Genomic DNA, 54616 nt, shown 5'->3' on the forward strand with positions numbered 1-54616 from the left:
GCGTCGGGAACAGGCCGAACCGGGCCAGCGCCCAGCCGCCCGCGAAGCCGCCCGCGATGCCGACCCAGATGCCGTAGAGCTTGGTGACGGTGGCGATCTCCTTCAGGTCGAAGCCCAGCGTCCGGTAGAGCGGGCTCGCCATGACGCCGGACAGGAAGTCGGGCAGCCGGAACAGGGCCACGAGCAGGAGGATGCCCCAGAGCGCGCCGCCGAACCGGCCGTGCAGCTCGGTCAGCGGCTCCAGGATGGCGCGGCGCATCGACCAGAACCGGGACCGGCCTAGCGTCTCGGCGGGGGCCGCGCGCGGTCTGTCGAAGGCCGGGGCCAGCAGGGCGGCGATCATCCCGACCAGCATGAGGGCGGCCATGATCAGGTAGGCCAGCGTCCAGCCCCCCGCGGAGGCGATGAACAGCGCGCCGGCGCCGGCGCTGATCAGGCCGAGGCGGTAGCCGAGGTTCGAGGTCGCCGCCAGGATGCCCTGGAAGTCGCTGCCGGCGGCGTCGATGCGCCAACCGTCGATCACGACGTCCTGGCTGGCCGCGCAGAACGCCACCAGGAAGGCCCCGAGCCCGAGGAGCGCGAGGTTGGTCTTCGGGTCCGAGAAGGCCATCAGGATCAGGCACAGGGCGACCGCGGCCTGCGTCGTCACCATCCAGGCGCGGCGGCGCCCGAGCCGGGCGCTCAGCACCGGCACGTTCAGGCGGTCGATCGCGGGCGCCCAGAGAAACTTCAGCGAGTAGGGCAGCGCCACGTAGCTGAACAGGCCGATCGCCCGGACGTCGATGTCCGAGAAGGCGAGGCGGAGCGTGAACGTCCCCAGCACCAGGAGCAGCGGCAGTCCGGACGAGAATCCGAGTGCCAGCATGAGCGCGATCCGCCGATCCTCGACGATGTCGCGGAGCCGGAAGCGACGCGTCGCCTGTGGCTGGTTCGCCATGGCATGGAACTCCTGAGCGTTCGTGGCCTTGATCCCGCGAAATCGTGGCAGCCTTACGCCGCACCTGTCTCCGCTGGATCCTGCTGTCTTGCGCCCCAATCTTGGTAGAAGCTTGCTTAACGCGGTGTCCACGTCCCGCGGTCGGAGCGCGATGGTGGCGCCGCCGGACGAACGGGGGCACCGCCTGACTGTGGAATGACGCGTTGAGTGCCCGATCCGAGACCGGTCCGCCCCTCGCGACGCTCGTCGACGCGTTCGCGTCGAGTCCGTCGCCGATGGTCATCACCGATGCCCGCGCGCCCGACAACCCGATCGCCTGGGCGAACGACGCCTTCCTGAGCGCCACCGGCTACGCCGCCGACGAGATCGTCGGGCGCAACTGCCGCATGCTGCAGGGGCCGGCCACGGACCGGTCGACGATCCAGCGGATCCGCGCGGCCGTCGAGTCCGCCGAGGCGATCTCGGTGGAGCTGCTCAACTATCGCAAGGACGGGACGTCGTTCTGGAACGCGATGACCATCACGCCGGTGCGCGACGCCGAGGGGCTCGCCTACTTCTACGCCGCCCAGGCGGACATGACCCATGTCCACCAGATGGAAGTGTCGATGCGCGGCACCAACGACGAACTGGAGCGCCTCGTCGCGGCGCGGACCCAGGACCTGACATCGGCGCTGGAGCAGAAGACCGCCCTCCTCCACGAGGTCGATCACCGGGTGAAGAACAATCTCCAGGTGATCTCGTCGCTGATGCTGCTGAAGGCCCGGCGCACGCCCGAGGGCGAGGCGCGCGACGCGCTCCAGGGCATGGCCGAGCGGATCGGCGCCCTCTCGACGGCGCACCGGATGCTCTACTCCGAGGGCGACTGCACGCACTTCAACCTCGGCGACTTCGCGGCCGAGTTCCTGGCCGACATGAATGCCGGCCTGGACCCGGAGCGGCGCCGGGTGGAGGCCGACGTCGAGCCGATCGCGGTGGCCGCCGCGATGGCGGCGCCTCTCGCGCTGATGATCCACGAACTGACGGCCAACGCCCTGCGCCACGCCTTTCCGGGCGAGCGCGAGGGGCGCGTGTCGATCGTCGCCCGCCGCACCGATGGCGGGATGCACATGACGATCCGCGACGACGGCGTCGGCGTCGCCGCGGCGGCCCCGAACCCGGCGGGGTTCGGGCGCAATCTCGTGGAGATGGTGGTCCGGCAGATGCGCGGGACCATCGCCTGGGCGGATGCCGGCCCGGGCACGACCGTCGAGATCGACATCCCGCTCCTGCAGCCGGCTTGAGAAATCGACGTGGAGGCATCAAGCTCGTCGGCCGCGGGGCCGGAGGACGAAGAGCGCATGGGGACCGGGAACGCCGCCGCGGACGCCGCGCTCCGCATCCTCGTGGTGGAGGACGAGGCCCTGATCGCCCTCGAGCTGGAATGCCTGCTGGACGATCTCGGGCACGTCACCGTCGGCGTCGCCGGCAACGCGACGGAGGCCATCGCGATGGGCCGGTCCACGGCGCCCGACGTCGCCCTCGTCGACATCCACCTCGTCGACGGCCCGACCGGCATCGACGTGGCCCGGGCGCTCTCGGCCGACCGGCGCACCACCGTGGTGTTCATGACCGCGAACGCCAAGCGCATCCCGGCCGATTTCGCCGGCGCGATCGGGGTGATCGCCAAGCCCTATTCCGAGCGCGTCGTCGCCAGCACCCTGGACTACGTGGCCGATCGCCGGGCCGGCCGCGACGGGCCGGCCTGCCCGGACGGGTTCTCGCCCGCGCCCGTCTGAGGTTCTTCGGGTCAGGCCCCCGGCGCGCGGCCCACGGGTCTCAGCCCCGCGCCGCGCGCTCGCGCTTCAGCCGGTAGAGCGCGTCCAGCGCCTCGCGCGGGGTCAGCGCGTCCGGGTCGATCCCGTCGAGCAGCGCGCCCAGCGGATCCTCCGGCGGCGGTTCCGGCGGCGGGGGCGGCGCGAGGGCCGCGAAGAGCGGCAGGTCGTCGATCCGGGCGCGGGCCGGGCGGCCGCGCTCGGCCTTCTCCAGGCTCTTGAGGATCGCGCCGGCCCGGGTCACGACGCTGCCCGGGAGGCCGGCGAGCCGTGCCACCTGCAGCCCGTAGCTGCGCTCGGCGACGCCCGGCACGACCTCGTGCAGGAACACGACGCCGTCCCGGTGCTCGGCCACCTTCAGGGTGGCGTTCTCCAGCCGCGCCAGCCGGTCGCCCAGCGCCGTCAGCTCGTGGAAATGCGTGGCGAACAGCGCCCGGCAGGCATTCACCTCGTGGAGGTGCTCCAGGCAGGCCCAGGCGATCGACAGGCCGTCGAAGGTCGCGGTGCCGCGGCCGATCTCGTCCAGGATCACCAGGGAGCGCCGGGTTGCCTGGTTGAGGATCGCCGCGGTCTCGACCATCTCGACCATGAAGGTCGATTGCCCCCGGGCGAGATCGTCGGCGGCGCCGACGCGGGAGAACAGCCGGTCGACCCGGCCGATCCGCGCCTCTGCGGCCGGCACGAAGGCGCCGATCTGGGCGAGCACCGCGATCAGCGCGTTCTGGCGCAGGAAGGTCGACTTGCCGCCCATGTTCGGGCCGGTGATCAGGCGGATCCGGCCGCGCGTGTCGCCGGACAGGTCGCAGTCGTTGGCGATGAACGGCTCGCCGGCCCGGTGCAGGGCCGCCTCGACCACCGGGTGGCGGCCGCCGACCACGACGAAGCTGAGCGAGTCGTCGACCACGGGACGCCGCCAGTCGAGCTCGACGGCGAGTTCCGCGTGGCTCGCCGCCACGTCGAGCCCGGCCAGCGCCTCGGCCACCTCGGCGACGGGCTCGGCCTGGGCCAGCACGCGGGCCGCGAGGTCGTCGAAGACGGCGGCCTCCAGGGCCAGGGCCCGGTCGGAGGCGCCCGAGATCTTCGATTCGAGCTCGCCCAGCTCGACGCTGGTGAAGCGCATCGCGTCCACCATGGTCTGGCGATGGACGAACTCGCTCTGCAGGCCCTTCAGGCAGGCCTCGCCGACGGATTGCGGGACCTCGATGAAGTAGCCCAGCAGATTGTTGTGCTTGATCCGCAGGGTCCGGCAGCCGGTCTGCTCGGCGTAGCGCGCCTGAAGGGCCGCGATCACCTTGCGGGAATCCTGTCCGAGGGTCCGCGCCTCGTCGATCTCCGGGTGGTAGCCCGTGCGGACGAATCCGCCGTCGCGCCGGCTCAGGGGCAGCTCGTCGGCGAGCGCCGCCGCCAGAGTCGCGATGAGCGCCCGGTCGGCCTCGGCCAGATGCTCGGCCAGCCGGGCGAGTTCCGCCGGGAGGCCGTGCATGGCGGCGAGGCGCGCGCCGAGATCCGCCGCGACCGCGAGGCCGTCGCGGATCGCCGCGAGGTCCCGAGGACCCGCGCGACCGAGCCCGGTCCGCGAGAGGGCCCGGGCGAGGTCGGGCGCGCGGGCCAGGGCGTCGCGCAGGAAGCCGCGCAGGCGCGCGTCGTCCACCAGGTACGCCACCGCGGCGTGCCGCCGGGCGATGGCGTCGAGATGGGTGAGCGGGCCCGCGAGGTGCTCAGCGAGCAGCCGCGCCCCGTTCGCCGTCACGGTCCGGTCGATCGTGGCGAGGAGGCTCCCGGCGCGCTCGCCCGACAGGGTGCGGGTGAGTTCGAGATTGGCCCGCGTCGCCGCGTCGATCGCCAGGGTGGCGCCGCCATCCTCGCGGGTCGGGACCGCCAGGGGCGGACGGGCCGCGAGCTGCGTCCGGGCGATGTAGAGCAGCGCCGCCCCGGCGGCCGCGATCTCGGCCCGGGTGAACTGGCCGAACCCCTCCAGGGTCGAGACCCCAAACTGCTCGCGCAGGCGCCGCTCGGCGGCCGCGGGCTCGAGCTCGGCCTGCGCGAGGGGCACGACGGCGGCGCGGCTCTCCTGCCACAGGCGCGCGAGGGCCGGATCGGCGTGGATCGCCTCCGACAGGACGATCTCCCGCGGGTCGTGCCGCGCGATGGCGCCGGACAAGTCGCCGCCCGCGACCTCGCTGAGGGAGAAGCGGCCCGTGGAGATGTCCACCGCGGCGAGGCCGTAGGCGACCGCCCCCTCCCCCGTCTTCCGGCGGCCGATGGCCAGGAGGAGGTTGGCGCGGGCCGGGTCGAGGAGCCGGTCCTCGGTGATCGTGCCGGGGGTGACGAGCCGCACGACCTCGCGGCGGACCACGGATTTCGGCCCGCGCTTCTTGGCCTCGGCCGGATCCTCTGTCTGCTCGCACACCGCCACGCGGTGGCCGAGGGCGATGAGGCGGTTGAGATAGTCGTCGGACCGGTCGACCGGCACGCCGCACATCGGGATCTCGCCGCCCGCGTGCTTGCCGCGCTTCGTCAGGACGATGCCGAGGGCCCGGGACGCGATCTCGGCGTCCTCGAAGAACAGCTCGTAGAAGTCGCCCATCCGGTAGAACAGCAGGCAGTCCGGATTGGCGGCCTTGATCTCGATGTACTGCGCCATCATCGGCGTCGCGCCGGCCGGGTCCAGGCCGGGCGTGGGCGTCGTGTCGGCGGCGGGGCGGACGGCGGTTCTGGCCATGCCGCCTCTTAGCAGAGCGACGCCGGCGAATCAGGCCGGGCGAACCGATGCGACTGGGGAGAAGGCGCCCGGACTCCGCATCGCCGGTGGATGGCGCCCGGATCCGCCACAGCCTGCGCGGAATCCGGGCGCGGTCGCGATGTCAGTAGCGCGGGCCGCCCGTGGTGTTGCCGAGCTGCTGCTGGTAGCCCGGGCGCGACGGGTTGCGGGCGTTCGGGTTGCCGTGGCGCATCGTGTTCATGCGCCGCATCCGGCGCTCGTGCCGGGTCGAGTGATGGCGGTGCATCCGGTGATGATGCATGCGGTGATGGCGATGCATCGCCACGGTCTCGACCATGTCGGATCCGGCGAAGCCGGGCTGCGCGATCGCGGGCGCGGCCTGCGACGCGACGGTTCCGGCCAGGAGGCCGCCGAAGACCACACCCGCGGTCAGGAAAGAACGAAAAGACATCGTGGAGTAGCTCCGATCAGCCCTCATGGGCCACCACCAAGTGACAAGTGCTCGTCATGTTCCGGAGCGGCGAGCGAAAAATAGTACGTGGCTTCCGAGAAGCGAACGGATTACCGCACCGCCCGACGCGCGTCCGCACTCGCCGGCGCGGAGACTTGCGAGATCCGGCCGTGCATTGAATATCGCTCTACAACTTGCCCGCGTGGACCGGCCCGCTTTCACGCGGGTGCAAGGCGGCTAGCGGAGGAACGCGCCGAGGTCGGCGTTGACCGCCTCGGGCTCCTCGTGGGCGAGCCAGTGGCTGGCCCGCTCGTACCAGCGGAGCCGGCCGGCGTCGCAGAACGCGAGGCTCGCCTCCGCCAAGCCGGGCTGCAGCGCCGTATCCCGTCGCCCCCAGAGGATGAGCACCGGCACGCGCACCCGCGGCGGCCGCGCCCGGGGCAGCTGCACCAGGGCCCGGTACCAGTTCAGCATGCCGGTCATCGCGCCGGGCCGGAGCCACCCCGCGACGTAATGGTCGAGATCGGCCTGCGCGAAGGTGCCGGGCCGGCTGGAGGTCGTCAGCGCGCGCCGCAGGGCCCGGCCGCGATCCGCCGTGAGCAGCCGCTCGGGGAGGCGCGGGAGCTGGAAGAGGCCCACATAGGTGCTGCGCAGCCACTGACCGGGATGGCGGCGCATGTAGGTGCCGACGATCGCGGGATGCGGCGCGTTGAGGATCGCCAGCCGGTCGATCCGCTCGGGGTGGCGGCTCGCCACCCACCACGCGACGAGGCCCCCCCAGTCGTGGCCGACGAGCCGCACCGTGGGCGCGCCGTAGGCGTCGGCCAGGGCCAGGACGTCGCCGGCCAGCCGGTCCAGGTGGTAGGCGGCGATCCCCGCCGGCTTGTCGCTGAGGCCGTAGCCGCGCTGATCCGGCGCGATGATCCGCAGCCCCGCCTCGGCGAGCGGCCCGATCTGGTGGCGCCAGCCGTACCAGGATTCCGGGAAGCCGTGCAGCAGGATGGTCGGCGGCCCCGTCTCGGGGCCCGCCTCGGCCACGTGCAGGCCGATCTCCGGCAGGGCGATCCGGCGAAACCTCACTCCCGCGACGGTCATTCTCGCGCGCGCTCCGTCATGTCCGGCTCCCCCGCGGCGGAGAACGCGCGCGTCCTCCGGTCCGATCCGCTCAGAAGCCGAGCGCGGCGCCGTCGCCGGCGTCCGGGGAGAGCTGGTCGCGCAGACGCTCCGGCGCGGTCCGCGTCCAGAGGCACAGCAGCACGAAGGCGGCGCCGTGCAGGAGGGCGTGCGGCCCGGAATGGTCGGCCGCGGCGCGCCGGTCCGGCGCGGAACCGGGCACGGCGCCGGTCGGGGTCTTGGCAGGATGGGTCATGGTTCCGGTCTCCCGATGACGTGTTGCACCGGAGATCGTCGGCGGATGGTCCGGGTTACAGGGCCGCGGGCGCCGCGCGTGCGCCGCCGCACGCGGACATCTCGGCGCACCGGGTCAGCGCATCGGGTCGAGCCAGCGCGCGAGGGTCCCGGTCGCGATGCCCGCGCGGGTCTCCCGGTAGCCGAGTTCCGCCGATTCCCGGAAGCGCGACCACGCCCGCAGGTCGATGCCGGAGAGCTGCGGCTTCAGCACGGCGGTCGCGTGGGCCGCCGCCATCAGGCTCTGCGCGTCGCTCGACACGGTGGCGGCGCGCAGGAGCAGCGGGGCCAGGCCCGGCATCGCCAGCGGTGAGCCGATCAGCTTGCGCATGAGCCGGCCGCTCCACCCGCGCCGCGGCATATCCTGGAACGCCCGGTCGGTCCCGACATCGACGGCCAGGACCGGGCCGCGCTCCAGCCCGGCGGCGACGTCGGCCGGCAGGTTGTTCATCATGCCGCCGTCGACCAGGACGCCCTCGTCGCACAGCACGGGCGGCAGGAGGCCGGGGATCGCGATGCTGGCGCGCAGGGCCTTCGGCAGGTCGCCCGAGCGGTGCACCATGGTGTTGCCGGTCGTCAGGTTCGACGAGACGCAGAAGAACGGCAGCCAGAGGTCCTCGATGCGCACGCCGCCGTAGCGCGCCGCGAGGCCGGCATCGACCTTTGCGCCGCGGGTCAGCGCGTGCAGCGGCAGCGTGTAGTCGTTGATCGGGTTGCTGGTGGCGAAGAACGCCTCGATCTGGGCCTGGATCTCCGCGACGCTCCAGCCCATGGCGAGGCTCGCCGCGATGATCGCGCCCATGCTGGTCCCGCCCACGAAGTCGGGCGCGCAGGACACCTCGTCGAGGGCCTTGAGCACTCCTAGATGGGCGAGCCCCCGGGCCCCGCCGCCGCCGAGGACGAGGCCGCGCGCCGACCCGCTGGCGAGCCGCGCGAGGCGATGCAGATCCCCCCGGTCGCCGTCCCGGACCTGGATGCGCATCGCCGCGGGCAGCGCGGCGACCTCCGGATGCAGGGCCTTCGGGCGCCGGGCCGCGGGGTCCTGGCGCACGACGAGGTCCATGCGGATCCAGTCGGAGCGCACCCGGTCGAGATAGGCCGCCGCGCCCGGCCGCGGCGGCGCGCCGGGCTCGGCGAGGAGCAGGACATGGTCGCCCCGCCGCTGGCTCTGGCGGCACCAGGGGCAGTCGATGTCGTGCGCCGCGAAGATCGTGCGCGCGTGGGCGCCCTCGAAGGCCTGGAACCACGCCTCGTCGGCGCCCTCCGGCCAGTCGGTGAGGCAGCCGGTCTTCCCGGGCAGCAGGGCGTCGAAGGCGGCGGCGAGCTGCCGCGCCACCCGCGCCGGATCGGGCCCCTCGGTCACGGCCAGGATCGTGAAGATCCGCGGTGCGTGGTGGACCGAGTGGCCGTCGTAGATCGCCCGCAGGCGGTCGGCGAGCATCCGGGCGAAGTAGAGGAGTGTGTGCGGGTGCTCGGCGATCACCGCCTCGAAGGCCCCGCGGGTGAGTTGCAGGAGGTGCGAATCGCGCAGCGCCATAACGGTCGCCGCCCGCGGGGCGTCCGACAGCAGGGCCATCTCGCCGAAGGTCTCGGGCGGCCGCAGGCGCGCGATCCGGGTCGGCCGCCCGGCATGGTCGCGGGCCGAGACGCCGACCGCGCCGGAGACCAGCGTGTACAGGGCGTCCCCGGTCTCGCCCTGCTCGAACAGGGTCCGGCCGCCCGGCACCGCCACCGGCACCATCCGGGCCCGCACGGCCGCGATTGCCGGCGCGTCGAGGCCGGCGAGGAACGGGATCTCGGGTGCGCTCACGCCGGGACCGCCGCGTCGCTCGTCCCGCGCAGGCCTGCCGACGAACCCTGCCCCATCGTTCCGTTCCCGTCCCCGTGTCTTTCGACCACCATAGCGCATGGCGGCCGCCGGTACGCCCCGTGACCGTGGCCCGCATGTGAAACGCCGAGCCTTCGCGCGGCGGCGGCCATCCGCTACAGGCGGTGAAACACCGGAGCCGGGAGGAACGCATGTCGGGGCTTGAGCGGATCGCGATCGTGACCGGGGCCGGGACGGGTGTCGGCAAGGCCGCCGCCCTGGCGCTCGCCGACGCCGGATGGCGCGTCGTCCTCTCGGGGCGGCGTCAGGCTCCCCTCGAGGAGGTCGCCGCGCGGATCGGACACGGAGCCCTGGCGGTCCCGACCGACGTGACCGATCCCGACTCGATCGCCGCCCTGTTCGCGCGCACCAAGGCGGAGTTCGGCCGGCTCGACCTGCTGTTCAACAATGCCGGGATCGGCGCTCCGGCGGTCCCGCTGGAGGATCTGCCCCTCGAGACCTGGCGGCAGGTGGTCGACACCAACCTCACGGCGCTGTTCCTGTGCACGCAGCACGCCTTCCGGATCATGCGCGACCAGGATCCCCGGGGCGGCCGGATCATCAACAACGGCTCGATCTCGGCCCACGCGCCCCGACCGAACTCCATCGCCTACACGGCGACCAAGCACGCCGTGACCGGGCTGACCAAGGCGACCTCCCTCGACGGCCGGGCCTACGACATCGCCTGCGGCCAGATCGATATCGGCAACGCCGACACGCCCATGGGCGGCAAGATGAAGGCCGGCGTCCCGCAGGCGGACGGCTCCCTGCGGGCCGAGGCGGTGATGGATCCGGACCATGTCGGTCAGGCCGTGCTGTCCATGGCGAGCCTGCCGCTGGAGGCCAACGTGCAGTTCATGACCATCATGGCCACCAAGATGCCGTTCGTCGGCCGCGGCTGAACCAACGCGGTTTCCGGGCCCGCGCGGCGACGCCGCGCTGAACTGCTTGGCGGTGCGGACACGCGATCCGCCCTCCCCTGATCCGATCGAGCGGACCGGTCATCGCCGCCGTGCCGATCGGCCGGCCGCGCCCCGTGGCCCGCGCGACCCCATCGCGCCGACCGGCGATCGAACTCGGACCTGAACCCGCGGCGCGCTCCACACACACACCTGAGACCGCGCCGCGAGACGGGGCGCCGCGCGTGCCGATTGACGGCCCCATCTATAACTCATACAAATCGAATGCTCGAGCTTCTCAAGTTGCGGGCTTGGCCCTCGAAGAGGCTGCCGGCGGCGCCCGGATTGCGCTTCTGCCTGCCAACCCGGCCAAGTTTGCCGGATCGGCTCCCGCAGGGATATTCGGTCGGGCAGTGGATGGGTGTCGGCCATAGACTAGATAAGTAAAACATCGAGTTTTAATTATAGAAAATAATCGACCGACAATAACAGAAGCACGGACTCGCTTCGATTGAAGTCGAAGTCCGGCTGCGCAGCGATAGGGGGGGATTGTGATCGCCAGGCATACGGTTCTCAAATACATCCTGGGCCTGTCGCTCATCGGCGCGTGCGCCACGGCATCGGCGCAGGCGGCCGGCGGGGATTCGATCGGGGTCGCCATGCCGACCAAGTCGTCGCAGCGCTGGATCGACGACGGCAACAACATCGTCAGGCTTCTGAAGGCCAAGGGCTACAATCCGGATCTGCAATACGCGGACGACGACATCCCGACCCAGCTCGCCCAGATCGAGAACATGCTCACCACCGGCGTGAAGATCCTGGTGATCGCTTCCATCGACGGCACGACCCTCAGCGATGTGCTGTCGAAAGCGAGCGAGCGCGGCGTCAGGGTCATCGCCTACGACCGGCTCATCCGGGGGACGCCGAACGTCGATTACTACGCCACCTTCGACAACTACAAGGTTGGCGTTCAGCAGGCGACATCCATCGTCGACGCCCTCGGCTTGAAGGACGGGAAGGGGCCCTTCAACATCGAGCTGTTCGGCGGTTCGCCCGACGACAATAACGCATACTTTTTCTACGACGGCGCCCTGTCGGTGCTGAAGCCCTACATCGACGCGAAGAGGCTCGTTGTGCGCTCGGGCCAGTTCGGCATGGACAAGGTGTCCACCCTGCGCTGGGACGCCGCGACCGCCCAGGCGCGGATGGATAACCTGCTCTCGGCCTATTACGGCAACGCCCATCTGGATGCCGTGCTCTCGCCCTACGACGGCATCTCCACGGCGATCCTCTCGTCGGTGAAGAGCGTGGGCTACGGGTCGGGCGGCGTGAAGCTGCCGGTGATCAGCGGCCAGGACGCCGAGCTGCAATCGGTCAAGTCGATCATCGCCGGTGAGCAGACGGCGACGATCTTCAAGGACACCCGGGACTTGGCCAAGGTGACGGTGGCGATGATCGACGCCATCGAGGCGGGCCGACAGCCCGAGGTCAACGACGTGAAGACCTACGACAACGGCAAGAAGATCGTCCCGTCCTACCTGCTCACGCCGGTGATCGTCACCCGGGCCAACTGGAAGCCGGCCCTGATCGACACGGGCTACTACACGCTCGACCAGCTCAAGTGACCGATGCCGGGGCGGAGCCCGGTCGCTCCGCCCGATCCGATCCCCGCCGCGACGACTGTCGCGCGGGCCGAACGTGCAGTCCGAGCTGGTAGGCGCCGCATGCAGCCCGTTCTCGAAATGCGGGGAATCACCAAGACCTTCCCCGGCGTGAAGGCCCTCTCCGACGTCAACCTGACCGTCGAGCCCGCCGAGATCCTCGCCCTGGTCGGCGAGAACGGCGCGGGGAAGTCGACGCTGATGAAGGTGCTGAGCGGCGTGTATCCCAACGGGTCGTACACGGGTGACATCACCTACGAGGGGCGGCCGGGCCGCTTCCGCGACATCACGGACAGCGAGCGCCTCGGCATCGTGATCATCCACCAGGAACTCGCCCTGGTGCCGTACCTGTCGATCGCCGAGAACATCTTCCTCGGCAACGAGCCGGCCCGGTTCGGGGTCATCGACCGGGATCGTGTCCAGGCCCGCGCCCGCGCGCTGATGGCGATGGTGGGGCTCGACGAGAGCCCCGACACCCTCGTCACCCATCTCGGGGTCGGCAAGCAGCAGCTCGTGGAGATCGCCAAGGCGCTCTCCAAGGAGGTGAAGCTCCTGATCCTCGACGAACCGACCGCGTCGTTGAGCGAGACCGACAGTGAGGCCTTGCTGCAGCTCCTGCTGCGCTTCAAGGCGCAGGGCATCGCCTCGATCCTGATCTCCCACAAGCTGAACGAGATCGCCAAGGTGGCCGACCGGATCACGGTCCTGCGCGACGGCAGCACCGTCGAGACCCTCGACTGCCGCGGCGGCGCGATCGACGAGGGCCGCATCATCCGGGCGATGGTCGGCCGCACGCTGGAGAGCCGCTACCCGGTCCGCACGCCGCGGATCGGCGCGGTGCTGATGGAGGTGCGCGACTGGACGGTCCACCACCCCGTCCACGCCGGCCGGGCGGTGGTGCGCGACGTCGACCTGAGCCTGCGCCGGGGCGAGATCGTCGGGATCGCGGGCCTGATGGGCTCGGGCCGGACCGAGCTCGCCATGAGCCTCTTCGGCCGGTCCTACGGCCGGGACATCCGGGGCACGGTCCGGATCGGGGGTGTCGAGGTCGACGTCTCGACGATCGACCGGGCGATCGCGGCCGGCCTCGCCTACGTCACCGAGGATCGCAAGCAACTCGGGCTCGTGCTGGGCGAGGACATCGCCCGGAACACCACCCTGGCGAACCTGCCCGGGATCTCCACCGCCGCGGTGATCGACGAGGCGGCCGAGCACCGGGTCGCGACCGGCTACCGCACCAAGATGCGCATCCGCTCCGTCGGGGTGACGCAGCAGACCGTGAATTTGTCGGGCGGCAACCAGCAGAAGGTCGTGCTGAGCAAGTGGCTGTTCACCCGGCCCAAGGTGCTGATCCTCGACGAGCCGACCCGCGGCATCGATGTCGGCGCGAAGTACGAGATCTACAGCATCATCAACGAGCTGGCGGAGGACGGCCGCGGCGTCCTCCTGATCTCCTCGGAGATGCCGGAACTGCTCGGCCTCTGCGACCGCATCTACGTGATGAACGAGGGGCGCTTCGTGGGCGAATTCGACCGCGCCGAGGCCAGCCAGGAAGCGATCATGCGCGCCATCATGCGCTCCAGGGGGCTGAACGGATGACCGACATCACAGTGAGCAAGTCCGTGAGCCCCGGCAGGGACCTCATCCCGGCCGCCGCCGCGGGCGAAGTCCGGGCCGGGCGCGGCCGCCTGCCGATGGCGCAGCTGCGCGCCTACGGTCTCGTCGTCGCGCTGGCGGTGATCACGCTGTTCTTCGAGGTCGCGACGGGCGGCGTCCTGTTCCAGCCGCTGAACCTGACCAACCTGATCCTCCAGAACAGCTACGTCGTCGTGATGGCGCTCGGGATGCTGCTGGTCATCGTGGCCGGGCATATCGACCTGTCGGTCGGCTCGGTGGTCGGTTTCGTGGGGGCGCTCGCCGCCCTGCTGATGGTCCGCTTCCACGTCGACCCGTTCTCTGCGGCCGTCCTGTGCCTCGCGGTGGGCGCGGTCATCGGCGGTCTGCAGGGCTACTTCGTGGCCTACCTCGCCATCCCGAGCTTCATCGTCACCCTGGCCGGCATGATGGTGTTCCGCGGCCTGACGCAGGTGCTGCTGCAGGGGGCCTCCATCGGACCGTTCCCGGAGGTGTTCCAGCTCCTCGCCAAGGGCTTCCTCGTCAACGGCGCCGGACCCTGGACCGCCGTCCTGATCGCCGCCGCGCTGGTCGCGACGCTGACCGGGCTGAACTGGCGACGGCGGCAGGCTCGGCTGCGGAACGCGAGCCCGGCCGAGTCCCCGGCGGCGTTCATCGGCCGCAACGGCGTGACCGCCATCCTGATCCTGGCCTTCGCCTGGCAGATGAGCGCGTACCGGGGCCTGCCCAACGTGCTCCTCGTGCTGCTGGCGCTGGTGACGCTCTACGGGTTCGTGACGACGCGGACGACGATCGGGCGCCGGATCTACGCGCTGGGCGGGAACATCAAGGCCGCGCGCCTCTCGGGGATCAAGACCGAGCGGCTGACCTTCCTGACCTTCGCCAACATGGGCGCGCTGGCGGGCCTCGCCGGCATGATCTTCGTCGCCCGGCTCAACACCGCGAACTCGAAGGCCGGCGTCGGGATGGAGCTCGACGTGATCGCGGCCTGCTTCATCGGTGGCGCCTCGGCGGCGGGCGGCATCGGCAAGGTCTCGGGTGTCGTGATCGGCGCCTTCATCATCGGCATCATGAACAACGGCATGTCGATCCTGGGGATCGGCGTCGACTGGCAGCAGGTGATCAAGGGCGTCGTCCTGCTCGCCGCCGTGTGCCTCGACGTCCACAACAAGACCAACCGGCTCTGACCGGCGCCCCGCGCTCCGCGGTCCCGCCTCCGGTTCGGATGGCCCCGATCGGGACGGCGCGGGTCCGCGTCGCGGAGGGTGTCGATCCGGCGGAGCCGCGATCGCTTGTGGCGTGCCCCGCGTGGTCGTGGCGCAGTGTTCGCGGAGGTCGGGCTGCCGGGCCCGGCCCGGCCGCCCGAGGCGGCGGCCGGGTTTCCGCCGCCCGGCGCGATCAGGTCTTGCGGGCGACCGTGAAGCGGGCGGCGTCGCGCAGGACGCGGGCGCCCTCCCCCCAGGACGACACCGCGTCCTCGCAGACGCCGACGAGGCGGTCGCACTCGGCGCGGGCCCCGTCGATGCCGAGACGGTCGACGAGCGTCGCCTTGCCGGCATCCTTGTCCTTGCCGGTGGCCTTGCCCATGGCCTCGGGCGAGGCCTCCCGGTCGAGGATGTCGTCGGCGATCTGGAAGGCCTGCCCCAGGGCGAGGCCGTAGCGCAGGAGTGCGGCCTGCTGGTCCTTGTCGGCACCGCCGACGATCGCGCCGGCCTCCACCGAGAAGGCCAGGATCGCGCCGGTCTTCATCGCCTGCATCCGCAGGGTGTCGTCCACGTCCATGTTGGCCGCGCCGAACCGGCCCTCGGCGGTGAGGTCGAGGAGCTGGCCGCCGACCATGCCGCCGAGGCCCGAGGCCCGAGCGAGGCCGAGCACGAGGTCGGCGCGGATGCGCGCATCCGGCTGCCAGGTCGGGTCGGCCACGATCTCGAAGGCCAGCGTCTGCAGGGCGTCGCCGACGAGGATGGCGGTGGCCTCGTCGTAGGCCTTGTGGACCGTGGGCTTGCCGCGGCGCATGTCGTCGTCGTCCATCGCCGGCAGGTCGTCGTGGACGAGGCTGTAGCAGTGGACCAGCTCGACGCCGGCGCCGGCCGCCAGCGCGGCGGCCTCGGAGCCGCCGAGCATCCGGGCGGTCTCGATGGCCAGGAACGGCCGGAGACGCTTGCCGCCGCCGAGCACGGCGTGCCGCATGGCCTCCATCAGGCGGGGCGGCCGGGCGATCTCGCCGGCGCCGACCGCGGGGCCGAGCCGCTCGACCAGGAAGGTCTCGACCGTGCCGGCGACCTCCGTCAACCTGTGGGTAAAATCGGCGGCCGGCGTGACTGCCTTGACCGAACCGGTCGGTGCCTGCGTTGAGGGGGTCGGGGTCATCGGGCTTACGTCCGGTCCTGGCCTTGCGAAACCAATCGGGTGTCAGTTGGGCGGGGACGGACTCACGGTGGACGGGGCTCGACGCAGGCGGGAGACGGCAGGTCGCGACCTCCCGCTCGCGCGCCCGCGCCGTTCCCGTCGCGTCCGACAGCTTGTGGGAGCGCTGCTGCTGCTCCCCGCCGTCGGGTTCGTCCTCGCGCTGACGTTGGCGCTCGTCTATAGCGCGGTGATGCCGCCGTCGACCCTGATGCTGGGACGGTGGTTGACGCTTCAGCCGGTGAGTCGGGATCCGGTCCCGCTCTCCGCCATCGCGCCGGTCCTGCCGCAGGCGGTGATCGCCTCGGAGGATCAGCGCTTCTGCCTGGATCACGGGGTCGATTTCGGCGCGATCCGCGACGTGGTCGAGGACGAGGATTCCCCGAGCCGCGGCGCCTCCACGATCGCCATGCAGACGGTGAAGAACGTCTTCCTGTGGCCCGGCCGCTCCTACATCCGGAAGGCCATCGAGATCCCGCTGGCGCTGGCGCTCGACACGCTCTGGGGCAAGCGCCGGATGATGGAGATCTACCTCAACGTCGCCGAGTGGGGCGACGGGATCTACGGCGCGCAGGCCGCGAGCCGGCACTGGTTCGGCAAGGACGCGAGCCGGCTGACCCGCAACGAGGCCGCCCTGCTCGCCGCCGTGCTGCCGAACCCGATCACCCGCAGCGCCGGCCGGCCCTCTCCCGGGGTGCGCCGCCGGGCCGCGCGGATCCAGGCGATGATGGGACAGATCGACGGCCTCACGGGCTGCGTGCGGCGGTAGCAGGGGGCGACTCGCCTCTGTAAGACGGGCCTTCCAAGCGTGAGAGCCGGGACCGATACACGATGAGCGATGCCGCCTACGACCTGAGCCTGGAGCGCATCGCCCTGATCCGCCGGATGGTCGTCGCCTGGGACGGCGCCGAGCCGGGGGCGCCGACCATCCACCCGGCCGCCCCCTATGGCAGCCTCGACCGCGACGGCGATATCGCCAACGTCACCGGCGACGACGAGGGCGCCGAGGAGGAGCACCGGTCCCTCGAGGACGGCCTCGCCGTCTTCGTCCAGAACGGGCAGCTGAAGCCGGGCCGGTACCAGTACCACAACGGTCTGGCCAAGCTCGATCCGGGCGCCGTGGGCGACGTCTTCCGGGACGCGGCCACCGGCGAGACCCCGGACCTGATCACCTTCGCGGTGACGCCCGAGCACCTCGCGCTGATCCCGCAGCTGAACATCGGGTGGAACGCCGAGCAGGGGGTGCCGCGCGTCGACCCGGAGCGGCCCTACGGCGCGGACGGTGCCTACACCGCGGCCATGAAGCGCCTTCTCGCCGCCGTGCCGGGCGCGGCCGCGAACGACGACGAGGACGCGGAGACGCGGCTCGTGCGCCTCCATCGCGAATTGCAGCCGGCCCTGCAGATCTTCCTGCGCTACGCCGATCTCGGGCCCGGCGACTTCCGTCGGGCCGCCGAGCGCTGGCTCCCCGCCTGACGGCTACCTCCGGTCGCGGCCGCCCGCGCGGCGGCGACCGGCACCGGGCTCAGCCCTCGCGCTTCTTGCGCTGGGCCAGGGTGCGCAGGCGCAGGGCGTTGAGCTTGATGAAACCCGCCGCGTCGCGGTGATCGTAGGCGACGGCGCCCTCCTCGAAGGTCACGAGGTCCTGGTCGTAGAGCGAGTGCGGGCTCTCGCGGCCGATCACGTGGACGCCGCCCTTGTAGAGCTTCAGCCGCACCGTGCCGGTGACCTTCTCCTGGCTCTTGTCGATCAGGGCCTGGATCATCTCGCGCTCCGGCGAGAACCAGAAGCCGTTGTAGATGAGCTCGGCGTATTGCGGCATGAGCTGGTCCTTGAGGTGCGCGGCCCCCCGGTCCAGCGTGATCGACTCGATGGCGCGGTGCGCCGGCAGCAGGATCGTGCCGCCCGGCGTCTCGTACATGCCGCGGCTCTTCATGCCGACGAAGCGGTTCTCCACCAGGTCGAGCCGGCCGATGCCGTTGGCGCGGCCGAGCTCGTTGAGCTTGGTCAGAAGGCTCGCGGGCGACAGAGCCTCGCCGTCGATCGAGACGGCGTCGCCGCGCTCGAACCCGATCGTGATGACCGTCGGCTGGTCGGGCGCCTCCTCGGGGGAGAGGGTGCGCGAGTAGACGTAGTCCGGCACCTCGACGGCCGGATCCTCCAGCACCTTGCCCTCCGAGGAGGCGTGCAGGAGGTTGGCGTCCACCGAGAACGGGCTCTCGCCGCGCTTGTCCTTGGCGATCGGGATCTGGTGCTGCTCGGCGAAGGCGATGAGCTGCTCGCGCGAGCGCAGGTCCCACTCGCGCCAGGGCGCGATTACCGTGACGTCGGGCTTCAGCGCGTAGTAGCCAAGCTCGAACCGGACCTGATCGTTCCCCTTGCCGGTGGCGCCGTGGCAGACCGCGTCGGCGCCGACGCGCTCGGCGATCTCGATCTGCTTCTTGGCGATCAGCGGCCGGGCGATCGAGGTGCCGAGCAGGTAGACGCCCTCGTAGACGGCGTTCGCCCGGAACATCGGGAAGACGTAGTCGCGGACGAATTCCTCGCGCAGGTCCTCGATGTAGATATTCTCGGGCTTGATGCCGAGGAGCTCCGCCTTGCGGCGCGCGGGCTCCAGCTCCTCGCCCTGGCCGAGATCGGCCGTGAAGGTGACGACCTCGCAGCCGTAGGTGGTCTGCAGCCACTTCAGGATGATCGATGTGTCGAGGCCGCCGGAATAGGCCAGCACGACCTTCTTCACGGGGCTCTTCGCGGGGACGGACATGGGACTTCCGGAACTGGGCGAGGGATCTGGCTCGGCGTCTGCGGCTTATCGCGGGTGTCACCGGCCTGCAACCGGCGCGCCGCCTCGCGCGTAGCCGAGATGCCGGAGGATCGGCCGCGTTTCGCCTCACGACGGCCTTGCGGTTGTGTCAGAAACGGCGCGGGCGTTGCAGGTCGTCATCGCCGCGAGAGTGCATCGGAGAAGCGAAGTCTATGGCGCGCCAGCCAATTCTGGAGTTCTGGTACGAATTCGCCTCCACCTACTCCTACCTCGCGGCCATGCGCGTCGAGGCCGCCGCCGCCGAGGCGGACGTGGCGATCCGGTGGCGCCCCTTCCTGGTCGGGCCGCTCTTCGCCGCGCAGGGCTGGACCACCTCGCCGTTCAATCTCTACGCGGCCAAGGGCAAGAACATGTGGCGCGACGTCGAGCGCGAGGCCGCCCGCCTCGGCCTGCCGCCGGTGACGCGCCCCGCCCAGTTTCCGCAGAACAGCCTCAGCGCGGTGCGGGTCGCGATCCTCGGCCAGGACCAGCCGTGGCTGGTCCCGTTCTCGAAGGCGGTCTTCACCGCGAGCTTCGCCGAGGGCCGCTCGATCGCGGAGCCGGCGGCCGTCGCGGAGATCCTCGATTCGCTCGGGCTCGACGGCACGCAGACCGTGCGGGCCGCCGCCGCCGAGGCCAACAAGACGAAGCTGCGGGTCAGCGTCGAGGAGGCGCGCTCCCGCGGGATCTACGGGGCGCCGACGTTCCTGGCCGATGACGGCGAGCTGTTCTGGGGCAACGACCGGCTCGAGCAGGCCCTGGCCTGGGCGACCGGCGACCGGCCGAAGGGGCTGCGCTAGGCCGCGCCCGCCGCGCGGTAGCGCGACGTTCACGGCCGCTCGGCCATGAAACCGACTCGACCCCCTGGTTCTGGTCCGGCTCCGCTTCGGCGCGGCCGGAGCGGGACAGCGATGCCCCGGACGAGTCCCATGCCTGTTTCGAAGCCTGTCTCGCGACGCCTCCTGCTCGCCGCAGCCGCCACCTTCGGTGCCGGCCTGACCAGCGCCTCCGCGCAATCCTACGGCCAGCGGGTCGCGGTGACGGGCGACGACGGGCGCGCGGTGGCGAACTCGATCCTGCCGGGCGAGATCACCGGGCAGATCCCGGCCCTGCGCGGCGTGACCTATGTCGGGCCGCGGGATGCCGGCACCACGCTCTACGAGTTCTTCGACTTCAACTGCCCGTACTGCCGGAAGGCGGCCGCCGACGTGGTTGCCCTGCACGACAGCGATCCGGAGCTGCGGATCGGGCTTGTCCACAACCCGATCCTGTCGCCGCAATCCGCCCAGGCCGCCAAGGTGATGCTCGCGGTGCAGCGCAAGCTCGGCTCCGAGGCGGCGTGGCGCTTCTACCAGACGCTGCTGGGCAAGCCCGGCCGCATCGACGGGCCCGGCGCGCTCGCCGTCGCCGCCACGATGGGGATCCCGCAGGCGGAGGTCGAGGAGATCGCCGACAGCGAGGAGGTGCGCGCGGCGCTGAAGAGCCAGATGCGGATGGCCGCGGATCTCGGCCTATACGCGACGCCGTCCTACGTGATCGGCAACAGCGGGATCCTCGGGCATCCCGGCGCCGGCGCCATGGCCAAGATGATCGCGAGCGTGCGGCGCTGCGACCGGCTCGCCTGCTGAGGCGGGACCCGCGTCACACTTCCGCCGTCCTGACGCGCAGCGACGCGCGCCTGCCGTGTTGCGCGCGGCCATGCTGGCATGCTAGGCGGTCGCCGCGCCGCGAGGACAGTTCTCGACCTGTCCGTTGCCGGCGCGATCCCACGTCCCGAACGGTCTCGCACCGCGCTCCAGCCGGAGCGCGCGGAGCGGACGGGCAACCAGAGAAGAGAGCGACGGGTGGCGCAGAACGGTTCCGAGGCTGGTCCCCTGGTCGCAGGCGTGGCGGGCCGGTACGCTTCCGCCCTGTTCGAGCTCGCGCGCGACGAGCGCCAGGTCGACGCGGTCGCCGAGTCTCTCGATCAATTCGACACGCTGCTGAAGGAGAGCGCGGATCTCCGCCGCCTCGTCCGCAGCCCGGTCTTCAGCGCCGAGGAGCAGGCGGCCGCCATCGGCGCCGTGCTCGACAAGGCGGGCATCGGCGGCCTCGCCGGCAATTTCATCCGCCTCGCGGCCTCGAACCGCCGGCTCTTCGCCCTGCCCGACATGATCGACGCGTTCCGGACCCTGGTCCAGGACTCGAAGGGCATCGTGCGCGCCCAGGTCCGGGTGGCCGAGAAGCCCTCCGACGCGGTGATCGAGGAGATCAAGGCGTCGCTGCGCGACATCGCCAAGGCCGATGTCGCCGTCGACCTCGTGGTCGATCCCAGCCTGATCGGCGGCCTCGTCGTGAAGATGGGCTCGCGCATGGTCGACGCCTCCCTCAAGACCAAGCTCAACGGTATCCGCCTCGCGATGCGGGCCGCGCGGTAAGCGCCCCCATCCGACCCGAACACGCATAGACGCATCAGCGACAGAGGCCCGAGTATGGACATCCGCGCCGCCGAGATCTCCGCGATCCTGAAAGAGCAGATCAAGAACTTCGGCGAGGAGGCCGAGGTCTCCGAGGTCGGGCAGGTCCTGTCCGTCGGCGACGGCATCGCCCGCGCCTACGGCCTCGACAACGTCCAGGCCGGCGAGATGGTCGAGTTCGAGTCGGGCGTGCGCGGCATGGCCCTGAACCTCGAGCAGGACAACGTCGGCATCGTGATCTTCGGCTCCGACCGCGAGATCAAGGAAGGCCAGACCGTCAAGCGGACCGGCGCCATCGTGGACGTGCCGGTCGGCAAGGGCCTGCTCGGCCGCGTCGTCGACGCCCTCGGCAACCCGATCGACGGCAAGGGCCCGATCCAGTCGACCGAGCGTCGCCGCGTCGACGTCAAGGCTCCGGGCATCATCCCGCGCAAGTCTGTGCACGAGCCGATGGCCACGGGCCTGAAGGCGATCGACGCCCTGATCCCGGTCGGCCGCGGCCAGCGCGAGCTGATCATCGGCGATCGCCAGACCGGCAAGACCGCCATCGCCCTCGACACGATCCTGAACCAGAAGCCGGGCCACACCGCCGGCAGTGACGAGAAGGCCAAGCTCTACTGCATCTACGTCGCTATCGGCCAGAAGCGCTCGACGGTGGCCCAGTTCGTGAAGGTCCTGGAGGACCAGGGCGCGCTGGAGTACTCCATCGTCATCGCCGCCACGGCGTCCGACGCGGCCCCGATGCAGTTCATCGCGCCGTTCGCCGGCTGCGCCATGGGCGAGTACTTCCGCGACAACGGCATGCACGCCGTGATCGTGTACGACGATCTGTCCAAGCAGGCCGTGGCCTACCGCCAGATGTCGCTGCTGCTGCGCCGCCCGCCGGGCCGCGAGGCGTATCCGGGCGACGTGTTCTACCTCCACAGCCGCCTGCTCGAGCGCGCCGCCAAGATGGGCGACGCCGCCGGCAACGGCTCGCTGACCGCGCTGCCGGTCATCGAGACCCAGGCCAACGACGTCTCGGCCTACATCCCGACCAACGTGATCTCGATCACCGACGGCCAGATCTTCCTCGAGACCGACCTGTTCTACCAGGGCATCCGCCCGGCGGTGAACGTCGGCCTCTCGGTGTCGCGGGTGGGCTCCTCGGCGCAGACCAAGGCGATGAAGAAGGTCGCCGGCAAGATCAAGGGCGAGCTCGCGCAGTACCGCGAGATGGCCGCCTTCGCGCAGTTCGGCTCGGATCTCGACGCCTCCACCCAGGCGCTCCTGAACCGCGGCTCGCGGCTCACCGAGCTCCTGAAGCAGCCGCAGTTCTCGCCACTGAAGATGGAAGAGCAGGTCGCGGTGATCTACGCCGGCGTGAACGGCTACCTCGACAAGATGCCGGTGACCAAGGTCCGTCCCTTCGAGGACGCGCTGCTCTCGACCCTGCGCTCCAAGCACAAGGACCTGCTCGACTCGATCGCCGCCTCCAAGGACCTGTCGGACGAGAACGCCGGCAAGCTGAAGAGCGTCGTCGAGAGCGTCGCCAAGTCGATCGGCTGATGTGAGGCCCCTCCCCTCGGGGAGGGATCTTGGGTGGTGCGGGGGGATCCCGGTCCCCGCCGCACCGCCCGAACTTCCGGCTCCTTCCCGCCGAGGGAAGGAGAGGCCCATAGAACGGACCTGGACCTCACCCGATGGCGAGTTTGAAGGACCTGCGCAACCGCATCACCTCGGTGAAGGCGACGCAGAAGATCACCAAGGCCATGCAGATGGTCGCCGCCGCCAAGCTGCGCCGGGCGCAGATGGCCGCCGAGGCGGGCCGTCCCTACGCCGAGAAGATGTCGGCGGTGCTCGGCAACCTCGCGGGCAACCTCGTCGGCGGCGTCGGCGCCCCGCGGCTCCTGTCCGGGACCGGCTCCGAGCAGACGCACCTGCTCGTGGTGTGCACGGGCGACCGCGGCCTCGCCGGCGCGTTCAACTCGTCGATCGTCCGCCTCGCGGTGCGCGAGTACGCCCAGAGGCTCGCCGCCGAGGGCAAGACGGTCAAGATCATGACGGTCGGCAAGAAGGGCCTCGACGCGCTGCGCCGGCAGTACCGCGACCAGATCGTCGAGAGCATGGACATCCGCGGCAACCGCCCGGTGGATTACGAGTTCGCCGCCTCGATCGCCGACAAGATCCTGACCCGCTTCGAGAACGGCGAGTTCGACGTCGCGACCCTGTTCTACTCCGAGTTCCGCTCGGTCATCTCGCAGATCCCGACCGCGCAGCGCCTGATCCCCGCGGAGCTGCCGGCGGTCGACACGACCGCGAAGGCGGCCGCCGGCAACGCCGCCCTGGAATTCGAGCCGTCCGAGGAGGCGATCCTCGAGACGCTGCTGCCGAAGAACCTGACGGTGCAGATCTACCGGGCGCTCCTGGAGAACGCCGCCTCCGAGCAGGGCGCGCGCATGAGCGCCATGGACTCGGCGACCCGCAACGCGGGCGAGATGATCAAGAAGCAGACGCTGATCTACAACCGGACGCGTCAGGCCATGATCACCAAGGAACTCATCGAGATCATCTCGGGCGCGGAAGCCCTCTGAGGCACCGCGACCCGACCGCACAGCTTGAAGGGTAGGTTAACGATGGCGAACACCGCACTCCCCGGCACCGGCTCCAACAAGGTCGGCAAGATCACCCAGGTCATCGGCCCCGTGGTCGACGTGCAGTTCGAGGGCCACCTGCCCGAGATCCTGAACGCGCTGGAGACCAAGAACAACGGCGCCCGCCTCGTCCTCGAGGTGGCCCAGCAGCTCGGCGAGAACACCGTCCGCTGCATCGCCATGGACACGTCCGAGGGCCTGACCCGCGGCCAGGAGTGCACCGACACCGGCGAGCCGATCAAGGTTCCGGTCGGCATGAACACGCTCGGCCGCATCATGAACGTCATCGGCGAGCCGATCGACGAGGCTGGCCCAGTCCAGGCCGACACGTTCCGCGCCATCCACCAGCCGGCCCCCTCCTACGCCGAGCAGTCGACCGAGGCCCAGATCCTCGTGACCGGCATCAAGGTGGTGGACCTGCTCGCCCCCTACGCGAAGGGCGGCAAGATCGGCCTGTTCGGCGGCGCCGGCGTCGGCAAGACCGTGCTGATCATGGAGCTGATCAACAACATCGCCAAGGTGCACTCGGGCTACTCGGTGTTCGCCGGCGTGGGTGAGCGCACCCGCGAGGGCAACGATCTCTACCACGAGATGATCGAGTCCAAGGTGAACGTCGACCCGAAGGAGCACGGCTCCGCCGAGGGTTCGAAGTGCGCCCTGGTCTACGGCCAGATGAACGAGTCGCCGGGCGCCCGCTCGCGCGTCGCCCTGACCGGCCTCACGATCGCCGAGCAGTTCCGCGACGACGGCCAGGACGTGCTGTTCTTCGTCGACAACATCTTCCGCTTCACGCAGGCGGGCTCCGAGGTGTCGGCGCTCCTCGGCCGCATCCCGTCGGCGGTGGGCTACCAGCCGACGCTCGCCACCGACATGGGCGCCCTCCAGGAGCGCATCACCACCACGACCAAGGGCTCGATCACCTCGGTGCAGGCGATCTACGTGCCGGCCGACGACCTGACCGACCCGGCGCCCGCCGCCTCGTTCGCCCACCTCGACGCCACGACCGTGCTGTCGCGCTCGATCGCCGAGAAGGGCATCTACCCGGCGGTGGACCCGCTGGACTCGACCTCGCGCATGCTGTCGCCGGCGATCCTCGGCGAGGAGCACTACGATGTCGCCCGCCGCGTCCAGCAGACCCTGCAGCGCTACAAGGCTCTCCAGGATATCATCGCGATCCTGGGCATGGACGAGCTGTCCGAGGAGGACAAGCTGACCGTGGCCCGCGCCCGCAAGATCGAGCGCTTCTTCTCGCAGCCCTTCTCGGTGGCCGAGGTGTTCACTGGCTCGCCGGGCAAGCAGGTCGCCCTCGAGGACACCATCAAGGGCTTCAAGGGCCTGGTGAACGGCGACTACGACGACCTCCCGGAGGCCGCCTTCTACATGGTCGGCACCATCGAGGAGGCCCAGGAGAAGGCCAAGAAGCTCAAGGCCGCGTAAGACGACACCCCCTTCCCCGCGCGGGAAGGGGACAGAGGCCGCGCGGGCGACCCTGACCGGTGCCGTCCGCGCAGCCTTTTTCCGAGACGCTCCGCCCGCTTGGCGGGGCGCGCGCCGCCGATCCGGGAACACGTCAGGCCATGGCCACCTTCCACTTCGATTTCGTCGGCCCCGAGCGGACGCTGTATTCCGGCGAGGTGACCGCCGTTCAGCTGCCCGGCACCGAGGGCGAGATGACCGTGATGCCGGGCCACGCGCCCGTGCTGACCTCCCTTCGGGTCGGCGTCATCGTGATCACCGAGAGCCAGGGCAGCGGCAAGCGGATCTACGTCCGCGGCGGCTTCGCCGATATCGGCCCGACGGCCGTGACCGTGCTGGCCGAGCGCGCCGCCCCGATCGAGGAGCTGACGCACGAATCCCTCGACCGCGACATCGAGGCGATCGAGATGCAGCGCGACGCCACCGAGGACCTGCAGAAGCGCGAGGAGCTGAACGGCCAGATCGTCCAGCTCCAGGAGACCAAGGCGCTCCTGAAGCTCTGAGCCTCGTTCAGCGGGCGCCCTCCAGCGCCCGCGCCAGCAGGTCGGCCCGCGCTGCCGCGTCCGTCGGGCAGCCCCGCTCCAGCCAGATCCTCCGCGCCGCGGCCAACCCGCGCCCGATCCCGGGCCCCGGCGCCACCCCGGCCGCGACGAGATCCGCCCCCGCCAGGGGAAAGGCCGGCGACTCCCCTTCCCCCTCCAGGGCCCGCAGGGCCGCCCGCGCCGCCTCCGTCACGGCGGGCCGCGGCTCTCCGGCCAGGATCGCCAGCGCGTCGGCCAGGCACGACAGGCCGTGCTCCGCCGCCAGGGCCCGCGCCGCGACCGCGTCCAGCACCGCGCATCCGTGGAGATCGGCCAGCGCCGCGGCGTAGCCGAGCAGCTGCCCGTGCTCGTTCTTCGACAGGCGTAGCCGGTCGCGCAGCCGGTCGGCGTCGTGCCGAGCGCCGACGGCGAGGGCCGCGAGGCGCGTCACCGGAGGCAGGCCCGCGGCTGCGGCCCGTTCCAGCCGCCCGAGCTCCCCGACGCCGCCGGTGATCCGCGGCAGCAGCCCGGTCGTGCTCAGCGTCGTCACCATGGCCGCGCCGCCGGGGGCCGCGAGCAACTTCAGGAATTCCGCGCGCACGCGCTCGCGAGAGAGCCGGTCCAGGCTGTCCCGCGCGGCCACGCAGGCCGCCAGCGCCGCGGCGTCTGGCGCGCCGGCTCCGAACCGCGCATGGAAGCGGAAGAAGCGCAGGATCCGCAGCGCGTCCTCGCGGATCCGGGTCGCCGGGTCGCCGATGAAGCGCACCCGCCCGGCCGTCAGGTCGGGCCGGCCGCCCACCGGGTCGTGCAGGGTTCCGTCGGCGCCGAGGGAGAGCGTGTTGACGGTGAAGTCGCGGCGCTCGGCGTCGCGGAGGAAGTCGCTGCCGAAGCGGACGACGGCGTGACGCCCGTCGGTCTCGACGTCCTCGCGCAGGGTCGTGACCTCGATCGGCCCGTCCTCGGTCACCAGCGTGATGGTGCCGTGCTCGATGCCGGTCGGCACCGCCTTGAGGCCGGGCGCCCGCTGCGCCGCCCGCATCACCGCCTCGGGCCGGTGCGTCGTCGCCATGTCGATGTCGGCGGTCGGCGCGCCGAGGAGCGCGTCGCGGACGCAGCCGCCGATCAGGCGGGTCTCCGCGCCCGGCGCGTCCAGGGCCGCGAGGACGCGGCGGACGCCCGGGCGTTCGAGCAGGGCCGCCAGCCCCGCCGGATCGAGGGCGCGGCTCACCGGAAGCCACCGGGTACGAGGCGGCCGTTCTCCATGTGGGTCGGCACGTAGCCCCCGGGACGGCGCTCCGAGAACAGGCCCTCGTAGACGAGGGTGCCGATCACCACCGCCAGCCCGGCCAGGACCAAGCGGAACAGGTGCGCGTCCCAGTGTACCCGGCGCAGGGGATTGCGGCCGGACAGCAGCAGGTAGACGAGGAACAGCGCGAAGGGAATGAGGAAGAGGCCGAACTCTTCGAGGATGCGGCGGAGCATGCGGTCAGCCTAACGCGCCGCGCGGTCGGCGTCGCCCGGCTCCGCCTCCGGGTAGAGCCGTTCCCGCAGATTGTTCAGGATCCCGGCGGTGACGCCCCAGATCAGCCGCTCGCCGAAGGTCAAGGCGTAGAACCAGCGCTCGCGGCCCTGCCACGCGCGGGAGCGCAGGCGGTAGCGCTCCGGGTCCATGAGGAACGGGAGCGGTACCTCGAAGACGTCGGCCACCTCGTCCGGGTTCGGCGTCAGGACCGCGCCGGGATCGACCAGGCCGATGACCGGCGTCACGAGGAAGCCGGTGCCCGAGAGGTATGGGTCGAGATAGCCGAGGAACCGCACCGCCTCGGGCGGCAGCCCGATCTCCTCGTAGGCCTCCCGCAGGGCCGCGTCCGCAGGCCCGGGATCGGAGGGATCGATCTTGCCCCCCGGCAGCGCCACCTGCCCGGAATGGTCGCGCAGGTTGGCGGCCCGCATCGTCAGGATCAGGGTCGGACCGTCCGCGCGCGGCACGACCGCCACGAGGACGGCGGCCCGGCGGTGCGGCGGCGGCGGGATCACGGCCGTCCCGTCCGGATCGAGGCTGTGGTCGCCCCGGGGATTGGAGGTCGGATCGTCCGGTCCGGGCGGGTCCGGCGACAGGCCGGCGGCGGCGCGGGCGAGGAAGTCGGCGAGCGGGTCGCTCACGCGGCGGCGACCGGCGCGATCGAGTGGAAGGCGCCGCCGGCCCACAGGCCGAGCCAGGGCTTCCCGTCGACCAGACGCTCCTCGGCGAGGTCCACGAGGTCGTAGGTGAGCGCCCGGGTCACGAGCGCCCACAGCCCGCGGCGGACATGGAGGTAGGGCTTCAGCGCCCCGTCCGGCGCCTCCTCGAAGCGGAGGGTGTGGTCGGCGTCGACGCTCACTAGGTCGTCGACGTTGGTCCGGAACGAGACCCGCCGGTCCGCCCCGCTCCCGTCCACCGCCATCTCGACGGCCACGAAGGCCGCGTCGTCCACGGTGATGCCCACGCTCTCCACCGGCGTGACCAGGACGGTCCGGCCGTCCGGCTCGCGCCGCAGGATGGTGGCGAAGAGCTTGACCAGCTTGTCCCGTCGGATCGGCGAGCCGTTGTGGAACCACGTCCCGTCCGCGGCGATGCGGATGTCGATGGCGCCGCAATAGGGTGGGTCCCACCGCTCCACCGGCGGCAGCCCGCGCTTCGGCAGATCCCCGAGGGCCGCGCTGAGGCGGCTCAAGGTCGGGTCGGGGGCGGGATCCTCGCTCATGCCCGTGACAGATAGCGTCGCGATGCCCGGTCAGCCATGGCCGAGAGGAGGATCGGCGCCGGTTCCGTCCCGGATCGCAGATTCGCGATCCTAGGCCGGCCCGGCGCCCTGGGTATTCACCGTCAGGGCGTAGAGCGACTGGCTCGCCGCCATGAACAGGCGGTTGCGCTTGGGGCCGCCGAAGGTCAGATTCCCGCACACTTCCGGCAGGCGGATCCGACCGATGAGCTTGCCCTGGGGCGTCCAGACGGTGACGCCGTTGTAGCCCACGGCCCGGCCGGCATTGCTCGACACCCAGAGATTGCCGTCGACGTCGGTCCGCAGGCCGTCGGGCCCGCATTTCACCCCGTCGACGACGCAGTCCGAGAAGAGGCGCTTGTTCGAGAGCGCCGCCCCGGCCCCGACGTCGAAGGCATAGATCTCGCCCTTGCCGCCGGGTCCGGTATCCCCGGGACCCTTGCCGGTGGAGCAGACGTAGAGCGTCCGGTGATCGGGCGAGAAGCACAGGCCGTTGGGGTCGGGCACCTCGTCGTCGGTCAGAACCCGGTCGACCCGGCCGGACGGGTCGATGCGGTAGACCGCGTTCGGGAGCTCGCGTCGCCGCGGGACGGTCCCGGCGGGCTGGCCGAGCCGCGGATCGAGATGGCCCTGCCGGTTGCTCGGGCCGCCGGCGACGTCGGGCAGGCCCTCGTAGAGAAGCGCCCCGTAGGGCGGATCGGAGAACCAGTAGGCGCCGTCCGGGTGCTGGATGACGTCGTTGGGCGAGTTGAGCGGCTTGCCCTCGAACGAATCGGCCAGGACCGTCGCCGAGCCGTCGAGCTCGTAGCGGACGACCCGCCCGGTGGCGTGCTCGCAGGTAAGCTGTCGCCCCTGGCGATCGAAGCTGTTGCCGTTGGAGTTGTTGCTCGGCATCCGGAAGGTGGAGACGTGCCCGTCCTCCTCCAGCCAGCGCATCTGCCGGTTGTTCGGGATGTCGCTCCAGACGAGGTAACGGCCGACCGAGTTCCAGGCCGGTCCCTCCGCCCAGAGGGCGCCGGTCCAGAGCCGGCGGATGGCGCTGTTGGGCACGATGTAGGGCTCGAACGCCGGGTCGACCGTGACGATGTCCGGATCGGTGAAGTAGGTGGTCGGGGCGGCGCCAGGCCGGAAGTCGCGCGGCGGGCTCGTCACCGTGCTGGGCGGTTCCGGTCGGGCCGCCGCGTCGCCGGCAGTGACGGCCAGGGCCCCCAGGCCCGCGAGGATCGTGCGCCGGGATCGCGGAATCGACTCGCGTTCACCCGCGATCCCGGATGCGTCGGTCCGCGACGGTCGCATGTGATCCTCCCCCGCACATCGGGCCTCTGCGCCGCGATGCGCCCGGGCAGGTTAGGACCGTCGTCCTGCGCGGGTCAATCGGGACGGCGCCTCAGGATCTTCCAGACGCCGTCCGCCGAGGCGAGGAGACGTGTGCCGTCGCGGACGTCGCCGCGCATGAACACCAGGGAGCCCGTGCGCTTGACGACCTGCGGCCGGATCTCGATCCAGTCGCCGAGTCGGCCGACATCGATGAACTTCATCTCCAGCTGGATGGTCACGCAGTTGGCGCCCCCGGCGGCGCGCATCGCGGTCTCGCCGAGGGCGCGGTCGGCGAAGCTCATCAGCATGCCGCCGTGGACCACGCCGATCAGGTTGGCGTGCTTCTGATCGGCCCGGAAGGCGTAGGCGCCGTCCGCGCCGCGGACGTGCAGCGGCCCGACATGGGCGATGAAGCCCTTGTCCTCCACCGGCGTCCAGCCTTCGGCGGAGGGGTCGTGGGCGGCGGGGTCGTGGGCATCCGTGTCGTTCGTCATCGCGTCGGGCTCGTTCGTGTCGGGGTCTCGGAGGGCGGCTGTCAGGTTTCCCGGGGCTTGGCCCGGCGGGTCGGGGCCTCGCTGAGCGGGTCCTCCGGCCAGGGATGGCGCGGGTAGCGCCCGCGCATCTCGGACCGCACCGCCGCCCAGGAACCGCGCCAGAAGCCCGGCAGGTCCCGCGTGATCTGGATCGGCCGCTGGGCCGGCGACAGCAGGTGCAGGACCAGCGGCCGGCCGCCGGCCCTGGGATGCCGGTCGAGGCCGAACAGCTCCTGGACTCGGACCGCCAGCGCCGGTTCCTCGGCCGTGTAATCCACCGGGATGCGGGAGCCGGTCGGCACCTCGACATGGGTCGGCGCCTCCGCGTCGAGCCGCGCGCGCAGGTCCCAGGGCAGCAGGGCCTGGAGGGCGTCCGCGAGGTCGCTCGCCGTGACCGACGCCAGGGCGGCGCGCCCCACTAGGGCAGGCGCCAGCCACGTCTCCGCGGTGCGAGCCAGGGCGTCGTCCGACAGGTCGGGCCAAGCCACGCCGTCGGCGGCGTGCAAGAAGGTCACCCGGGCCCGCCACTGCGCCAGGGCCTGCGTCCACGGCAGGCGGTCGATCCCGAGATCGGCGATGCCGCGCGCCAGGATCGCGGCGCTGTCCGTATCGGGCGGCACCGGCAGCGGCCGTGACCCGAGACTGACCGCGCCGAGCCGCCGGACCGCCCGCGCCCGCAGGGCGGCCGCCTGCGGATCGAAGGCGATCTCGGTGCGCGACTCGATCCGGTCGGCGAAGAGGCGCTCGATCGCCTCAGTGCCGATCGCCGCCGCGGCCAGGATCCGGGCGTTCCCGGCCGATCCGGCGAGGTCGGCGACCACCAGATGGGTCTCGCGGGCGAGCGGGCTCGCCGGGTCGAGGCGCCCGGCCCGACCGCTCGCCATCACGAACTCGCCCTCGCGGCCGCGCGCCCGGGCGACCCGGTCGGGATAGGCGAGTGCCAGGAGCGGCCCGGCGGCGGCCGGACCGGCATCCGGGCTCGCGGGGCCGGTGGCCCCGGCGTTCCGGGCCCAGTTCTCGGCGAGCCGGCGCATGTCGGCGGCGCGCCCGCCCCGGTCGCGGAGGAAGCGCTCGACCCGGTCGTCGAGGTCGACCCCGTCGCCCCCAAGGCCCCGCTCCACCAGCACGGCGGCGAGGTCGGCCGCGGCCCGCGCCTGGCCGGTACCGGCCGCGACCGTCACCATCCGGGCGAGCCGCGGCGGCAGCGGCAGCGCCCGCAGGCGCGCGCCGACCGGCGTCAGGCGGCCGTCGGCGTCGAGGGCGCCCAGCTCACTCAGCAGGGCGCGGGCCTCCGCCAGGGCCGGCGCCGGCGGCGGGTCGAGGAAGGCGAGCGCGCCCGGGTCGGTCACGCCCCAGGCGGCGCAGTCGAGGAGCAGCCCGGCGAGGTCGGACGACAGGATCTCGGGCCGCGTGAACGGCTCCAGGGCGTTGGTGCCGGCCTCGGACCAGAGCCGCCAGCACAGGCCGGGCTCGGTGCGGCCGGCGCGGCCCCGGCGCTGGTCCACCGAGGCGCGGGAGGCGCGGGCCGTGACCAGCCGGGTCAGGCCGAGGCCCGGCTCGTAGACCGGGACCCGCGCCAACCCCGAATCGACCACGATCCGGACGCCCTCGATGGTCAGGGAGGTCTCGGCGATGCTGGTCGCGAGGACGACCTTCCGGGTGCCGGCGGAGGCCGGCGCGACGGCGCGGTCCTGCTCGGCGGGCGTCAGCGCGCCGTAGAGCGGCGCGAGCTGCACGTCGGGTCCGACCTTCTCGGCCAGCAGGTCGGCGGTCCGGCGGATCTCGGCCTGCCCGGGCAGGAACACCAGGATCGAGCCCGGATCCGCCCGCAGGGCGCGCAAAGTGACCTCGGCGACCGAGTCCTCGATCCGCCGGTTCGGATCGCGCTCCGCGTAGCGGGTCTCCACCGGGAAGGCGCGCCCCTCGGAGGCCACGACCGGGGCGTCGCCCATCAGCCGCGCGACCCGGGCGCCGTCGAGGGTCGCCGACATGACGAGGATCCGCAGGTCTTCCCGCAGGCCGCCCTGCGCGTCGAGCGCCAGCGCGAGGCCGAGATCGGCGTCGAGGGAGCGCTCGTGGAACTCGTCGAACAGGACGGCTCCGACCCCGGACAGTTCCGGATCGTCCAGGATCATCCGGGTGAAGACACCCTCGGTGACGACCTCGATCCGCGTGCGGCCCGAGATCTTCGAGCCGAGGCGGACCCGCAGGCCGACCGTGCCGCCGACCGGTTCGCCCAAAGTCTGGGCCATCCGCGCGGCGGCGGCCCGGGCCGCGAGGCGGCGCGGCTCCAGCAGGACGATCTTGCGCCCGTCAAGCCAGGGCACCGCGAGCAGGTCGAGGGGCACGCGCGTCGTCTTGCCGGCGCCGGGGGGCGCCACCAGGACGGCGGCGTTCCGCGCGGCGAGCGCGCGGCGCAGATCGGGGAGCGCCGCCTCGATCGGCAGCACGGGTGCGGGACCGGCCATCGCGGCCGCTGATGGCGCGGTGCGGCGCCGAGCGCAACCGGGCCGGGCCCGGGACCGCGACGCGTCCGGCATTCCCGTGACGCCGCGCGCGATTCGACACGGGCTTGCCGCCCCGGGCCCTGGTGGCCGCGCGGCGCCGCCGCGATCGTGCGGCGCGACTGCACAGATCCAACGGGAGCGAAACGATGACCCTCCGCCGCCGCGCGCTGACTCTGGCCGCCCTCGCCCTGGCCCTGCCGCTGGCGACCCCGCTGGCGACCGTGGCGGCGCGGGCGCAGGACCGGCTGCCGACCATCCCGCCCCAGGACTACACGCCCGAGCAGAAGCAGGCGGCCGAGGCCTTCGCGCAGGCGCGCGGCAAGCCGCCCTTCGGGCCGTTCGAGCCGCTCATGTACTCGCCGGAGGTGATGACGCTCGCCCGGTCGATGGGCGACTACCTCCGCTTCAAGCCGAAGATCGGCACCACGCTCTCGGAGCTGGTGATCCTGATGACCGCCCGCCGCTGGACGCAGGACTACGAGTGGTACGTCCACGCGCCGATCGCCGAGAAGGCCGGCATCTCCGCCGACATCATCGCGGCGATCCGCGACGGCCGCCGGCCGGCGAAGATGAGCGACGACGAGACCCTCGTGTACGATTTCACCGCCGAGCTCCAGGACACGAAGCGCGTCTCCGACGCGACCTTCGCCCGCGCCGAGGCCCGGTTCGGCAAGCCCGGCGTCGTCGATCTGGCGGCGATCTCCGGCTACTACACGTTCCTGGCGATGGAGCTGAACGCGGCCCGCTACCCGATTCCCGCCGACGGCAAGCCGCTGCCGCGCATGCCCGAGTGAGCCGGCTTATCCACAGTCGTCCGGCAGCGGAAACTGCGTTGTCCACAGGGTTTGGCCGGTCACGCGCGGCCGGCCCGGCCTCCGTTGACGGAACGTTAACCCTTATGGCCTGTTCTCTTTTCGTTCCCGGACGCGACGAAGGAGAACCCGATGCTGACCCAGGTCCTGGCCCAGCGCGACGATCACGTATGCCCCGTCGAGGCGATCAGCACCGCGTATCTCGGCTTCGCGGGCGGCGATGCCGGGATCGCCCTGCGCTGCGCGATCGCCGACGCCCTGTCCGACCTGATGGAGGCCGAGCGGCGCACGCGCGAGCGCAGTCGCCTGATCTCCCGAGGCTACATCCGCACCGCCCCCGACACGGAGGCCGGACCGGCAAGCTGAACCGTGGCTGCAGGCCGGCTTCAGCATCGGTGCAGCGCGGGCGCGGCATTGTCCCTCGTGTGATCCGGGGCGCCGCAGGCGCTCCCCGCACCCACCGGAGACAGGTCATGACACGCATCGCTCTGCTCTCGGCCGCCGCGCTGATCGGCGCGGGCACCCTGGCCTCCACCGCCGCCGAGGCCCGCGGCGGCGGCGCCATCGCGGCCGGCATCATCGGCGGCCTCGCGGCCGGCGCCCTGATCGGCGCCGCGACCCAGGCCCACGCGGCGCCCGGCTACGGCTACGGATACGCGGATTACGGCTACGCCCCGGCTCCCGTGGTCGTGCGGCGGCCCCCGGTCTACCGCGTCTACGAGGAGGACGCGCCGGTCTACGCCACCCGCCGGACCGTGACCTACGAGCGGGTCCCGGTCGGCTACGGCCCCGCCCGCCACTGGGGCGGGGATTACGAGGGCGGCTACGGCTATCGCGGCTGGTGAGCCGGGGGTTGCGCCCGGGCGCCGTGACGGCGCCCGGGCGCGTGGCTTAAGACGGTGGCGGCGCCGACCGAATCGGGTTTCCGGCACCCCACCGACGGGTCATCGACGGGTCCATGCTGGTCCACGAAGGCGAGACGCGTACCCCCGAGGCCGACAGGGCGCTCGCCCTCTCCCTCGCCGGGGTGGCCGGCGCGCTGAACACCGCCGGCTTCTACGCGGTGGGCCTCTACGCCTCGAACATGACCGGGAACGTCTCGGCCATCTCGGACAGGACCGGCACGGGCGACCTGCTCCTCGCCCTGCAAGCCGGTCTGCTCGTCGTCCTGTTCGTGCTCGGCGCCGCCACCGCGACGCTGCTCATCCGTCGCCGCCGTCGCGGGCACCGACCGGGCGCCTACGCCTACGGGGTCTGCGCGGAGGCGATCCTCCTCGTCGCCGTCGGCCTGGTCGTGCTGCCGCTCCACGAGCCGGCGCGGAGCCACGCCCTGGTACTCGGCCTGAGCTTCGTCCTGGGCCTTCAGAACGCGGCCGTGACCAAGATCTCCGAATCGCGGGTGCGGACCACGCACGTGACCGGCATGATCACCGACATCGGCATCGAACTCGCGCGCTGGCTGGACCGCGGCCCATCCGGCGCGGATCCACTCAAGCCCCACGATCCGGAGCGGCTGCGGCTGTACCTGCTGACCGTCGGCGCCTTCCTGGCGGGCGGTGTGGTGGGGGTCGTGGCCTACCGCCTCGTCGGCGTGGCCCTGCTCTTCGCGGCGGCCGCGATCCTGGCCGGCCTCGCCCTCCCGGCGCTCAGGCGGTGACGTCGAGGAGCTGACCCATCATGCGGTCGGCGGAGCGCGCCACCGCGGCGTTCAGCGCGAAGGCCGACCGCGACCCGATCAGGTCCAGCGCGGCGCCCGACAGGTCCACCTGCGCGGCCGGCGGCAGTGTCGCGTCGCCGGTGGGCGCGCCGCTCGCCGCGATGGTCTCGGCCGCTCTCCCGAGCCGGTCGGTGGCCCGGGTCATGCCGGTGGCGGCGGTCTGAAGGGCGTCGATCATACCGGAATCTCCCCGCCGCCACTCTGGCAGGGACACGACAAGGGCCGGTTTCGGCGATCGCTCAAATGCAATCCATCCGGCGCGACGGCCGCCGCGTCCGCCTCACCCCTTCGGCGCGCACACGGTCACCGGAGAGGCGCCGCCGTAGGGCCGCTCCGCCTCGGCGATCTGCTTCGCGGCGGCCTCGCAGGCCTGCTTCGTGTTGAACTCGACCGATCCGATCGCGGAGCCCGAGCCGGCGAGCATGATGATGAGCACGTAGACCACGCCATTCCCCTCCGGCATCCCGGTCCGGCGTCGCGCTGCGTGCTGGTGCGGACGGCGGGACTCGAACCCGCACGGCCTCGCGGCCGCAAGATTTTAAGTCTCGTGCGTCTACCGGTTCCGCCACGTCCGCATGCACCCTCGGTAGCGGGGGCGGCGGGTCCGATCAAGCGGGGGGCGTCCAACCGTACAGCCAGGCGTAGCGGTCGCGCATGCCGTCCGGGCCGAGACGGGCCATCACGGCGTTGCGCAGGAACGCCACCACGCCGCCGGCGTGGTAGGTCCGGCCGTTGCTCCGCGCCGCTTTCTGAACCCGTCGCACCCGTGCGGTCCGCGCGCCCGAATACGCCGCGAGCGCGGCCGGAACGTCGGCGTTGTCTGCGAGGGCGCGCGTGAGGATCGCGGCGTCCTCGATCGCCAGGGCGGCCCCCTGCGCGAGATAGGGCAGCACCGGGTGGCCGGCATCGCCGATCAGCGCGAGCCGGTCGCGGGCGAGCGGGCGCGCCACGGCCCGGTCGGCGAGCGACCAGACCAGCCAGGAATCCGGCAGGCTCAGGAGATCGCGCAGCGGCGCGGCGCTGCCGCGCAGGTGCCCGCGCAGCACGGCCGGCTCCCCGAGCCGGCCCCAGCCCTCGTCGCCCACCGCCTCGGGCACCACCGCCACCACGTTGAGGAACTGGCCGTCCCGCACCGGGTAGTGCACCACGTGCCGGCCGCGGCCGAGCCACAGGCCGGTGGCGCCGCCGCGCAGGTCCTGCGGGACCGCCTCCATCGGGATGAGCGCGCGCCACGCCGCGGCCTGACCCGGGCGGAGCGGCGCCGAATCGAGATGCGCGCGCAGCCGGGACCTCAGCCCGTCCGCGCCGATCGCGAGGTCGAAGGCGACCGGTTGGGCCCCGCTCGCGCCCTCGACGGTGAGGACGGCCTCGGACGTCGTCTGGGACACGGCCGTGACGGTGCGCCCCATCATCAGGCGGATGGTCGAGCGGCTCCGGAGCGCGTCGAGCAGCAGCGTCTGCAGGTCGGCGCGGTGGATCACGTAGTAGGGCGCGCCGAAGCGGCTCTGCGCCTGCGCGCCGAGCGCCACGCCGCCGATGCGGCGGCCGCTGTCAAGGGCCCGCACCTCGACCGCCGGCGGCTCGCTCGCCGCCCGGCGCAGGGCCGCCGAGAGCCCGAGGCCTGCCAGAACCCGGCTCGCGTTGGGCGAGATCTGGATCCCGGCCCCGACCTCGCTGAAGCCGGTCCGGCGCTCGATCACCGTGACGGCGTGGCCGGCATCCGACAGCGCCAGCGCCGCCGTCAGGCCGCCGATCCCGGCCCCGACGATCCCGATCCGCAGAGATGGACTGCCAGAAGGCACGGTGGGCGGCGCCTACTCCGCCGCGACCTTGGCGTCGTCCCGCCACACGCAGGCCTGCGGCTCCGCCTCGTCGGCCTTCAGGCCGGCCCGGTAGCGGTAGAGCGTCGAGCAGTACTGGCAGATGATTTCGCTGTCGGCGCCCATGTCGAGGAACACGTGCGGGTGGTCGAACGGCGGCAGCGCGCCGATGCACATGAACTCCTTCACGCCCACGGTGATCACCGGCACGCCCGGCTCGTTGTGGAAGTGCGGTACCGCCTTGCCTGCCATCCGGCCCTCGCCTGCCCCGCGACTGACCGCGCGGCGAATCTGCCAGCGCGCTCCCGGGCGTCTCGCGGCCGCTTATGCCGCCAGCCCCGCGACCGGCGCAAGCCTCGCCCGACCTACGACCGATGCGGCTTGGACTCCCGGGCCCCGCGCCGTACATAGGGCGAAGCCCGATTGACGCCGCCGCGAAAAAAGTCCCGATCATGCAGCAGGAACAGGCCAGTGCGCAGGGTGCGCGCCGCGCCCCGGAACCGCCGATCCACGGTCCCGAGGGTTTCGAGGGCATGCGCCGGGCGGGTCGGCTCACCGCCGAGGCCCTCGACCTGCTGATGGAGGCGACGCAGCCCGGCGTCACCACCGAGGAACTCGACAAGCTCGCCTACACCTTCGCCATGGACCACGGCGCCTATCCGGCCTCGCTGCTCTACCGCGGCTATCCGAAGTCGATCTGCACCTCGATCAACCACGTGGTCTGCCACGGCATCCCCAACGACAAGCCGCTGCGCGAGGGCGACATCGTCAACCTCGACATCTGCCTGATCCTCGACGGCTGGCACGGTGATTCGAGCCGGATGGCCTATGTCGGCGAGGTGCCGCGCAAGGCCCAGCGCCTGTGCGAGATCACCTACGAGGCGCTGATGCGGGGCGTCGCCGCCGTGAAGCCCGGCGGATCGACCAACGACATCGGCCGGGCGATCCAGTCCTACGCCGAGGGCGAGCGCTGCTCGGTGGTGCGCGATTTCTGCGGCCACGGCCTCGGGCGCACCTACCACGACGCGCCCACGATCCTGCACTACGTCGAGGCCAGCTACGACGTGCCGTTCAAACCCGGCCAGTTCTTCACGATCGAGCCGATGATCAATCTGGGCCGGCCCGCCGTGAAGGTCCTGGGCGACGGCTGGACCGCCGTGACCCGCGACCGCTCGCTCTCCGCCCAGTTCGAGCACACGGTCGGTGTCACCGAGACCGGCGTCGAGATCTTCACGATCTCGCCGAAGGGGCTGCACCAGCCCGTCAACCCGGCCGCCTGACCGGCCGTGCCCGAGCGGCAGGACGACGGTGAGGCGGGGCTGTTCGCCGACAGCGCCGCCCCGTCGCCGGTCGAGAAGGAGACGCCGCACTACCACGGCCACCGCGACCGCCTGCGGGAGAAGTTCTCCGCCGCGGGGCCCGACGCGCTGCCCGATTACGAGCTGCTGGAGCTCGTCCTGTTCCGGGCGATTCCCCGGCGCGACGTGAAGCCCCTCGCCAAGGCGCTGGTCGCCCGGTTCGGCAGCTTCGCCGAGGTGGTCAGCGCCGAGCCGGCGCGGCTCATGGAAGTGGAGGGCGTGAGCGCCGGGGTCGCGTCCGACCTCAAGGTGATCGAGGCCGCGGCGCGGCGGCTGGCCCGGGGCGCGATCCGCGAGCGCGCGCTCCTGGGCTCGTGGAGCGCCCTGCACGAGTACCTGCGCGCCACCATGGCGTTCGCCCCGCGCGAGGAGTTCCGCGTCCTCTTTCTCGACAAGCGCAACCACCTCATCGCCGACGAGGTGCAAGGGCGCGGCACCGTCGACCACACGCCGGTCTACCCGCGCGAGGTCGCCCGCCGGGCGCTCGAACTGTCGGCGACGGCCATCATCCTGGCCCACAACCACCCGTCCGGCGACCCGGCCCCGTCGGCGGCCGACGTGGCGATGACCCGCGAGATCGTGGCCGTCCTGGCGCCGCTCAAGATCGTGGTCCACGACCACGTGATCCTCGGCCGAAACGGTCACGCCAGCCTGAAAGGCCTGAAGTTGATCTGATCCTCCGGCCTCCTTGAGCGTTATCGCCCGCGGATATAGCCATGATCGGGTGGCGCGCCTCTTGCCTCAAGAGCGGGAGCGTACGGGAGGAGCGAGATGGCGGTGACGGCCTTCGACGAGATGAACGGGATCGGCGCGGCCGATCCGGCGGCCGTCCGCGACGCCTACGGCCAGCTCAAGGCCTGGCTCGACTCCACGCCGCCCGAGCATTTCAACACCCGCCGCAGCCAGGCCGAGCTGCTGTTCCGCCGGATCGGCATCACCTTCGCGGTCTACGGCGACAACGAGTCGACCGAGCGGCTGATCCCGTTCGACATCATCCCCCGGGTGATCACCAAGCCGGAATGGGCCTTCCTGGAGCGCGGGCTGACGCAGCGGGTCACCGCCATCAACCTGTTCCTCAAGGACATCTACGGCGCCCAGGAATGCATCAAGGCCGGCATCATCCCGGCCGACCTCGTCTACCGCAACGCCCATTACCGCATGGAGATGCGGTCCTTCCGCGTGCCGCACGACCTCTACGTGCACATCGCCGGCATCGACATCGTCCGGACCGGCGAGAACGACTTCTTCGTGCTGGAGGACAACGCCCGCATCCCGTCGGGCGTCTCCTACATGCTGGAGAACCGGGAGGTCATGCTGCGCCTGTTTCCGGACCTGTTCTCGAAGCACCGGGTCGCGCCGGTGGAGAACTACCCGGACGCCCTGCTCGCCACCCTGCGCAGCCTCGCGCCGGGCTCGGCGACCCGGGACCCGACCGTCGTGCTGCTGACCCCCGGACGCTACAATTCCGCGTTCTACGAGCACTCGTTCCTGGCCGACAAGCTCGGCGTCGAACTGGTGGAGGCGTCCGACCTCTTCACCAAGGACGACGTCGTCTACATGCGCACCACCGAGGGGCCGCGGAAGGTCGACGTCATCTACCGCCGCCTCGACGACGACTTCCTCGACCCGCTGGTCTTCCGCCCGGACTCGGTGCTCGGCGTGCCCGGCCTGATGAACGCCTACGAGCGCGGCTCGGTCACCCTCGCCAACGCGGTCGGGACCGGCATCTCGGACGACAAGGCGGTCTACAGCTACATGCCGGAGATCGTGAAGTTCTTCACCGGCGAGGAGCCGATCCTGCACAACGTGCCGACCTATCGGTGCCGCGAGAAGGACGCGTTCGCGTACGTGATGGACAACCTGTCCGACCTGGTGGTGAAGGAGGTCAACGGCTCGGGCGGCTACGGGATGCTGGTCGGGCCGCATGCCAGCAAGCGCGAGCTCGACGACTTCGCCAAGAAGCTCAAGCACGCCCCGGACGGGTTCATCGCCCAGCCGACCCTGTCGCTCTCCACCTGCCCGACCTTCGTGGCCTCGGGCGTCGCGCCCCGCCACGTCGACCTGCGGCCCTTCGTGCTGTGCGGGGCCGACAAGATCCGCATCGTTCCGGGCGGCCTGACCCGGGTGGCGCTGAAGGAAGGCTCCCTGGTGGTCAATTCCAGCCAGGGCGGTGGCACCAAGGATACCTGGGTGCTCGACGCCTGAGCTCCGCGATATCCGGACGTTCCGAGGCGCGGACACCGTGGTCCGCACGACTTGGCTGAAGACCGATGCTCTCCAGGACTGCCGACAACCTCTTCTGGCTCTCCCGCTACGTCGAGCGCGCCGACTTCGTCGCCCGCATCCTCGACGCGGCGCACCGATTCGCGTCGCTGCCGACGAGCTACGGCGGCGGCGGGAGCAACGAGTGGGAATCGGCCCTCGCCTCCGCCGGCGACCCCGACGCGTTCAAGACCCATTACAGCGCGATCAACGCCGACACGGTCTGCGACTTCCTGGCCTTCAGCCCGCACAACCCCTCCTCGATCCGTTCCTGCATCGAGGCGGCCCGCGAGAATGCCCGCTCGGTCCGCACGGCGCTCACCACCGAGATGTGGGACGCGATCAACGGCGCGTGGCTGGAGCTGCGCAACTACGCCGGCAAGGACCTGAACCGCGACGAGTTCGGCCGCTTCCTCGACTGGGTGAAGACCGTCTCGCTGACCTTCGACGGCTCGGCGTTCCGGACGATGCTGCGCAACGACGCCTTCTGGTTCACCCGGCTCGGCACGGCGATCGAGCGGGCGGACAACACCGCCCGCATCCTCGACGTGAAGTACCAGATCCTGCTGCCGCACGACGAGACGGTGGGCGGCAGCCTCGACTACTTCCAGTGGACCACGATCCTGCGCGAAGTGTCGGCGTTCAACGCCTACCACTGGGTCTACCGGGAGAGCATCAAGCCGCTGCTGGTGGCCGACCTCCTGATGCTCAACAAGCAGATGCCGCGCTCCTTCGCGAACTGCTACGGCGTGATCGTCGAGTATCTCGACCTGATCGCCGACGCCTACGGCCGCCGGGGCCCGAGCCAGCGCCTCGCCGGAAACATGTTGGCGAAGCTGGAGGGCGAGGATATCGACCGGGTCTTCGCCACCGGGCTGCACGAGTTCGTCGAGGCGTTCATCGCCGAGAACAACAAGGTGGGCGAGGCGATCGCGAAGCAGTATCTGGTCGGCTGAACAGGACGGACAGGACGGCGCATGCGCATCCGCGTGGTTCACGAGACCATCTACACGTACGAGCAGCCCGCCCGCGGGCTCGTGCAGGTCCTGCGGCTGACGCCGCGCGACCATGATGGGCAGTACGTCCGCGGGTGGCGGATCGACACCACCGTCGACGGGCGGCTGACCGCCCGCGAGGACGGGTTCGGCAACGTCGTCCACTGGTTCACCCCGGACGAGCCGGCCGACGCCCTGACCATCCGGGTCACCGGCGAGGTCGACACCGACGACACACACGGCGTCGTGCGCGGCACGGTGGAGCGCCTGCCGGACGAGTTCTACCTGCGCGACACGGACCTGTGCGCCGCGAGCCCGGAGCTGCACGCTTTCGCGGAGCGCGTCGCCGCCGAGGACGACGGTGCGACCTTGGCCCGACTCCACCGGCTGATGGGGGCGGTCCACGGTGCTGTGGCCCACGAGCCCGGTCCCGCGAGCGGCGCGGTGCCGGCCGGCAAGGCGTTCGCGGCGGGCCGCGGGATCTGCCAGGATCTCGCCCACGTGCTCATCGCCGCCGCCCGCCACATCGGCATCCCGGCGCGCTACGTCGCCGGCTACCGGGCCCGGGAGGACGGGCAGGCGGATGTCGAGGCGCCCCACGGCTGGGTCGAGGCCCTGGTGCCGGATCTCGGCTGGGTGGCGTTCGACCCGTGCTACGATGTCAGCCCGACGGACAACTACATCCGCGTCGCCACCGGCCTGGACTATCTCGGGGCGGCGCCGATCCGCGGCAGCCGGACCGGCGGTGGCACCGAGACACTGGACGTGAAGCTCCGGGTCGAGCAAGGCAGGGCCGCCGCTCAATCCTGACCGTCCCGACCCCGGTCCGCCGACCGCACGAGAGCCCGAAAACGATGACCTACTGCGTCGGTGTCCTGGTGGAGGAAGGGCTGGTCATGGTCGCCGATACCCGCACCAATGCGGGGCTCGACGACATCTCGACCTACCGCAAGCTCCACCATTTCAACGTGCCGGGCGAGCGGGTGATGATGCTCGCCTCCGCGGGCAACCTCTCGATCACCCAGTCGGTGCTCAGCCTGCTCCAGGAGGGCGTGCCCGGCGAGGAGGAGGGTGAGCCGCCGCAGAAGCTCGTCGAGGCGCCGACGATGTTCCAGGCGGCGCAGCTGATCGGCCGGGCCATCCGGCGGGTGCGCGCCATCGAGAAGGACGGGTTCGAGGCGGCCAATATCCGGTTCTCGATCTCGCTGCTGTTCGGCGGCCAGATCGGCACCGGCGAGATGCGGCTGTACCTGATCTACTCCGCCGGCAATTTCATCGAGTGCAGCACCGACGCGCCGTTCCTCCAGATCGGTGAGCACAAGTACGGCAAGCCGATCCTCGACCGCGCCGTGAAGTACACGACCGACCTCTACGACGCCCTCAAGGTGAGCCTGGTCTCGATGGATTCGACCATGCGCTCCAATCTGGGCGTCGGCCTGCCGATCGACATCGCGGTCGCTCGCCGGAACGCGCTGACGCTCGAGGTGAACCACCGGATCGAGGCCGGCGAGGGCTACTTCCACGATCTGCGCGAGCGCTGGTCGGCTGCGCTGCGCGCGGCGCACCGGGCGATCCCGCGCCCGCCCTACGGACCGTCCAACGCCTAGGGCAACTACAGCATCGGCCGTCTTGCTCCGCTGCGCTCGCCGGGACGGGGGCAGATTTCTACGTGGCTGTCCGAGCCGCTGAAGACTCCGCTGCGCCCCAGGCCTTCAGGAGCGCCCGGGTCGCGTCGGCCGGATTCAGGGCGCGCATCGGGCCACCCATGACGGCGAAGCCCGCAGCCCCCGCCGCGCGACAGGCCCCGATCATCTCGGGCCCGACACCGCCCAGGGCCACGATCGGCAGGCCCGCCGCCCGCGCGGCGGCGATCCCCTCGGACCCGAGCGCCGGCCCGTAGCCGGGCTTGCTCGCGGTCGTGTAGATCGGGCTGAGGGTCACGTAATCGGCGCCGGCCTGCGCGGCAGCCGCAGCCTCGCGCGGCGCGTGGGCCGAGACGCCGATCAGCGCGAGCGGACCGAGTGCCGCCCGCGCCGCCGCGATCGCCTCCGGTCCCGAGCCGCCGCCGAGATGCACGCCGTCGGCACCGAGGGCGCGCGCGAGCGCGACATCGCCTCCGACCGTCAGGACGCCGTTCGCGGCCCGCACGCGCTCGGCCACGCGCGCACCGAGGCGCAGGCGGGCATCCGCCTCTAGGTCCCGGTCGCGGAACCAGATCCAGCGCCCGCCGCCGTCGAGGACCGCCTGCACGGTCTCGGCGAGGGGCCGCGGATGCCCGTGCCGGTCCGTCACCGCGAGCAGCGGCGACGGCAACGCCCTCACGAGCCGACGAGGCCGAGCTGCGGGCTCGACGGCTCGGCCCGGCCGCGGCGGGGGATCCGCCCGGCGCGGTGGGCGTCGCGCCCGGCCTCCACGGCCCGGCCCATGGCGCGAGCCATCCGCACCGGATCGTCGGCCTTGGCCACGGCGGTGTTGATCAGGCAGGCGGAGGCGCCGAGCTCCATGGCGATCACCGCGTCCGATGCGGTGCCGATGCCGGCATCGACCACCACCGGCACTGTCGCCCGGCGGCAGATCAGCTCCAGGTTGGCCGGATTGGCGACACCCATCCCGGAGCCGATCAGCGAGCCCATGGGCATCACCGCGGCGCAGCCGAGATCCTCCAGGCGCTGGCACACGATCGGGTCGTCGTTGCAGTAGGGCAGCACGACGAAGCCGTCGTCCACGAGATGGCGGCAGGCCTCGATCAGCTCCATCACGTCCGGGTAGAGCGTCTCGCGGTCGCCGATCACCTCGACCTTGATCCAGTTGGTGTCGAGCGCCTCGCGGGCGAGCTCGGCGGTCATGATCGCGTCCCGGGCCGTCTCGCAGCCGGCGGTGTTCGGCAGGAAGCGCTTGCCCTTCAGGATCTTGACCGTGTCCGAGCCGTGGCCCTGCAGCGAGACCCGGCGGATCGAGGCGGTGACCACGTCGGCGCCGCTCGCCGCGACGGCGTCGCGCATGATCGCCTGCGTCGGGTAGCCGGCGGTGCCGATGAACAGCCGGGACGACAGCCTCACCCCGGCGATGGTCAGGCTGTCATCCCCGCCCTCGGGGCGCGGCGGCAAGTGACTCTGGTCCATGCTCAACCTCCCTGCATGGCGCGGACGATCTCGACCCGGTCGCCCTCCGCGACCGGTGTCTCGCCCCAGTCCCGGCGGCGCAGAACGCGGCCGTTCAGCGCGATGGCGACACCCTGCGGACTCTCGATGCCGCTCTCCTCCGCCTCCAGGCGGAACAGGGCGTCCACCGTCTCGACCGCGCACTCGCGCGGCTCACCGTTGACGAGGAGTTTCATGCCGAGGCCCTCAGCGCTTCCGGCTGGCCGAAGCGCGCGCGGGTGAAGGGACGCGCCACCTCCGGCAGCGCGCCGCGCAGCACCAGCGCGGCGATCGCGTCGGCGGTCACCGGGGCGAGCAGGTAGCCGTTGCGGTGATGCCCGGTGGCGGCGACGAGGCCCGGCGCGATCGCGTCGAGGATCGGTGCGTCGTCGTCCGAGGTCGGGCGGTACCCGCTCCAGACCGCCTCCACCTCCATCTCCTCGATGCCGGGCAGCACCCGGCGGGCACCCTCCAGCAGGGCGTAGAGTCCGCCCGCGGTGACGCCGGGCCGGAAGCCGCAATCCTCGACGGTCGCGCCGACGATGAGCTGGCCGTCGCTCTTCGGCGCCATGTGGACCTGCTCGGTCCAGACCATCCGCGCCAGGGTACCGGTCCGGGCGGTGGTGCGCAGGGCCAGGGACTGGCCCTTCAGCGGGCGGACCGGCAGGGCGAGCGCGTCGGGCAGCAGACCGCCCTCCCCGCTCCAGGCGCCGGAGGCGAGGATGACGGTCTCCGCCGGGACGACGCGGTCGCCGGCGCGGATCCCGGTCACGCGGCCACCCGACCAGTCCAGGGCGGTGACGGGATTCCGCTCCGCCAGAATTACGCCGGCGCGGCGGCAGGCCTCGGTGAGGGCGTCCATGACCAGACGGGGGTCGACCTGATGGTCGAGCGGGCAGTGGATCCCGGCGGTGACGGAGGGGCGCAGGCCCGGCTCCAGGCGCCGCACCTCGCTGCCCGGCAGCCACGTGGCCTCGAGCCCCGAGCGGCGCTGAAGGTCGAAGCGGAAGCGCAGGCGCTCGACCTCGTCGCGGCCGACCGCCAGCACCAGGGTGCCGTCGGCGCGGTAGTCGATCGCCCGGCCGGACTCGGCCTCCAGGGCGTCGCGGAACGCGGGCCAGAGCCGCAGCGAGTCCAGGGCGAGCGGCAGCAGCGGATCGGAGCCCGGCTCGTGCTCGGCGGCGGGGGCCAGCATGCCGGTGGCCGCGAGGCTCGCGCCCGCCCCGATCGTGTCCCGCTCCAGCACCGTCACGGCGCGGCCGGCCCGGGCGAGGCGCCACGCGATCGACAGCCCGATCAGCCCGCCGCCGACCACGGCGACGTCCGTCCGCGCCGGAAGGGTCGCCGGCGCGACGTTGCCGTCCGGGTTGCGGCGGCGGCCGATCGGTGAGGCGGGTCGGTCGAGGGGCACAATCATCTCCGCGGATTGCCGTCGCGGAGATCGGGCCGTGCGCTTCGGTGAGAAGCTGTGGCCTGCCTTTCAGGCGGCCGCGGTCCAATCCCTACGCCGGTATGAGCCGGATCAGGTTCGAAGGATTTCCGCGCCGCAGGTCCTGACGGACGTGCCAGCGGTTTCTCAGCCCCTTGCCGGGGATCTCCCTGGAACAGACGCAGATGTGGCTCCCCGGCCCCTGCCGGTCAACCCCGCGCCGCGAGCATCCAGTCGTTCCCGCGACAATCCGCGGATCCCGGTGACGATCTGGACACCAAGCGGAGCGGAATCGGCGCGCGCGCCGCGGCGGCGACCGCGATCGCGCACCATCCCTTCACTGGTCTGGCATCTCATCACCGGGATTCCGGAACGTCTCCGGTCGCCGGCACTCCACGTCACGGGCGGACTCGCGTGCGCGCAATCCTATTGATCTGCCTGCTCGGCTTCCTCGGTGTCACGGCCGCCTTGAAGCTGCGCGACGGCATGAGGCCGGCGCCGGTGGCCCTCGCCGTCACGCCGCCGGAGCCCGTTCCCGCAGTCGACGCCGCCGGCGTGGCCCTCCAGGCCGGGCGCAACGGCCACTTCTTCGTCAATGCGCTGTTGGACGGCCGCTCGCTGCCGATGATGGTCGATACGGGAGCGAGCGCCTGCGCGTTCTCCGAGGAGGATGCCGCGCGGATCGGGATCCGGGTCACTCCGGCCGATTTCACCCGCGTCTGGAACACCGCGAACGGCACGGTCCGCGTGGCGCCGATCCGGATCGCCATCGTGCAGATCGGATCGATCACGGTCCGGGACGTCGATGCGGTCGTGATCCCGCGCGGGCTCCTGTCGACGAGCCTGCTGGGCATGTCGTTCCTCAGGCGTCTGCGCGATTTCGGCATCTCCGGCAGCACGATGACGCTCAGGGGCTGAGGCGGCCGGAGATCGACGCTGATCTGTCTGGCCGAGGCGCGCCTGTGGGGATCCCCCGGGCCTGCACCACGGGATCGGCTGCGGGCCCAACGCCCGCGCCGATGACCTACGGCGTTCGGGCCTCGTGCCAGCCCGATGGCGGGTGTCTCCTGATCCGCTCGATCAGTCTATCGGTCGCGGGTATTTGCAGTCATAAGACCGTGAGCCGGAGAATTTATATATAACTGGCTTATTATATGTAGTTTCAGATATTTAATCCAAATTTTTCCGAAGGATATGTTTGTTTTGTCAGCGCATTCCGGCAATGCTAGGAGCGTTCATGACTGCGCATCCGACACGTGAGCGCGCGATGGGACGGCTTCGGTATGAAGAATCGCGGATCGACGATCTGTTTGTCCATGATCGTGAAGGACGAGGCCCACGTTATCCGGCGTTGCCTCGATTCTGTTCGTCCGATCATCGATCATTGGATCGTCGTCGATACCGGCTCGACGGATGGAACCCAGGATGTCGTCCGTGCCGCGCTCGCGGACATACCGGGTGCTCTGGTCGAGCGCCCCTGGGTCGATTTCGCCTTCAACCGGAACGAGGCCTTGAAACTCGCGCGGCGTCACGCGCAGTACGCATTGATCATCGACGCCGACGATGAGCTGATCGTCCCGGCGGAATTCACGATGCCGAAGCTGCGTGCGCCCGGCTATCGGTTCGAGATCATCGACGCGCACACGCGGTACTGGCGCAACCAGCTGGTCAGCACCCGGGAGAACTGGCGTTACCGGGGCGTGCTGCACGAATTCCTCAGCTGCCCCGGCGTGACAGAGACACCGATCCTCCCCCTCGCGATGCGTCGGGGCGACGACGGTGCCCGCCACCGCGACGCGACGGCGGACGCGCGGGATATCGCCGTCCTCGAGAAGGCACTGGCGGTCGAGACGGACCCCTTCATGATCGCCCGGTACACGATGTACCTCGGCACCACCTACGACGCCGCCGGCGAGTACCGGAAAGCGTTCGCCTGTTTCCTGAAGCGGGCCGATCTCGGCGGATGGGACGAGGAGGTCTATTTCAACCTGCTGATGGCCGCGGTGAACGCGGAGCGCCTCGACGAGCCGGAGGACAGGGTGCTGCAGCTCTACGAGCGCGCCACCGCAATCCGTCCGGGGCGGGCGGAGGCGCGCCACGGGGCCAGCCGATTCTGCAGGCTGAGGAAGCGGTTCGCGGAAGGCTATCGTTACGCCGAGGCGGGCTTGGCTCTCGAGCTTCCGAGCGAGGGCATCTCCCTGAACCCGTGGGTCTACGAGTACGGCTTGCTCGACGAGTTCGCCCTCAACGCGTACCACAGCGGCCAGTTCAGCGCCTGCGGACATGCCTGCCTGAAGATCCTCGAGCGGGCGCATGTCCCGCGGGAGGTCGCCATACGCGCCGGCGCCCTGGCCCGGGACGTGATGGCGCAGATGATCGATCCGGTCTGGGGTTGCCGGCACACACCCTACGCTCTGCCGTTCGTGCCGACGTGGTGACACGCACCGCGCGCGGATCGCCCGCGAGCCTCAGATCGCGGCGGATCTCCGCGAGCGCCGCGTGACGTCGGGTCCGATCGGAGGGCCGCTCAGCTGGACTTGCGCGGCCGCAGGAATTTCGGCCGGAACACCGCCATGGGCTCGTCGAAGCCGTTGAGCCGGTGCTCTCCCATTGGGATCGGGTCTCCCCAGAGGAAGTCCACGAAGGGCTTCGACATCAGCAGCGGCTCGCCGAGGGCGCGGTTCAGCTGCGCGATGCGGCTCGCGAGGTTCACGTCGCGGCCGATCACCGTGAAGTCGAGGCGTGAGCCGGATCCGACATTGCCGTAGGCGGCCTCGCCGTGGTGGAGCGCGATGCCGGCGGCCACCGGCACCGGGAACTGGTGCAGGGCGTTCGCCTCGTCGAGGGCCGCCAGGGCGTGCTGGGCCGCCGTGAGCGCGCCCTTGGCCGCGCCGCCCAGATCGTCGCCGGTTTCCCGGAAGATCGCCAGCAGGCCGTCGCCGAGATACTTCAGGACCTCGCCGCCCTCACGCTCGATCGGCGGCACGAGGCAGTCGAAGAACACGTTGAGCAGGCCCACCGCCTCCTCCGGCGTCATGTCGGCGGTGGTGCGGGTGTAGTCGCGCATGTCGGCGAACAGGATCGCCGAGCGGATCCGGGTCACCTGCCCGCGGCGGATGTCGCCGGCCAGGATCGCCCGGTGCGGCTCGTCGCCGACATAGAGCCGGAGCACGTGGTCGAGCTGCTTGTTGAGGACGCGCATCTCCATCACGGCCGCCAGCGCCGGCATGACGAAGCGGAGGATCGCGATGTCGTCGTCCCGGAACCCCTCGGGGGCCCGCGTGGCGAAGGTGATGCCGTTCTGCGTGCCGTTCGTGAAGAACAGGGGCGCCACGACGTAGTGGGTGTAGCCGCCAGCCTTCAGGTCGGGAACGATCGCGTAGGCGTCGTCCGGAGTCTTCGACAGGTCGAGGATGAGCCACTCCCCGGTCTCGTGGACCGTGTGGAACGGGCTGTTGAGGTACGCGTCCGTCGAGCGGGCCCCGTGGGGGAACAGCCGCACGGTGGTGCCGCCGTCCCGCGTCCAGATTCGGCCGACGCCGGCATACTCCGAGTGCAGGGTGTCGATCGCCGTGGAGGCCCGGTCCACCGGCACGCCGATCGCGATCAGGCGCTCGGCGAGCCCGGCCAGCATCTCCTCGGCGTTGGGCATCCGCGCGCCCTCGCCGAGAAGCCAGTCGCGGATGCCCACGGAGGGCTGGAGCGCGCCGAAGGGCACGTCGTCGGCCTCCGAGCCGTCCGCGAAGGCCGTCGGGGATCCGGGCGTTGGCGGGCGGCGTTCGAGCATGGCGCCAGACTGGATGCCGCGCGGCACCGTGGCAACGCGGGCGACGGGGAAGCGCCGCGCGGTTCGCGGCGCGGGCTCAGTTGTCCAGGAAGCTCCTGAGCTTCCGGCTGCGCGAGGGATGCTTCAGCTTCCGCAGCGCCTTCGCCTCGATCTGGCGGATGCGCTCGCGGGTCACCGAGAACTGCTGGCCGACTTCCTCCAGGGTGTGGTCGGTGTTCATGCCGATGCCGAAGCGCATGCGCAGCACGCGCTCCTCGCGGGGCGTGAGCGAGGCGAGCACGCGCGTCGTGGTCTCGCGCAGGTTCGACTGGATCGCCGCGTCGATCGGCAGGACGACGTTCTTGTCCTCGATGAAGTCGCCGAGGTGGCTGTCCTCCTCGTCGCCGATAGGCGTCTCGAGGGAGATCGGCTCCTTGGCGATCTTCAGGACCTTGCGGACCTTCTCCAGCGGCATGGCCAGCTTCTCGGCCAACTCCTCCGGGGTCGGCTCGCGGCCGATCTCGTGCAGCATCTGGCGCGACGTGCGGACGATCTTGTTGATCGTCTCGATCATGTGCACCGGGATGCGGATGGTCCGGGCCTGGTCGGCGATCGAGCGGGTGATCGCCTGACGGATCCACCACGTCGCGTAGGTCGAGAACTTGTAGCCGCGGCGGTACTCGAACTTGTCGACCGCCTTCATCAGGCCGATGTTGCCCTCCTGGATCAGATCCAGGAACTGCAGGCCGCGGTTCGTGTACTTCTTGGCGATCGAGATCACGAGGCGCAGGTTCGCCTCGATCATCTCCTTCTTGGCCTGCCGGGCCTCGCGCTCGCCCTTCTGGACCATGTTGACGATGCGGCGGTACTCGCCGATCTCCAGGCCCGTCTCCGAGGCGAGGTCGAGGATCTGCGCGCGCAGCTCCGCCACCTGCCTCGAGCCGCGCTCGACCAGGTTCTTCCAGCCCTTGCCGCCGAGCGTACCGACGCGCTCCATCCAGTTCGGATCGAGCTCGTAGCCCTGGTAGTGGCGCAGGAACTCGTCGCGGGCCACGCCGTGGCTCTCGGCGAAGCGCATCAGCCGGCCCTCGTGGCCGATCAGCTGCTTGTTGATCGAGTAGAGCTGGCCGACCAGCGCCTCGATGCGGTTGTTGTTCAGAGACAGGGACTTCACGTCGGCGACGACGATGTCCTTCAGCTCGATCTGCTTCTGGTTCTGGGCCGGGGTGTTCTGCTCGCCGGCGGCCTTGCGCTCGGTGCCCTCGATCTGGAACTTGCGCAGCTTGCGGTAGTTCGCGGCGATCGCGTCGAAGGTCTCGAGGACCCGCGGCTTGATCTCCGCCTCCATAGCGGCGAGCGAGACGTTGTTCTCGAGGTCGTCCTCGTCGTCGCCACCCTCCGGCGGCGCGGGCGGCTCCGCGTCGTCCCCGCCGTCCTCGCCCTCGGCGATCTGCGGCGCGTTCTTGCCGTCCGGGCCCGCGTAGGTCGCCTCGAGGTCGATGATGTCGCGCAGGAGGACCTTGCCCTCCACGAGCTCGTCCCGCCAGATGATGATCGCCTGGAAGGTCAGCGGGCTCTCGCAGAGGCCCGCGATCATCGCCTCGCGGCCGGCCTCGATGCGCTTGGCGATGGCGATCTCGCCCTCGCGGGACAGGAGCTCCACCGAGCCCATCTCGCGCAGGTACATGCGCACCGGATCGTCGGTGCGGTCGGTCGGCTCCTTGGTGGTCGTGGCGACCGCGACGGCGCGCGCCGGCGCGACCTCGGCGACCTCGCCGCCCTCGGCCTCCTCCTCCTCGCCGTCCGCGGCCTTCTCGCCCGCGGCCTCGTCGGTCTCCTCGGCCTCGACGACGTTGATGCCCATCTCGGAGAGCTGCGAGAGCACGTCCTCGAGCTGGTCCGGATCGGACTGCCCCTCGGGCAGGACCTCGTTGACCTCTTCGTAGGTCACGTAGCCGCGCTTCTTGGCGAGCTTGACCATCCGCTTGACCGAAGCATCCGTCAGGTCGAGGAGCGGCCCGTCGGTCTGCTGCTCGGGGGCAGCGTCCGTCTCGTCCCGTTCCGTTGCCTTCGTCGCCATGATCAGCCTATTGTTTCGCACGCGGCGCGTAGCGGAGGCCCCGATGAGGCCGGTCCACGCCGTCGGCGCCGCTGTATGAGATCGGCGCCGGATCGCTCCGGTCGCCGTGAGTCGTCGGTTTCCGTATGCAAGCCCGAGGCTTGACCGATTGTTAACTATGGCGGGACACGTCACCCCGCCACCGCCATGACACAGGCATCACACGGCCGTCGAGTCGCTCGACACCGGTGCATCGGCCTCCGCCTCGGCGGCGATGACGGTTTCCAGCCTCGCCTTCACTTCGCAGAGCCATGCCCACCCGGCATCGGTCGGATCGTCCTCAAACGCCTGCCGTGCTTCGCGAAGTTCGCTATGTAGCGCTCCTGCCTGCCGGTGCAAGATCATCGCCTGTCGGAGCGCGTCTGCGCGGTGGGCAGGATCGGCGTGCGGGGCCAGGGTCGTGCGGTCCCGCGAGCGGGCCAGGGCGAGGATTCGGTCGGCCGCCCCTGTGAGTCCGGCGCGATTGATGCGGTTCTGCAACACCTCGGGCGCCGTGTCCTCGTCCTCGGCCGCGCAGGCCAGCAGGACCGACAGCAGCGCCCGGGCGTCGGGATCGGCGAAGTCGAGCTCGGCCGCCTCCTCGCCGAACTCCGCCATCATCTCGGGATGGGCCAGCAGGGTGCCGACGATCACCGCCTCGCGCACCGGGGCGGCGCCCGTGAAGCCCGCCGAGGCCGTCACCGAGGGACTCGGGCTCCCGGTGATGCGCGGCGAGACGGGCTCGCCGGGCCGGGCGAAGCGCTGGCGTCCGCGCGGGGCCGCGCCGGTGGCGCGGTTGGCGCGGGGCGACAGGCCGCGCAGGCGCTCCTCGACATCGTCGCGATAGTAGCGCCGCACGGTCTCGTCGCGGATCGTCGCGACGGTGGTGCGCAGGGTCTGGGTCAGGCCGGCGCGGCGCTCCGGCGTGTCGACCGGTCCCGCCTCGAGGGCGCGCCGCCACAGCAGCTCCGAGAGGGGAAGCGCGGCCGCGAGCACCTGGTCGATGGCCGTCGGGCCGCCCGAGCGCAGCAGGTCGTCCGGATCCTGGCCGCCCGGCAGCAGCGCGATCCGCAGCGAGCGGCCGGGCTCGAGGAGCGGCAGCGCGATGTCGAGGGCCCGGAAGGCCGCCCGCTGGCCGGCCTTGTCACCGTCGAAGCACAGGATCGGCTCGTCGGCGTGGCGCCAGAGCAGCCCGAGCTGGTCCTCGGTGAGAGCGGTGCCCAGCGGCGCCACCGTCTCGGGATGGCCCGCGAGCGTCATGGCGATGACGTCGACGTAGCCCTCCACCGCGATGATCGAGCCGCGATCATGCGCGGCCTTGCGGGCGCCGTGCAGGTTGTAGAGCGTCCGGCCCTTGTGGAAGAGCGGCGTCTCCGGCGAGTTGAGGTACTTGGCGCGCACCTCCTTGGCGAGCGCCCGGCCGCCGAAGGCCACGACCCGGCCGCGGGTGTCGGTGATCGGGAACATCACCCGGTCGCGGAAATAGTCGTAGGGGACGGAGACCCCCTCCCCCGCCGCGAGCAGGCCGAGTTCGACCATCAGCGCCTTCTCGACCCCCTGCCCGGCGAGGTGGTCGCGCAGGGCGTAGCGCTCGCCCGGCGCGTAGCCGAGGCGGAAGGCCCGCTGCGTCTCGTCCCGCAACCCGCGCCGCTCGAGATAGGCGCGGGCCTCGCTGCCCTGGCCCGACCGCAGGCGCTCCTCGAACCAGCGCGCGGCCATCTCCATGACCTCGATCGCCCCGGCCCGCTTCTGCTCGCTGGCCCGGTTGTCCTCGGTGGGCGCCGGCAGGCTGACGCCGGCCTCGCCCGCCAGCCGCTCGACCGCCTCGGGGAAGCTGAGGCCCTCCGTCTCCATCAGGAAGGTGAAGATGTCGCCGTGCTTGGAGGACGAGAAGCAGTGGTAGAACTGCTTCTGGTCGTTCACGTAGAAGGACGGCGTCTTCTCGGCGTTGAACGGCGACAGGCCGCGCCACTCGCGTCCGGCCTTCTTCAACTGCACGCGGCGGCCGACCACCGACGAGGCCGGCAGCCGGGAACGGATTTCTTCCAGGATGTGGGGCGGATAGCGCACGGGGCCTGGGACGGGTTGCGTGAACCCGCTCCTATAGCGCTAGAGGCGTGACCGAGTCCCTCACACGCCCGGAATCCGGTGGAGGATTGCGGGGAGAGGTTCAGCCCTTCGCCGCCAGCGCGGCCTTCACCAGGCCGCTCGCCTTGCCGAAATCCATGCGGCCCGCGAAGGTGCCCTTCAGGGCGGCGATCACCTTGCCCATGTCCTTCGGGCCGGCCGCGCCGGTCTCGAGGATCGCCGCCTCGACCGCGGCCTTCGTCTCGGTCTCGTCCATCTGCTTCGGCAGGAACGTCTCGACGATGGCGATCTCGGCGCGCTCGTTGGCGGCGAGTTCCGGCCGGCCGC

The 54616-nt window shown here is 71.4% G+C and carries 54 protein-coding genes, 1 tRNA gene and 1 riboswitch (2 of these 56 cut by a window edge); of the genes, 27 read left to right on the forward strand and 28 right to left on the reverse strand.

What is annotated here, in order from left to right; translation table 11 throughout:
- Positions 1 to 937, reverse strand: the 5' portion of a protein-coding gene (locus BM419_RS04150) for an AmpG family muropeptide MFS transporter (protein ID WP_020093481.1). The gene continues 449 nt to the left of window position 1, outside the view; only the first 937 of its 1386 coding nucleotides appear in the window; it begins with the start codon at positions 935 to 937; the stop codon falls past the left edge of the window.
- A 203-nt stretch (positions 938 to 1140) separates the two neighbouring features.
- Here BM419_RS04150 and BM419_RS04155 point away from each other — a divergent pair, with 203 nt between their 5' ends.
- A complete protein-coding gene (locus BM419_RS04155; protein WP_020093482.1) occupies positions 1141 to 2217 on the forward strand; it encodes a histidine kinase dimerization/phosphoacceptor domain -containing protein in 1077 nt (358 codons plus the stop codon).
- A 57-nt stretch (positions 2218 to 2274) separates the two neighbouring features.
- Positions 2275 to 2712, forward strand: coding sequence for a response regulator (locus BM419_RS04160; RefSeq protein ID WP_020093483.1), 438 nt, complete (start codon positions 2275 to 2277; stop codon positions 2710 to 2712).
- Positions 2713 to 2752: 40 nt separating this feature from the next.
- Here BM419_RS04160 and mutS read toward each other — a convergent pair whose 3' ends face one another.
- The 5 genes from mutS to BM419_RS04185 form a co-directional block, all read right to left on the reverse strand.
- Positions 2753 to 5470 carry a DNA mismatch repair protein MutS gene (mutS, locus tag BM419_RS04165; RefSeq protein WP_020093484.1) on the reverse strand — a complete coding sequence of 906 codons (2718 nt, stop codon included), beginning with the start codon at positions 5468 to 5470 and terminating at the stop codon, positions 2753 to 2755.
- A 142-nt stretch (positions 5471 to 5612) separates the two neighbouring features.
- The gene (locus BM419_RS04170; protein ID WP_026604979.1) at positions 5613 to 5921 is read right to left on the reverse strand and encodes a hypothetical protein; all 309 of its coding nucleotides are present in this window, start codon (positions 5919 to 5921) and stop codon (positions 5613 to 5615) included.
- 237 nt (positions 5922 to 6158) lie between these two features.
- On the reverse strand, positions 6159 to 7016 hold the full coding sequence (locus BM419_RS04175) for an alpha/beta fold hydrolase (RefSeq protein ID WP_020093486.1): 858 nt from the start codon (positions 7014 to 7016) through the stop codon (positions 6159 to 6161).
- A gap of 70 nt (positions 7017 to 7086) precedes the next feature.
- On the reverse strand, positions 7087 to 7290 hold the full coding sequence (locus BM419_RS04180) for a hypothetical protein (protein ID WP_020093487.1): 204 nt from the start codon (positions 7288 to 7290) through the stop codon (positions 7087 to 7089).
- Between the two features lie 114 nt (positions 7291 to 7404).
- Complete coding sequence (locus BM419_RS04185; RefSeq protein WP_020093488.1) at positions 7405 to 9138, reverse strand: patatin-like phospholipase family protein; 1734 nt, start codon at positions 9136 to 9138, stop codon at positions 7405 to 7407.
- A 209-nt stretch (positions 9139 to 9347) separates the two neighbouring features.
- Here BM419_RS04185 and BM419_RS04190 point away from each other — a divergent pair, with 209 nt between their 5' ends.
- The 4 genes from BM419_RS04190 to mmsB all read left to right on the forward strand — a co-directional run bounded on the left by BM419_RS04190 (position 9348) and on the right by mmsB (position 14577).
- Positions 9348 to 10097 (forward strand): SDR family oxidoreductase, encoded by a 750-nt coding sequence (locus BM419_RS04190; protein ID WP_020093489.1) that lies wholly within the window; start codon positions 9348 to 9350, stop codon positions 10095 to 10097.
- A gap of 581 nt (positions 10098 to 10678) precedes the next feature.
- A complete protein-coding gene (gene chvE / locus BM419_RS04195) occupies positions 10679 to 11719 on the forward strand; it encodes a multiple monosaccharide ABC transporter substrate-binding protein (RefSeq protein ID WP_234083037.1) in 1041 nt (346 codons plus the stop codon).
- A 99-nt stretch (positions 11720 to 11818) separates the two neighbouring features.
- On the forward strand, positions 11819 to 13354 hold the full coding sequence (mmsA, locus tag BM419_RS04200; protein WP_091924992.1) for a multiple monosaccharide ABC transporter ATP-binding protein: 1536 nt from the start codon (positions 11819 to 11821) through the stop codon (positions 13352 to 13354).
- Between the two features lie 95 nt (positions 13355 to 13449).
- Positions 13450 to 14577: a multiple monosaccharide ABC transporter permease gene (mmsB, locus tag BM419_RS04205; protein WP_042669552.1), complete on the forward strand. Its 1128-nt coding sequence runs from the start codon at positions 13450 to 13452 to the stop codon at positions 14575 to 14577.
- 211 nt (positions 14578 to 14788) lie between these two features.
- Here mmsB and BM419_RS04210 read toward each other — a convergent pair whose 3' ends face one another.
- Entirely contained in the window at positions 14789 to 15760 is a 972-nt protein-coding gene (locus BM419_RS04210) for a polyprenyl synthetase family protein (RefSeq protein WP_026604982.1), read from the reverse strand.
- A 154-nt stretch (positions 15761 to 15914) separates the two neighbouring features.
- Between BM419_RS04210 and mtgA the strand changes: the two genes are divergently transcribed.
- Positions 15915 to 16565: a monofunctional biosynthetic peptidoglycan transglycosylase gene (gene mtgA, locus BM419_RS04215; protein ID WP_020093494.1), complete on the forward strand. Its 651-nt coding sequence runs from the start codon at positions 15915 to 15917 to the stop codon at positions 16563 to 16565.
- Between the two features lie 62 nt (positions 16566 to 16627).
- Positions 16628 to 17272 carry a hypothetical protein gene (locus tag BM419_RS04220; RefSeq protein ID WP_020093495.1) on the forward strand — a complete coding sequence of 215 codons (645 nt, stop codon included), beginning with the start codon at positions 16628 to 16630 and terminating at the stop codon, positions 17270 to 17272.
- A gap of 49 nt (positions 17273 to 17321) precedes the next feature.
- Here BM419_RS04220 and BM419_RS04225 read toward each other — a convergent pair whose 3' ends face one another.
- Positions 17322 to 18560 carry an argininosuccinate synthase gene (locus BM419_RS04225; protein WP_020093496.1) on the reverse strand — a complete coding sequence of 413 codons (1239 nt, stop codon included), beginning with the start codon at positions 18558 to 18560 and terminating at the stop codon, positions 17322 to 17324.
- Between the two features lie 212 nt (positions 18561 to 18772).
- Between BM419_RS04225 and BM419_RS04230 the strand changes: the two genes are divergently transcribed.
- The 7 genes from BM419_RS04230 (at position 18773) to BM419_RS04260 (ending at position 25667) form a co-directional block, all read left to right on the forward strand.
- Positions 18773 to 19399, forward strand: coding sequence for a 2-hydroxychromene-2-carboxylate isomerase (locus tag BM419_RS04230; protein ID WP_020093497.1), 627 nt, complete (start codon positions 18773 to 18775; stop codon positions 19397 to 19399).
- Positions 19400 to 19528: 129 nt separating this feature from the next.
- Positions 19529 to 20227 (forward strand): DsbA family protein, encoded by a 699-nt coding sequence (locus tag BM419_RS04235; RefSeq protein WP_020093498.1) that lies wholly within the window; start codon positions 19529 to 19531, stop codon positions 20225 to 20227.
- Positions 20228 to 20443: 216 nt separating this feature from the next.
- A complete protein-coding gene (locus BM419_RS04240) occupies positions 20444 to 21016 on the forward strand; it encodes a F0F1 ATP synthase subunit delta (RefSeq protein WP_020093499.1) in 573 nt (190 codons plus the stop codon).
- A gap of 54 nt (positions 21017 to 21070) precedes the next feature.
- The gene (gene atpA, locus BM419_RS04245; protein WP_020093500.1) at positions 21071 to 22603 is read left to right on the forward strand and encodes a F0F1 ATP synthase subunit alpha; all 1533 of its coding nucleotides are present in this window, start codon (positions 21071 to 21073) and stop codon (positions 22601 to 22603) included.
- Positions 22604 to 22737: 134 nt separating this feature from the next.
- A complete protein-coding gene (locus BM419_RS04250; RefSeq protein ID WP_020093501.1) occupies positions 22738 to 23628 on the forward strand; it encodes a F0F1 ATP synthase subunit gamma in 891 nt (296 codons plus the stop codon).
- Positions 23629 to 23670: 42 nt separating this feature from the next.
- Complete coding sequence (gene atpD, locus BM419_RS04255; protein WP_020093502.1) at positions 23671 to 25125, forward strand: F0F1 ATP synthase subunit beta; 1455 nt, start codon at positions 23671 to 23673, stop codon at positions 25123 to 25125.
- Between the two features lie 140 nt (positions 25126 to 25265).
- Positions 25266 to 25667, forward strand: a complete 402-nt coding sequence (locus tag BM419_RS04260; RefSeq protein ID WP_020093503.1) for a F0F1 ATP synthase subunit epsilon — start codon at positions 25266 to 25268, stop codon at positions 25665 to 25667.
- 7 nt (positions 25668 to 25674) lie between these two features.
- Here the strand turns inward: BM419_RS04260 and BM419_RS04265 are convergent, their stop codons facing one another.
- From BM419_RS04265 to hrpB, 7 genes are all read right to left on the reverse strand, one after another.
- Complete coding sequence (locus tag BM419_RS04265) at positions 25675 to 26913, reverse strand: CCA tRNA nucleotidyltransferase (RefSeq protein WP_091924995.1); 1239 nt, start codon at positions 26911 to 26913, stop codon at positions 25675 to 25677.
- Positions 26910 to 27167, reverse strand: coding sequence for a DUF6111 family protein (locus BM419_RS04270; protein WP_020093505.1), 258 nt, complete (start codon positions 27165 to 27167; stop codon positions 26910 to 26912). The genes BM419_RS04265 and BM419_RS04270 overlap by 4 nt, the downstream gene beginning before the upstream one ends.
- A 9-nt stretch (positions 27168 to 27176) precedes the next feature.
- Positions 27177 to 27848, reverse strand: a complete 672-nt coding sequence (locus BM419_RS04275; protein ID WP_026604983.1) for a CoA pyrophosphatase — start codon at positions 27846 to 27848, stop codon at positions 27177 to 27179.
- Positions 27845 to 28429 carry a DUF1285 domain-containing protein gene (locus BM419_RS04280; protein ID WP_020093507.1) on the reverse strand — a complete coding sequence of 195 codons (585 nt, stop codon included), beginning with the start codon at positions 28427 to 28429 and terminating at the stop codon, positions 27845 to 27847. Before BM419_RS04280 ends, BM419_RS04275 begins: the two co-directional genes overlap by 4 nt.
- Positions 28430 to 28519: 90 nt before the next feature.
- Positions 28520 to 29743, reverse strand: a complete 1224-nt coding sequence (locus BM419_RS04285; protein ID WP_020093508.1) for an SMP-30/gluconolactonase/LRE family protein — start codon at positions 29741 to 29743, stop codon at positions 28520 to 28522.
- A gap of 74 nt (positions 29744 to 29817) precedes the next feature.
- A complete protein-coding gene (locus BM419_RS04290; protein WP_020093509.1) occupies positions 29818 to 30258 on the reverse strand; it encodes a PaaI family thioesterase in 441 nt (146 codons plus the stop codon).
- Between the two features lie 41 nt (positions 30259 to 30299).
- Entirely contained in the window at positions 30300 to 32765 is a 2466-nt protein-coding gene (gene hrpB / locus BM419_RS04295; RefSeq protein WP_026604985.1) for an ATP-dependent helicase HrpB, read from the reverse strand.
- Between the two features lie 185 nt (positions 32766 to 32950).
- On the opposite strand from hrpB, the gene BM419_RS04300 reads away from it, so the two are divergent.
- From BM419_RS04300 to BM419_RS04315, 4 genes are all read left to right on the forward strand, one after another.
- The gene (locus tag BM419_RS04300) at positions 32951 to 33598 is read left to right on the forward strand and encodes a carboxymuconolactone decarboxylase family protein (RefSeq protein WP_020093511.1); all 648 of its coding nucleotides are present in this window, start codon (positions 32951 to 32953) and stop codon (positions 33596 to 33598) included.
- A gap of 150 nt (positions 33599 to 33748) precedes the next feature.
- Positions 33749 to 33982 carry a hypothetical protein gene (locus BM419_RS04305; protein ID WP_020093512.1) on the forward strand — a complete coding sequence of 78 codons (234 nt, stop codon included), beginning with the start codon at positions 33749 to 33751 and terminating at the stop codon, positions 33980 to 33982.
- A gap of 107 nt (positions 33983 to 34089) precedes the next feature.
- Positions 34090 to 34461 carry a hypothetical protein gene (locus BM419_RS04310; RefSeq protein WP_020093513.1) on the forward strand — a complete coding sequence of 124 codons (372 nt, stop codon included), beginning with the start codon at positions 34090 to 34092 and terminating at the stop codon, positions 34459 to 34461.
- A 113-nt stretch (positions 34462 to 34574) separates the two neighbouring features.
- The gene (locus tag BM419_RS04315) at positions 34575 to 35273 is read left to right on the forward strand and encodes a YoaK family protein (RefSeq protein ID WP_020093514.1); all 699 of its coding nucleotides are present in this window, start codon (positions 34575 to 34577) and stop codon (positions 35271 to 35273) included.
- Here BM419_RS04315 and BM419_RS04320 read toward each other — a convergent pair.
- The 5 genes from BM419_RS04320 to BM419_RS04340 all read right to left on the reverse strand — a co-directional run bounded on the left by BM419_RS04320 (position 35263) and on the right by BM419_RS04340 (position 37405).
- The gene (locus BM419_RS04320) at positions 35263 to 35511 is read right to left on the reverse strand and encodes a hypothetical protein (protein WP_020093515.1); all 249 of its coding nucleotides are present in this window, start codon (positions 35509 to 35511) and stop codon (positions 35263 to 35265) included. The two genes, BM419_RS04315 and BM419_RS04320, sit on opposite strands and share 11 nt — an antisense overlap.
- 102 nt (positions 35512 to 35613) lie before the next feature.
- Entirely contained in the window at positions 35614 to 35796 is a 183-nt protein-coding gene (locus BM419_RS04325; protein WP_020093516.1) for a hypothetical protein, read from the reverse strand.
- A gap of 25 nt (positions 35797 to 35821) precedes the next feature.
- Positions 35822 to 35908, reverse strand: a tRNA-Leu gene (locus tag BM419_RS04330).
- Positions 35909 to 35941: 33 nt separating this feature from the next.
- The gene (locus BM419_RS04335; protein ID WP_042674994.1) at positions 35942 to 37135 is read right to left on the reverse strand and encodes an FAD-dependent monooxygenase; all 1194 of its coding nucleotides are present in this window, start codon (positions 37133 to 37135) and stop codon (positions 35942 to 35944) included.
- Positions 37136 to 37147: 12 nt separating this feature from the next.
- Positions 37148 to 37405 (reverse strand): zinc-finger domain-containing protein, encoded by a 258-nt coding sequence (locus BM419_RS04340; protein WP_020093518.1) that lies wholly within the window; start codon positions 37403 to 37405, stop codon positions 37148 to 37150.
- A gap of 197 nt (positions 37406 to 37602) precedes the next feature.
- Here BM419_RS04340 and map point away from each other — a divergent pair, with 197 nt between their 5' ends.
- The 6 genes from map to BM419_RS04370 all read left to right on the forward strand — a co-directional run bounded on the left by map (position 37603) and on the right by BM419_RS04370 (position 43375).
- Positions 37603 to 38433, forward strand: a complete 831-nt coding sequence (gene map / locus BM419_RS04345) for a type I methionyl aminopeptidase (RefSeq protein WP_024831058.1) — start codon at positions 37603 to 37605, stop codon at positions 38431 to 38433.
- Positions 38434 to 38439: 6 nt separating this feature from the next.
- The gene (radC, locus tag BM419_RS04350; RefSeq protein WP_020093519.1) at positions 38440 to 39186 is read left to right on the forward strand and encodes a RadC family protein; all 747 of its coding nucleotides are present in this window, start codon (positions 38440 to 38442) and stop codon (positions 39184 to 39186) included.
- Between the two features lie 96 nt (positions 39187 to 39282).
- Positions 39283 to 40716, forward strand: coding sequence for a circularly permuted type 2 ATP-grasp protein (locus BM419_RS04355; protein ID WP_020093520.1), 1434 nt, complete (start codon positions 39283 to 39285; stop codon positions 40714 to 40716).
- A gap of 65 nt (positions 40717 to 40781) precedes the next feature.
- Complete coding sequence (locus BM419_RS04360; protein WP_020093521.1) at positions 40782 to 41729, forward strand: alpha-E domain-containing protein; 948 nt, start codon at positions 40782 to 40784, stop codon at positions 41727 to 41729.
- Positions 41730 to 41750: 21 nt separating this feature from the next.
- On the forward strand, positions 41751 to 42578 hold the full coding sequence (locus tag BM419_RS04365; RefSeq protein WP_020093522.1) for a transglutaminase family protein: 828 nt from the start codon (positions 41751 to 41753) through the stop codon (positions 42576 to 42578).
- Positions 42579 to 42622: 44 nt separating this feature from the next.
- Positions 42623 to 43375 carry a proteasome-type protease gene (locus BM419_RS04370; RefSeq protein ID WP_020093523.1) on the forward strand — a complete coding sequence of 251 codons (753 nt, stop codon included), beginning with the start codon at positions 42623 to 42625 and terminating at the stop codon, positions 43373 to 43375.
- A 58-nt stretch (positions 43376 to 43433) separates the two neighbouring features.
- Here BM419_RS04370 and BM419_RS04375 read toward each other — a convergent pair whose 3' ends face one another.
- From BM419_RS04375 to thiO, 4 genes are read right to left on the reverse strand one after another with little or no spacing between them, the layout of a single operon-like run.
- Positions 43434 to 44090, reverse strand: coding sequence for a thiamine phosphate synthase (locus BM419_RS04375; RefSeq protein WP_026604987.1), 657 nt, complete (start codon positions 44088 to 44090; stop codon positions 43434 to 43436).
- The gene (locus BM419_RS04380) at positions 44087 to 44890 is read right to left on the reverse strand and encodes a thiazole synthase (RefSeq protein WP_020093525.1); all 804 of its coding nucleotides are present in this window, start codon (positions 44888 to 44890) and stop codon (positions 44087 to 44089) included. Before BM419_RS04380 ends, BM419_RS04375 begins: the two co-directional genes overlap by 4 nt.
- 2 nt (positions 44891 to 44892) lie before the next feature.
- Complete coding sequence (gene thiS / locus BM419_RS04385; protein WP_020093526.1) at positions 44893 to 45105, reverse strand: sulfur carrier protein ThiS; 213 nt, start codon at positions 45103 to 45105, stop codon at positions 44893 to 44895.
- Entirely contained in the window at positions 45102 to 46325 is a 1224-nt protein-coding gene (gene thiO, locus BM419_RS04390) for a glycine oxidase ThiO (RefSeq protein WP_020093527.1), read from the reverse strand. Before thiO ends, thiS begins: the two co-directional genes overlap by 4 nt.
- A gap of 64 nt (positions 46326 to 46389) precedes the next feature.
- Positions 46390 to 46518: riboswitch (TPP riboswitch) on the reverse strand.
- A 233-nt stretch (positions 46519 to 46751) separates the two neighbouring features.
- On the opposite strand from thiO, the gene BM419_RS04395 reads away from it, so the two are divergent.
- Both BM419_RS04395 and BM419_RS04400 read left to right on the forward strand, forming a co-directional pair.
- Positions 46752 to 47255, forward strand: a complete 504-nt coding sequence (locus tag BM419_RS04395; RefSeq protein WP_234081031.1) for a retropepsin-like aspartic protease family protein — start codon at positions 46752 to 46754, stop codon at positions 47253 to 47255.
- Positions 47256 to 47653: 398 nt separating this feature from the next.
- Complete coding sequence (locus BM419_RS04400) at positions 47654 to 48775, forward strand: glycosyltransferase (protein ID WP_020093529.1); 1122 nt, start codon at positions 47654 to 47656, stop codon at positions 48773 to 48775.
- A gap of 89 nt (positions 48776 to 48864) precedes the next feature.
- Here BM419_RS04400 and BM419_RS04405 read toward each other — a convergent pair whose 3' ends face one another.
- The 4 genes from BM419_RS04405 to BM419_RS04420 all read right to left on the reverse strand — a co-directional run.
- Positions 48865 to 50124: an adenylate/guanylate cyclase domain-containing protein gene (locus tag BM419_RS04405; RefSeq protein WP_020093530.1), complete on the reverse strand. Its 1260-nt coding sequence runs from the start codon at positions 50122 to 50124 to the stop codon at positions 48865 to 48867.
- 76 nt (positions 50125 to 50200) lie between these two features.
- Entirely contained in the window at positions 50201 to 52183 is a 1983-nt protein-coding gene (rpoD, locus tag BM419_RS04410; protein WP_020093531.1) for an RNA polymerase sigma factor RpoD, read from the reverse strand.
- Positions 52184 to 52381: 198 nt separating this feature from the next.
- Positions 52382 to 54271, reverse strand: a complete 1890-nt coding sequence (dnaG, locus tag BM419_RS04415; RefSeq protein ID WP_020093532.1) for a DNA primase — start codon at positions 54269 to 54271, stop codon at positions 52382 to 52384.
- 100 nt (positions 54272 to 54371) lie between these two features.
- A protein-coding gene (locus tag BM419_RS04420; RefSeq protein ID WP_020093533.1) for a GatB/YqeY domain-containing protein crosses the window boundary here: on the reverse strand, positions 54372 to 54616 show its 3' portion. It continues 217 nt past the right edge of the window; only the last 245 of its 462 coding nucleotides appear in the window; its start codon lies beyond the right edge, outside the window; it ends in the stop codon at positions 54372 to 54374.

It is taken from the genome of Methylobacterium sp. yr668 (assembly GCF_900116245.1).
Lineage (GTDB): Bacteria > Pseudomonadota > Alphaproteobacteria > Rhizobiales > Beijerinckiaceae > Methylobacterium.

What these genes read in the sequence shown, in the direction of transcription:
- BM419_RS04160 (WP_020093483.1), top strand. Translation starts at nt 2,275, where the DNA reads ATGGGGACCGGGAACGCCGCCGCGGACGCCGCGCTCCGCATCCTCGTG.
- mutS (WP_020093484.1), bottom strand. Translation starts at nt 5,470, where the DNA reads ATGGCCAGAACCGCCGTCCGCCCCGCCGCCGACACGACGCCCACGCCC.
- BM419_RS04170 (WP_026604979.1), bottom strand. Translation starts at nt 5,921, where the DNA reads ATGTCTTTTCGTTCTTTCCTGACCGCGGGTGTGGTCTTCGGCGGCCTC.
- BM419_RS04175 (WP_020093486.1), bottom strand. Translation starts at nt 7,016, where the DNA reads ATGACCGTCGCGGGAGTGAGGTTTCGCCGGATCGCCCTGCCGGAGATC.
- BM419_RS04180 (WP_020093487.1), bottom strand. Translation starts at nt 7,290, where the DNA reads ATGACCCATCCTGCCAAGACCCCGACCGGCGCCGTGCCCGGTTCCGCG.
- BM419_RS04190 (WP_020093489.1), top strand. Translation starts at nt 9,348, where the DNA reads ATGTCGGGGCTTGAGCGGATCGCGATCGTGACCGGGGCCGGGACGGGT.
- mmsA (WP_091924992.1), top strand. Translation starts at nt 11,819, where the DNA reads ATGCAGCCCGTTCTCGAAATGCGGGGAATCACCAAGACCTTCCCCGGC.
- mmsB (WP_042669552.1), top strand. Translation starts at nt 13,450, where the DNA reads ATGGCGCAGCTGCGCGCCTACGGTCTCGTCGTCGCGCTGGCGGTGATC.
- BM419_RS04210 (WP_026604982.1), bottom strand. Translation starts at nt 15,760, where the DNA reads ATGACCCCGACCCCCTCAACGCAGGCACCGACCGGTTCGGTCAAGGCA.
- BM419_RS04220 (WP_020093495.1), top strand. Translation starts at nt 16,628, where the DNA reads ATGAGCGATGCCGCCTACGACCTGAGCCTGGAGCGCATCGCCCTGATC.
- BM419_RS04225 (WP_020093496.1), bottom strand. Translation starts at nt 18,560, where the DNA reads ATGTCCGTCCCCGCGAAGAGCCCCGTGAAGAAGGTCGTGCTGGCCTAT.
- BM419_RS04230 (WP_020093497.1), top strand. Translation starts at nt 18,773, where the DNA reads ATGGCGCGCCAGCCAATTCTGGAGTTCTGGTACGAATTCGCCTCCACC.
- BM419_RS04235 (WP_020093498.1), top strand. Translation starts at nt 19,529, where the DNA reads ATGCCTGTTTCGAAGCCTGTCTCGCGACGCCTCCTGCTCGCCGCAGCC.
- atpA (WP_020093500.1), top strand. Translation starts at nt 21,071, where the DNA reads ATGGACATCCGCGCCGCCGAGATCTCCGCGATCCTGAAAGAGCAGATC.
- BM419_RS04250 (WP_020093501.1), top strand. Translation starts at nt 22,738, where the DNA reads ATGGCGAGTTTGAAGGACCTGCGCAACCGCATCACCTCGGTGAAGGCG.
- atpD (WP_020093502.1), top strand. Translation starts at nt 23,671, where the DNA reads ATGGCGAACACCGCACTCCCCGGCACCGGCTCCAACAAGGTCGGCAAG.
- BM419_RS04260 (WP_020093503.1), top strand. Translation starts at nt 25,266, where the DNA reads ATGGCCACCTTCCACTTCGATTTCGTCGGCCCCGAGCGGACGCTGTAT.
- BM419_RS04270 (WP_020093505.1), bottom strand. Translation starts at nt 27,167, where the DNA reads ATGCTCCGCCGCATCCTCGAAGAGTTCGGCCTCTTCCTCATTCCCTTC.
- BM419_RS04280 (WP_020093507.1), bottom strand. Translation starts at nt 28,429, where the DNA reads ATGAGCGAGGATCCCGCCCCCGACCCGACCTTGAGCCGCCTCAGCGCG.
- BM419_RS04285 (WP_020093508.1), bottom strand. Translation starts at nt 29,743, where the DNA reads ATGCGACCGTCGCGGACCGACGCATCCGGGATCGCGGGTGAACGCGAG.
- BM419_RS04290 (WP_020093509.1), bottom strand. Translation starts at nt 30,258, where the DNA reads ATGACGAACGACACGGATGCCCACGACCCCGCCGCCCACGACCCCTCC.
- hrpB (WP_026604985.1), bottom strand. Translation starts at nt 32,765, where the DNA reads ATGGCCGGTCCCGCACCCGTGCTGCCGATCGAGGCGGCGCTCCCCGAT.
- BM419_RS04300 (WP_020093511.1), top strand. Translation starts at nt 32,951, where the DNA reads ATGACCCTCCGCCGCCGCGCGCTGACTCTGGCCGCCCTCGCCCTGGCC.
- BM419_RS04305 (WP_020093512.1), top strand. Translation starts at nt 33,749, where the DNA reads ATGCTGACCCAGGTCCTGGCCCAGCGCGACGATCACGTATGCCCCGTC.
- BM419_RS04310 (WP_020093513.1), top strand. Translation starts at nt 34,090, where the DNA reads ATGACACGCATCGCTCTGCTCTCGGCCGCCGCGCTGATCGGCGCGGGC.
- BM419_RS04315 (WP_020093514.1), top strand. Translation starts at nt 34,575, where the DNA reads ATGCTGGTCCACGAAGGCGAGACGCGTACCCCCGAGGCCGACAGGGCG.
- BM419_RS04320 (WP_020093515.1), bottom strand. Translation starts at nt 35,511, where the DNA reads ATGATCGACGCCCTTCAGACCGCCGCCACCGGCATGACCCGGGCCACC.
- BM419_RS04325 (WP_020093516.1), bottom strand. Translation starts at nt 35,796, where the DNA reads ATGCCGGAGGGGAATGGCGTGGTCTACGTGCTCATCATCATGCTCGCC.
- BM419_RS04340 (WP_020093518.1), bottom strand. Translation starts at nt 37,405, where the DNA reads ATGGCAGGCAAGGCGGTACCGCACTTCCACAACGAGCCGGGCGTGCCG.
- BM419_RS04355 (WP_020093520.1), top strand. Translation starts at nt 39,283, where the DNA reads ATGGCGGTGACGGCCTTCGACGAGATGAACGGGATCGGCGCGGCCGAT.
- BM419_RS04360 (WP_020093521.1), top strand. Translation starts at nt 40,782, where the DNA reads ATGCTCTCCAGGACTGCCGACAACCTCTTCTGGCTCTCCCGCTACGTC.
- BM419_RS04365 (WP_020093522.1), top strand. Translation starts at nt 41,751, where the DNA reads ATGCGCATCCGCGTGGTTCACGAGACCATCTACACGTACGAGCAGCCC.
- BM419_RS04370 (WP_020093523.1), top strand. Translation starts at nt 42,623, where the DNA reads ATGACCTACTGCGTCGGTGTCCTGGTGGAGGAAGGGCTGGTCATGGTC.
- BM419_RS04380 (WP_020093525.1), bottom strand. Translation starts at nt 44,890, where the DNA reads ATGGACCAGAGTCACTTGCCGCCGCGCCCCGAGGGCGGGGATGACAGC.
- thiS (WP_020093526.1), bottom strand. Translation starts at nt 45,105, where the DNA reads ATGAAACTCCTCGTCAACGGTGAGCCGCGCGAGTGCGCGGTCGAGACG.
- thiO (WP_020093527.1), bottom strand. Translation starts at nt 46,325, where the DNA reads ATGATTGTGCCCCTCGACCGACCCGCCTCACCGATCGGCCGCCGCCGC.
- BM419_RS04400 (WP_020093529.1), top strand. Translation starts at nt 47,654, where the DNA reads ATGATCGTGAAGGACGAGGCCCACGTTATCCGGCGTTGCCTCGATTCT.
- BM419_RS04405 (WP_020093530.1), bottom strand. Translation starts at nt 50,124, where the DNA reads ATGCTCGAACGCCGCCCGCCAACGCCCGGATCCCCGACGGCCTTCGCG.
- rpoD (WP_020093531.1), bottom strand. Translation starts at nt 52,183, where the DNA reads ATGGCGACGAAGGCAACGGAACGGGACGAGACGGACGCTGCCCCCGAG.